The sequence below is a fragment of the Novosphingobium mangrovisedimenti genome (genome assembly GCF_025153475.1).
Lineage (GTDB): Bacteria > Pseudomonadota > Alphaproteobacteria > Sphingomonadales > Sphingomonadaceae > Novosphingobium > Novosphingobium mangrovi_A.
The window spans coordinates 1-48,102 of sequence record NZ_JANZXA010000018.1 but is presented as its reverse complement, the minus strand read 5'-3'; the positions used below and the strand labels follow the sequence as shown (position 1 = coordinate 48,102).

At 63.2% G+C, this 48,102-nt stretch carries 46 protein-coding genes, 1 tRNA gene and 1 pseudogene; 31 read left to right on the top strand and 17 right to left on the bottom strand.

Features of this window, described 5'->3' with window-relative positions; all coding sequences use genetic code 11:
• The coding region (locus NZK81_RS19430) for a DUF5801 repeats-in-toxin domain-containing protein (protein ID WP_260047751.1) at positions 1-1,698 on the top strand (1,698 nt) is incomplete at its 5' end.
• Between the two features lie 51 nt (positions 1,699-1,749).
• On the opposite strand, the gene NZK81_RS19425 is transcribed toward NZK81_RS19430, so the two are convergent.
• Positions 1,750-2,919 (bottom strand): TolC family protein, encoded by a 1,170-nt coding sequence (locus NZK81_RS19425; RefSeq protein WP_473087539.1) that lies wholly within the window; start codon positions 2,917-2,919, stop codon positions 1,750-1,752.
• On the opposite strand from NZK81_RS19425, the gene NZK81_RS21810 reads away from it, so the two are divergent.
• From NZK81_RS21810 to NZK81_RS19415, 3 genes are all read left to right on the top strand, one after another.
• On the top strand, positions 2,800-3,324 hold the full coding sequence (locus NZK81_RS21810; protein ID WP_473087540.1) for a hypothetical protein: 525 nt from the start codon (positions 2,800-2,802) through the stop codon (positions 3,322-3,324). The genes NZK81_RS19425 and NZK81_RS21810 overlap by 120 nt on opposite strands.
• A 525-nt stretch (positions 3,325-3,849) precedes the next feature.
• Complete coding sequence (locus tag NZK81_RS19420; protein WP_260047749.1) at positions 3,850-5,469, top strand: ATP-binding cassette domain-containing protein; 1,620 nt, start codon at positions 3,850-3,852, stop codon at positions 5,467-5,469.
• Positions 5,470-5,471: 2 nt separating this feature from the next.
• Positions 5,472-6,779, top strand: coding sequence for an HlyD family type I secretion periplasmic adaptor subunit (locus NZK81_RS19415; RefSeq protein WP_260047748.1), 1,308 nt, complete (start codon positions 5,472-5,474; stop codon positions 6,777-6,779).
• Between the two features lie 31 nt (positions 6,780-6,810).
• On the opposite strand, the gene NZK81_RS19410 is transcribed toward NZK81_RS19415, so the two are convergent.
• Together NZK81_RS19410 and NZK81_RS19405 are read right to left on the bottom strand one after the other, a co-directional pair.
• Positions 6,811-7,779, bottom strand: a complete 969-nt coding sequence (locus NZK81_RS19410) for a quinone oxidoreductase family protein (protein ID WP_260047747.1) — start codon at positions 7,777-7,779, stop codon at positions 6,811-6,813.
• Positions 7,780-7,829: 50 nt separating this feature from the next.
• Positions 7,830-8,240, bottom strand: a complete 411-nt coding sequence (locus tag NZK81_RS19405) for a nuclear transport factor 2 family protein (protein ID WP_311202113.1) — start codon at positions 8,238-8,240, stop codon at positions 7,830-7,832.
• Positions 8,241-8,352: 112 nt separating this feature from the next.
• On the opposite strand from NZK81_RS19405, the gene NZK81_RS19400 reads away from it, so the two are divergent.
• The 3 genes from NZK81_RS19400 (at position 8,353) to NZK81_RS19390 (ending at position 10,212) form a co-directional block, all read left to right on the top strand.
• A complete protein-coding gene (locus NZK81_RS19400) occupies positions 8,353-9,360 on the top strand; it encodes an NADP-dependent oxidoreductase (RefSeq protein ID WP_260047746.1) in 1,008 nt (335 codons plus the stop codon).
• Positions 9,357-9,719, top strand: coding sequence for a Rieske (2Fe-2S) protein (locus tag NZK81_RS19395; RefSeq protein ID WP_419181721.1), 363 nt, complete (start codon positions 9,357-9,359; stop codon positions 9,717-9,719). The genes NZK81_RS19400 and NZK81_RS19395 overlap by 4 nt, the downstream gene beginning before the upstream one ends.
• Before the next feature lie 64 nt (positions 9,720-9,783).
• Positions 9,784-10,212, top strand: coding sequence for a nuclear transport factor 2 family protein (locus NZK81_RS19390; protein WP_260047744.1), 429 nt, complete (start codon positions 9,784-9,786; stop codon positions 10,210-10,212).
• A 170-nt stretch (positions 10,213-10,382) separates the two neighbouring features.
• Here the strand turns inward: NZK81_RS19390 and NZK81_RS19385 are convergent, their stop codons facing one another.
• The gene (locus NZK81_RS19385; protein WP_260047743.1) at positions 10,383-12,863 is read right to left on the bottom strand and encodes a TonB-dependent receptor; all 2,481 of its coding nucleotides are present in this window, start codon (positions 12,861-12,863) and stop codon (positions 10,383-10,385) included.
• Positions 12,864-13,013: 150 nt separating this feature from the next.
• Here NZK81_RS19385 and NZK81_RS19380 point away from each other — a divergent pair, with 150 nt between their 5' ends.
• Positions 13,014-14,021, top strand: coding sequence for an NADP-dependent oxidoreductase (locus NZK81_RS19380; protein ID WP_260047742.1), 1,008 nt, complete (start codon positions 13,014-13,016; stop codon positions 14,019-14,021).
• Positions 14,022-14,199: 178 nt separating this feature from the next.
• On the opposite strand, the gene NZK81_RS19375 is transcribed toward NZK81_RS19380, so the two are convergent.
• Positions 14,200-14,964 (bottom strand): SDR family NAD(P)-dependent oxidoreductase, encoded by a 765-nt coding sequence (locus NZK81_RS19375; RefSeq protein WP_260047741.1) that lies wholly within the window; start codon positions 14,962-14,964, stop codon positions 14,200-14,202.
• A gap of 105 nt (positions 14,965-15,069) precedes the next feature.
• Here NZK81_RS19375 and NZK81_RS19370 point away from each other — a divergent pair, with 105 nt between their 5' ends.
• The 4 genes from NZK81_RS19370 (at position 15,070) to NZK81_RS19355 (ending at position 18,131) form a co-directional block, all read left to right on the top strand.
• The gene (locus NZK81_RS19370) at positions 15,070-16,011 is read left to right on the top strand and encodes an IS1595 family transposase (RefSeq protein WP_260047740.1); all 942 of its coding nucleotides are present in this window, start codon (positions 15,070-15,072) and stop codon (positions 16,009-16,011) included.
• A gap of 128 nt (positions 16,012-16,139) precedes the next feature.
• Positions 16,140-17,696, top strand: coding sequence for an ATP-binding protein (locus NZK81_RS19365; RefSeq protein WP_260047739.1), 1,557 nt, complete (start codon positions 16,140-16,142; stop codon positions 17,694-17,696).
• Positions 17,683-17,820 (top strand): glutathione S-transferase family protein, encoded by a 138-nt coding sequence (locus NZK81_RS19360; protein WP_260047738.1) that lies wholly within the window; start codon positions 17,683-17,685, stop codon positions 17,818-17,820. The genes NZK81_RS19365 and NZK81_RS19360 overlap by 14 nt, the downstream gene beginning before the upstream one ends.
• Positions 17,817-18,131, top strand: a complete 315-nt coding sequence (locus tag NZK81_RS19355) for a hypothetical protein (protein WP_260047737.1) — start codon at positions 17,817-17,819, stop codon at positions 18,129-18,131. The genes NZK81_RS19360 and NZK81_RS19355 overlap by 4 nt, the downstream gene beginning before the upstream one ends.
• 319 nt (positions 18,132-18,450) lie before the next feature.
• On the opposite strand, the gene NZK81_RS19350 is transcribed toward NZK81_RS19355, so the two are convergent.
• On the bottom strand, positions 18,451-19,731 hold the full coding sequence (locus NZK81_RS19350) for a pyruvate dehydrogenase complex dihydrolipoamide acetyltransferase (RefSeq protein ID WP_260047736.1): 1,281 nt from the start codon (positions 19,729-19,731) through the stop codon (positions 18,451-18,453).
• Between the two features lie 3 nt (positions 19,732-19,734).
• The gene (locus NZK81_RS19345) at positions 19,735-22,077 is read right to left on the bottom strand and encodes a transketolase (protein ID WP_260047735.1); all 2,343 of its coding nucleotides are present in this window, start codon (positions 22,075-22,077) and stop codon (positions 19,735-19,737) included.
• A gap of 135 nt (positions 22,078-22,212) precedes the next feature.
• On the opposite strand from NZK81_RS19345, the gene NZK81_RS19340 reads away from it, so the two are divergent.
• Entirely contained in the window at positions 22,213-22,689 is a 477-nt protein-coding gene (locus NZK81_RS19340) for an Lrp/AsnC family transcriptional regulator (protein ID WP_260047734.1), read from the top strand.
• 306 nt (positions 22,690-22,995) lie between these two features.
• On the opposite strand, the gene NZK81_RS19335 is transcribed toward NZK81_RS19340, so the two are convergent.
• Positions 22,996-23,070: transfer RNA gene (locus NZK81_RS19335), tRNA-Gln, on the bottom strand.
• A 105-nt stretch (positions 23,071-23,175) separates the two neighbouring features.
• Complete coding sequence (gene yghU, locus NZK81_RS19330) at positions 23,176-24,024, bottom strand: glutathione-dependent disulfide-bond oxidoreductase (RefSeq protein ID WP_260047733.1); 849 nt, start codon at positions 24,022-24,024, stop codon at positions 23,176-23,178.
• A 195-nt stretch (positions 24,025-24,219) separates the two neighbouring features.
• Between yghU and NZK81_RS19325 the strand changes: the two genes are divergently transcribed.
• The 4 genes from NZK81_RS19325 (at position 24,220) to NZK81_RS19310 (ending at position 27,142) form a co-directional block, all read left to right on the top strand.
• Positions 24,220-24,816, top strand: a complete 597-nt coding sequence (locus tag NZK81_RS19325; RefSeq protein WP_260047732.1) for a DUF7700 domain-containing protein — start codon at positions 24,220-24,222, stop codon at positions 24,814-24,816.
• A 78-nt stretch (positions 24,817-24,894) separates the two neighbouring features.
• Entirely contained in the window at positions 24,895-25,509 is a 615-nt protein-coding gene (locus tag NZK81_RS19320) for a TetR/AcrR family transcriptional regulator (protein WP_260047731.1), read from the top strand.
• A 95-nt stretch (positions 25,510-25,604) separates the two neighbouring features.
• Positions 25,605-26,801, top strand: a complete 1,197-nt coding sequence (locus NZK81_RS19315) for an aromatic ring-hydroxylating oxygenase subunit alpha (protein ID WP_260047730.1) — start codon at positions 25,605-25,607, stop codon at positions 26,799-26,801.
• On the top strand, positions 26,798-27,142 hold the full coding sequence (locus NZK81_RS19310) for a hypothetical protein (protein WP_260047729.1): 345 nt from the start codon (positions 26,798-26,800) through the stop codon (positions 27,140-27,142). Before NZK81_RS19315 ends, NZK81_RS19310 begins: the two co-directional genes overlap by 4 nt.
• Positions 27,143-27,230: 88 nt before the next feature.
• Here NZK81_RS19310 and NZK81_RS19305 read toward each other — a convergent pair whose 3' ends face one another.
• On the bottom strand, positions 27,231-28,343 hold the full coding sequence (locus NZK81_RS19305; RefSeq protein WP_260047728.1) for a branched-chain amino acid aminotransferase: 1,113 nt from the start codon (positions 28,341-28,343) through the stop codon (positions 27,231-27,233).
• Between the two features lie 236 nt (positions 28,344-28,579).
• Between NZK81_RS19305 and NZK81_RS19300 the strand changes: the two genes are divergently transcribed.
• Positions 28,580-28,780, top strand: a complete 201-nt coding sequence (locus NZK81_RS19300) for a hypothetical protein (protein WP_260047727.1) — start codon at positions 28,580-28,582, stop codon at positions 28,778-28,780.
• 96 nt (positions 28,781-28,876) lie between these two features.
• On the opposite strand, the gene NZK81_RS19295 is transcribed toward NZK81_RS19300, so the two are convergent.
• Together NZK81_RS19295 and NZK81_RS19290 are read right to left on the bottom strand one after the other, a co-directional pair.
• Positions 28,877-30,445: a hypothetical protein gene (locus tag NZK81_RS19295; RefSeq protein ID WP_260047726.1), complete on the bottom strand. Its 1,569-nt coding sequence runs from the start codon at positions 30,443-30,445 to the stop codon at positions 28,877-28,879.
• A gap of 914 nt (positions 30,446-31,359) precedes the next feature.
• Complete coding sequence (locus NZK81_RS19290; protein WP_260047725.1) at positions 31,360-31,752, bottom strand: hypothetical protein; 393 nt, start codon at positions 31,750-31,752, stop codon at positions 31,360-31,362.
• A 214-nt stretch (positions 31,753-31,966) separates the two neighbouring features.
• Here NZK81_RS19290 and NZK81_RS19285 point away from each other — a divergent pair, with 214 nt between their 5' ends.
• From NZK81_RS19285 to NZK81_RS19255, 7 genes are all read left to right on the top strand, one after another.
• Positions 31,967-32,749, top strand: coding sequence for a TlyA family RNA methyltransferase (locus NZK81_RS19285; protein WP_260047724.1), 783 nt, complete (start codon positions 31,967-31,969; stop codon positions 32,747-32,749).
• A 91-nt stretch (positions 32,750-32,840) separates the two neighbouring features.
• Positions 32,841-33,395 carry a TspO/MBR family protein gene (locus tag NZK81_RS19280; RefSeq protein ID WP_260047723.1) on the top strand — a complete coding sequence of 185 codons (555 nt, stop codon included), beginning with the start codon at positions 32,841-32,843 and terminating at the stop codon, positions 33,393-33,395.
• Between the two features lie 42 nt (positions 33,396-33,437).
• Positions 33,438-33,692 carry an accessory factor UbiK family protein gene (locus tag NZK81_RS19275; RefSeq protein ID WP_260047721.1) on the top strand — a complete coding sequence of 85 codons (255 nt, stop codon included), beginning with the start codon at positions 33,438-33,440 and terminating at the stop codon, positions 33,690-33,692.
• 49 nt (positions 33,693-33,741) lie between these two features.
• Complete coding sequence (gene recO, locus NZK81_RS19270; protein WP_260047720.1) at positions 33,742-34,347, top strand: DNA repair protein RecO; 606 nt, start codon at positions 33,742-33,744, stop codon at positions 34,345-34,347.
• A 21-nt stretch (positions 34,348-34,368) separates the two neighbouring features.
• Positions 34,369-35,412, top strand: coding sequence for a 3-isopropylmalate dehydrogenase (leuB, locus tag NZK81_RS19265; RefSeq protein ID WP_260047753.1), 1,044 nt, complete (start codon positions 34,369-34,371; stop codon positions 35,410-35,412).
• Between the two features lie 39 nt (positions 35,413-35,451).
• Complete coding sequence (locus NZK81_RS19260; protein ID WP_260047719.1) at positions 35,452-36,639, top strand: glycosyltransferase; 1,188 nt, start codon at positions 35,452-35,454, stop codon at positions 36,637-36,639.
• A gap of 107 nt (positions 36,640-36,746) precedes the next feature.
• Positions 36,747-37,232 (top strand): hypothetical protein, encoded by a 486-nt coding sequence (locus NZK81_RS19255; RefSeq protein WP_260047718.1) that lies wholly within the window; start codon positions 36,747-36,749, stop codon positions 37,230-37,232.
• A 66-nt stretch (positions 37,233-37,298) separates the two neighbouring features.
• On the opposite strand, the gene NZK81_RS19250 is transcribed toward NZK81_RS19255, so the two are convergent.
• Positions 37,299-38,582, bottom strand: coding sequence for a phospholipid carrier-dependent glycosyltransferase (locus tag NZK81_RS19250; protein WP_260047717.1), 1,284 nt, complete (start codon positions 38,580-38,582; stop codon positions 37,299-37,301).
• A 99-nt stretch (positions 38,583-38,681) separates the two neighbouring features.
• Here NZK81_RS19250 and NZK81_RS19245 point away from each other — a divergent pair, with 99 nt between their 5' ends.
• From NZK81_RS19245 to NZK81_RS19225, 5 genes are all read left to right on the top strand, one after another.
• Positions 38,682-39,890 carry a trans-sulfuration enzyme family protein gene (locus NZK81_RS19245; protein ID WP_260047716.1) on the top strand — a complete coding sequence of 403 codons (1,209 nt, stop codon included), beginning with the start codon at positions 38,682-38,684 and terminating at the stop codon, positions 39,888-39,890.
• Positions 39,887-41,242: a PAS domain S-box protein gene (locus tag NZK81_RS19240; RefSeq protein WP_260047752.1), complete on the top strand. Its 1,356-nt coding sequence runs from the start codon at positions 39,887-39,889 to the stop codon at positions 41,240-41,242. The genes NZK81_RS19245 and NZK81_RS19240 overlap by 4 nt, the downstream gene beginning before the upstream one ends.
• Before the next feature lie 77 nt (positions 41,243-41,319).
• Positions 41,320-41,718, top strand: a complete 399-nt coding sequence (gene apaG / locus NZK81_RS19235; protein WP_260047715.1) for a Co2+/Mg2+ efflux protein ApaG — start codon at positions 41,320-41,322, stop codon at positions 41,716-41,718.
• Between the two features lie 137 nt (positions 41,719-41,855).
• Entirely contained in the window at positions 41,856-42,674 is an 819-nt protein-coding gene (locus NZK81_RS19230) for a LysR family transcriptional regulator (protein ID WP_260047714.1), read from the top strand.
• Between the two features lie 72 nt (positions 42,675-42,746).
• A complete protein-coding gene (locus NZK81_RS19225) occupies positions 42,747-44,024 on the top strand; it encodes a DUF1214 domain-containing protein (RefSeq protein ID WP_260047713.1) in 1,278 nt (425 codons plus the stop codon).
• Positions 44,025-44,030: 6 nt separating this feature from the next.
• On the opposite strand, the gene NZK81_RS19220 is transcribed toward NZK81_RS19225, so the two are convergent.
• The 3 genes from NZK81_RS19220 to htpX form a co-directional block, all read right to left on the bottom strand.
• Positions 44,031-44,417, bottom strand: a complete 387-nt coding sequence (locus NZK81_RS19220) for a VOC family protein (RefSeq protein WP_260047712.1) — start codon at positions 44,415-44,417, stop codon at positions 44,031-44,033.
• Positions 44,418-44,555: 138 nt separating this feature from the next.
• The gene (locus NZK81_RS19215; protein ID WP_260047711.1) at positions 44,556-45,995 is read right to left on the bottom strand and encodes an aromatic ring-hydroxylating oxygenase subunit alpha; all 1,440 of its coding nucleotides are present in this window, start codon (positions 45,993-45,995) and stop codon (positions 44,556-44,558) included.
• A gap of 157 nt (positions 45,996-46,152) precedes the next feature.
• On the bottom strand, positions 46,153-47,064 hold the full coding sequence (gene htpX, locus NZK81_RS19210) for a zinc metalloprotease HtpX (RefSeq protein ID WP_260047710.1): 912 nt from the start codon (positions 47,062-47,064) through the stop codon (positions 46,153-46,155).
• A gap of 156 nt (positions 47,065-47,220) precedes the next feature.
• On the opposite strand from htpX, the gene NZK81_RS19205 reads away from it, so the two are divergent.
• Positions 47,221-47,895 (top strand): TetR/AcrR family transcriptional regulator, encoded by a 675-nt coding sequence (locus NZK81_RS19205; RefSeq protein WP_260047709.1) that lies wholly within the window; start codon positions 47,221-47,223, stop codon positions 47,893-47,895.
• Positions 47,896-47,993: 98 nt separating this feature from the next.
• On the opposite strand, the pseudogene NZK81_RS19200 reads toward NZK81_RS19205, so the two are convergent.
• Positions 47,994-48,102: pseudogene (locus NZK81_RS19200) on the bottom strand (IS630 family transposase); the annotation flags it as partial.

Sequence of the window (48,102 nt, the reverse complement as noted above, 5' to 3'; positions counted from 1 at the left end):
GACAGCGAGGGCCTGACGCTGGCCAATGCGGCGGACCTCAAGGTCGTCCAGACGGTTACCGATGCCGATGGCGATCAGGACACCGCCTCGATCAACCTGGGTGCCAACGTCTTCTTCATCGAGGATGACGGGCCGACGGCGGGGACGCCGGGGACTCCATTGACGTTCTATCTGGATGAAAGCGTGGGCAGCGATCCGGATGGCCCGGGCATGGCCGCGGCGGGCACGACCACGGTCACGAAGGATCTCGGTACGCTGTTCACCGGAGAGGGCTATGGCACCGACAATGCCGGTTCGACGAGCTATTCGCTGGCCTTGAGCAATGGCGGCGTCGGCTCCGGCCTGTTCGCGCTGGCGGCCAGCGGCGGCAAGGGTTCGGAGATCCTGCTTTACCAGACCAGTGCAACGACGATTTCGGGGAAGGTGGGAAGCGACACCTATTTCACGATAACGGTCGAGAACAATGCTGCCAGCGTCGACTTCGGCAAGGTGACTTTCGCGTTTGGCGCGGGCTACGACAACATCTGGCACGGTTCGACCGCGAGTGATGATGATGCGGCAGGGCTGTCCATCGCCTCCGGCGAGACGCTGGCACTGCGCCAGACAGTGACGGATGCCGATGGCGACAGTGCCTATGCGGACATGCAGCTGGGCGCGAACGTCTTCTTCATCGAGGACGACGGGCCGGAGATCGATCTTTCGACCATCGCGACCTGGGATGCCACGCTCAATCCCACGCATTTCGTGGCCAACATGGTCAACGCGACGCTGGCGGATGATTTCTCCTTCTCCGGAGTGACCGACGATCCCTATGCCTGGTCCATCATGGACGCTCCCGGAGACGAGAACAATTCCCCGGCCGACGGCGATGGCCTGACCTGGCGCTATGCCGATGTGGATGGCGTCGCGGGAACCGGCCTGAACGAGATCGTCGGTTCGCTCGACGGTGTCGATCTGTACTCGCTCTATATCGATGATAACGGCAGCGGCACGGCCACCTACCATTTCAAGCTGCTGAGTGCAGTGCCGGGCGGTACGCTCGATCTTGATGTCAACGACATCAAGGCAGGCGGACCGGATACCAACTATATCGATGTCGGCGCGCTCAACAGCACCGACTACGTGAGGATCTCCGGCTTCTACGACAGCGATAGTTCCGGCACGATCGATCTCGGCACGGAGGGCGCTCCGATCAACGAAAGCAACCTCAATGTTGGTGTGTACAACGGCAATCTGGATGCGAACGAGGCCTTGTCCTTCTCGCTCTTCGACTCCGGCGACGCGATCCAGGACATTACCGGTATCAGCATCGGAACGAAGACGGCCCAGGGCTTCAGCTATTCGTGGAAGGCCTATCTGGACGGAAGCGAGGTGTACTCCGGGTCCGGCTCGATCGGAAAGGATGGCACGATCGTCATCGACCAGGGCGCGGGCAACTTCTTCGACACGGTTGTCCTCTTCAACGAGGATGGCAATGCCGTGAAGATCGGCCTGTCCGATATCGAGATCCTGTTCTCGCCGCCGGACTACCTGCTCGATTTCGATGCGAGGCTCACCGACGCCGATGGCGATTATGAAGATTTCGGCTTCCTGATCGGCGTGGATGGCGATGGCAGCGGCGGGATCGCAAGCCCGATCATGGCTGCCTTCACTCCGCCGGACGATCTGTCGTTGCTGAGCGCGCCCCTGATTGCCTGACGCGCTTGCGGCCGGCTCAACGGTGTTGAGCCGGCCCGCGGCCCGCAACTCTTATTGCGGGCCGTAGACGTCTCCCATGCCTTGCCTGTCCGCGACGCCAAGAGCTGCGCGCAGCCGGTTCATCGAGACAAGCACTGAATATTCGGAGATCAGGGTGCCGATACGCGCGGTTTCCGCCGACTGGAGGGCATTGATCTTGGCGCTTTGGGCGTTGAGCATGTCCAGCAGGGACCTTCTGCCGATCTTGAACTGGGCCTCGTAGGAATAGAGGACGTCGTTGGCGATGGTGGCCCTGCGTTCCTGTTCTGCCGCACGCTGCATCCAATTGTCGTGCCTTTGCCAGGCGTCGCGCACTTCACGCTCGCTGTCGCGGCGAACCTGATCGAGCGCATAGCGGGCGGCACCCGCTTTGTGCTCGGCCTCCCGGATCTTCGCGAGATCGACGCCGCCGTCGAATATCGGCCAGAGCACGTTGAATACGACGCGATAGTCCCTGGTCTGCCCACGGTAGCCGTCGAAGTCCTTGCCCACGCTTGCGCTGCCCCGGACATCAGCGACCGGGAGCCGCTCTCGCCTGACCCTGCCTAGCGCCGCCTCGGCGGATGCCAGCCGCGATCGGGCTTCCCTGATCCGGGGATCGGCCTCTGTGACGAGGGCGATGGCATCGGGCAGGGACGGGGGGAGGGCCATGCTGGCGGATGGCAATTCGAGGTCCTCGGGTTCGCTTCCGACGAGTGCCGAAAAGGCATTGCGGGCAATGCCGAGTTCGGTTTCGGCGTCCGCGAGGCGGACTCGCGCGGTCTGCACGCGCTCGTTGGCCTGCTGGAGATCGGAGATGTTCATGACACCGCTTTTCAGCCCGTCGCTCATTTCTCCGGCGATGTGATCGTGATAGGCAAGGTTCTCTTTCGCCAGATCGAGAAGGCGTTCCTGAAGGATGACCTGCAGATAGGCGCTGGCGACAATGTATGCGGTCGTCTCTTCCGTGAAATTCTCGCTTTCGCGCAGGGCCTGCGCATTCGCGGTCTGCGCCTTCGTTTCGAAATGGCGCCGTCCCATGTCGTAGACGGGCTGCGTGACGTTGACCGAACCGTAAAGGGGATGTTCGTTCAGCGCGGACAGGCCCAGGTTCACGCGCGCATCGTTTTCCAGGCGGCGGTAACCGAGCGTTCCTTCGAGATTGACCTGCGGGAACCAGGCTCGCCGCGCCTGATCGCGCACGGCTTCGGCAGCCTGCCTCCGCTCTTTGGCCTGGCCGACTTCAGGGCTGGCCCGAGCCGCGATTTCAACGGCCTGTCTGAGCAACAATGGTTCCGCAAATACCGGCGGGCTCGCAAGCAGAAGGGATTGCACGAACGCTATCGAGGCAATCGGGGCTTTATTGTTAGCCATGTGCATCTCTCCCTCTGTCCGAAATCCAGCCGGGCGATGGACGCCTTGTGTTTTATCGTGTCGGTGCTTGTTTCCGGCGCGCGGGCCAATGAAGACCGGCATGTCCGCAAGACACCTCGATATCTGGATTCGGACTTGATCAGATTCTGGTCAGCATCTCGTCTCGTCTGGTTTGCAATTGTTGGGATCGGGCGAGTGAGTCGCCCAGTGGCCCAGATAAACATGGTTGATTGATTGTTAAAAGGTGTTAACTTAAAAAATCGAGTCGCGTGACCTCAATTCAGTCCGCGCTACATGGTCGCTACTTGCACCTGTCTTGCGGGCTATATGGCGAGGTCACTCGGTCGACGAGCGCCTTTCTGGGCAGAGCCTGAAACGGGGTATCTTGTTTTTGTTCATGCGGGGCATGTCTACATCCCGGCGAGCACCGTGCTTTGCCGTGCCTCGGCGGATATGCATCTGACGATGCATGAACATGAAGGTGAATTTGGAAAAACGTCGTGCGCCTTGTTGGTGCCGATGACGTGTCTCTTTCGACAGTAGTTTGTGTGACTGCCTGCCGAAAACATGACGCAAAAATAGAAGTTTGAAGGTTACGATAAGAATTGGGTTCTCGCCAGGCTTTCATTAGCTTGAGGGAGGGGTTCCTTGATAGACCATTCAACCGTCGCTCTGCCGAAGGGAAGGATCGCCCCTTGGCTTGCAACGCCGCTCCGGAAAAACAGCCGGATCTACGTGCGCGTTGCGATAGCCGCGGCAATGATCAATTGCTTCGCGCTCGTCACCGCGCTCTTCACCATGACCGTGTACGACAGGGTGGTTCCCAACAACGCCACGGATTCCCTGGTCGGTCTGACGATCGGCCTGTTCGTGGTCGTGATCTTCGACTTCATTCTCAAGCTTCTTCGCGCCTATTTCGTGGACGTTGCCGGGGCCCGCGTGGACAGGGACATCGGCAAGGCAATCTTCCGCCAGATCCTGAACATGCGGCTCGATCTCGGAAAGGGATCCACCGGCGGGCTGGCCGGGCTGGTGCGCGAAATAGAGACCCTGCGCGACTTCTTCGCATCGGCCACCCTGACGGCTCTTGTCGACGTGCCGTTCATCGTCATCACGCTTGCCATTCTTGCATCGATCGGCGGCTCGATCGTCTTCGTGCCGCTTGCCCTCATCCCCTTTGTCGTGTTCACGGCCGCGGCCACGCAACCCACGATGCAGCGCCTGTCCGCCAAGACGCTGGGGCAGGCTCTGAGCAAGCAGGCGGTACTGGTCGAAACGATCGGCAGCCTGGAAACCGTGAAGTCCGCCAATGCAGGGGACCTGCTCGCCAAGCGGTGGAGCAAGGCACTAGAGGATCATGCCAGCGCCACGCTGCAACAGCGGATCGTATCGACGATCACCATCAACATGGCGGGAAGTGTCCAGACGCTCGCATATACGGGCGTGGTTATCTTCGGGGTCGGCGCGATCGCCAGGCAGGAACTGACGATGGGCGGCCTCATCGCCTGTGCCATCCTCTCGGGCAGGGCGGTCTCTCCCCTGAGCATGATTGCCAGCCTGCTCACCCGGATTCATGCGGCGCGTACCGCGTACAACCAGATTGACGGCATGATGGCGCAGCCCGAGGAAGGGCCGGCAGGGCAACCCCTTGAACTGCGAAATCTCGATGGCGACATCGAATTCAGGGACGTGGACTTCCGCTATCCGAATGCTGCCGAGCTGGCACTGACGCAGGTCAGTTTCCGCATCGCGGCGGGGGAGCACGTTGCCCTGATCGGTCCGATCGGCTCGGGCAAATCGACTATCGCGCGGCTGCTGATCGGCCTGTACCCGCCGACCAGCGGCCTTGTCCTCGTTGGCGGAACGGACATTCGTCAGCTCAGCCCCAGGGATCTGCGCCAGAGGACCGGCGCACTCTTCCAGGACAATGTCCTGCTGACCGGCTCCATTCGCGAAAACATCCTGCTGGGCCGTGAAGACGTCGACGAAGAAGAGATGCTGCGGGCATCCCGGGCGAGCCTTGCCCATGACTTCATCTCGCAACTTCCCAGCGGATACGACCTGACGCTTTCGGATCGGGGCGAGGGTCTGTCCGGCGGACAACGGCAAAGCATCGCCATGGCACGGGCGCTGATCGGCAAGCCACCGATCCTCATCTTCGATGAACCCACCTCGTCCGTGGATGCCGAAACCGAAGCGCGGCTCATGCGGAATCTGCGTTCCGAATTCGAGAACCGCACTCTCATTCTCATTACGCACAGGCCATCGCTACTGGCCCTGGTGGATCGCATCGTCATGCTCGCGCGCGGACGCGTGGTGGTGGATGGGGCGTCGAACGACGTTCTCCGGAAAGTCCAGCGTATCAGGCCGGCGGCATAGCCATGGATAGCCTGACCTCACGCCTCGCTTATCACGATGACCTTCTGGACGGCGATGATTTGCCAGGGACGAAGTCCGCGAACAGGATCTTCTGGGTTATTGGCGCGTTCTTCGTCCTGCTGTTGCTCTGGGCGTCGCTGACGCATGTCAACAGGACGGTGCGTGCTTCCGGCAGGGTCGTCCCCAGTTCGAAACTTCAGGTCGTATCGCATTTCGAAGGCGGAGTTATCGACGAGATCCTCGTGAAGCCGGGGCAGCAAGTGAAGAAGGGGGATATCCTCGTCCGCCTGTCACCCACCATGAGCAGCGCGGCGCTTGGACGTTCGTCCGCCTCGGTCGATGCACTGCGGGCGCGCATCGCGCGGCTGAGTGCGGAAGTGAAGGGATCGAGCCCGGATTACGGGACCGCGTCGGCATCGCAAGTCGCCATTGAAAGGTCGCTGCATGGCGTCCGTCAGGCTGAATTCCAGAGCCTGATGGCCGCGAACAGTGCGCGCGTCACCCAGGCACGGCGCGCGGTGACCGAGGCTGAGGCCGTCCTGACGGCACGGAACTCGAACCTGGATGCCGCGCAGCGGGAACTGGAAATGCTGCGCCCTCTTGCCGAAAAGGAAATCGTGTCGCGGGTGGACCTGATCAAGGCCGAAAACCGGGTGAACGTCGCCACGAGCGAGGTCGCGGCCGCGCGATCCTCCGTGGCGCGCGCACGCGCGAGTGTCGCCGAAGCCAGTGCCGGTGCCGCCCAGTTGAGGAGCGACTGGCTGAGCCGTGCGGGGACGGAACTTTCCCAGGCCCAAAGCGAATTGTCGCAACAGGAGGCGACCTTGCCGGCGCTGTCGGACCGCGTCGACCGGACCACGATCCGTTCTCCCATGAACGGCAAGGTGAACCGCGTTCTGGTCAATACGCTCGGCAGTTCGGTCGCCGCGGGCAAGCCGATCATCGAAGTCGTCCCGACCGACGAAACGCTCTATGTCGAGGCGCTGGTCCGGCCATCCGACGTTGCAAACGTTCGCGTGGGACAGGATGCGACGATCGAGATAACCGCCTTCAATTCCGCGATTTTCGGCAGGCTGCAAGGGAAAGTGCGGTCCATCTACCCGGATGCCACGACCAATGAACGCACCGGGGAAAGCTTCTACACGGTCGAAGTCACCTCGACGTCAAGCCTGACGTACAAGGACGGGAAGAAGGTGGACATCTCGCCGGGAATGATGGCGAACGTCAACCTGATCGGCGAGAGCAGGTCGATCCTGTCCTATGTCCTGACGCCGATCACGCGCCTGTCCGAGAATGCCTTTCGCGAGTGATCGGTGCGTTGGGGGCCGAAGGGGAATCTCGTCAGGCGCCGACGCGCATGAGGACCCGGCCGAACGGATGCTCCCCGGCGACATGGCGGTGCGCTTCGACGGCATTGGCCAGCGTGAATTCGGCGGCGACCGGCATCTGCAGGTGGCCTTCGGTAAACTGCCGCGTGATGTCGGCAAGCAGGGCGTGGACACGCGGCGTGTGCATGTCGCGTCCGAACGAGATACCGACGACGTGGAGTGCCTTGCGGATCAGTTCGAAGAAGGTGAAGCTGGGCAGCGTGCCGGTGGCCGCGCCGATCACGGCATAGCGCCCATGGGGTTTTACCGCACTCATCAGCGCGTCCTTGCCTTGTCCCCCGGCGAGGTCGAGCACGAGGTCCACGCCCTTGCCCTGAGTGATTTCCTTGCACCGCGCGGCGATGTCTTCGGTGCGGTAATCGATGCCGTGGTGCAGGCCGAAAGGCACGATCCTTTCCAGCCGTTCCCGGCTTGATGCCGTTCCGATCACCGTTGCTCCTGCCCTGGAGGCGAACTGCACGGCCGCCAGTCCGACCCCGCCGGCCGCGCCCTGCACGAGAACGAAGTCGCCCGGCTTCATGTCCCCGTATTCGAACAGCGAGTCGTGCGCGGTCCCGAAGGCCACGGGGATAAGAGCGGCGAGACGAAGGTCGAGGTCGTCGGGAACCGGGTAGGCATAGTGTTCGGGAACGGCGAACAGTTCGGCATGGCTGCCGTTCCAGTTGAACCCGATTACGCGGTCCCCCGGCTTGAAGCGGGTGACGGCCTTGCCGACGGCGGAAACGGTGCCCGCGGCCTGATAGCCGGGGATGAAGGGCGTGTGCGGAGGGGGCGTGACCAGGCGGTTGAGCAGGTCGCCACCCTCGATGGATATCCATTCCACGGCGATCAGCACGGTATCGGAGCCGACTTCGGGATCGGGCAGATCGCCGTATTCCATGACTTCCGGGCTGCCGTTGCGGCTGTAGTGGATGGCTTTCATCTCGCGATCCTAACGCGCGTGCCCGATGCGGACCATGGCCGGAATTTGCCTCAGGTGGTAACTTTCTTCGCTTCGCAGGCGGCAAGGAAGGGTGCCGGATCGAAGTAGAAGGGCTTGATCTCGCAGCATTTGCCGTCGCGGAAGCGGAACAATTCGCACAATTCGGCGGGAGCCAGCGCCGGATCGGCAAAACGCATGGTCAGGGCCGCGATGGCGCAATCCTCGCCCACGGTCAGGTCGCTGCGGTCGAGCGCCACCACGTCGACCATGCCCATGACCTTTTCATACAAGGCCTTGAGGCCGTTCTTGCCCCGGTATGCGCCGGCCATGGGCAGCCCGTTCGCCTCGTAGGCGACGAAGTCATCGGTCAGCATCGCGGCGGAGGCTTCCCAGTCTCCCGCACCGGTGGCTGCATAGAGTCGATCGACGAATGCGACGATTTCTTCGGGGGACATGCTCATCGCGTTTCAAGGCTCCTCTCTGTTGGTCGGGATAGTGGCAAGAGGGGCGATTTGCCGAACCTAGCGATTCAACTAGCCTGCATGTGCGCTGCGGCGCGCTAGAGACGGAACGATGGGAAAGGTAAAACAGATACTGCTGGCAAGGCGCCCCGAAGGCGTGCCGAAGCTGGAGGATTTCGTACTGTCCGAAACCGAAATGCCGGTGCCGGGCGAGGGAGAGTTCCTGGTGGCGATGCGGGTCGGCTCGGTCGATCCGGCGATCCGGGGGTTTCTCGATGATCGGCCCAGCTACATAGAGCCTGTCGCGCTCGGCGCGCCGATCAACGGGATGTCGCTGGGCGAGGTGGTCGTCTCCAATCATCCCGATTATCCGGTGGGCACCTTTGTGCGGGCCTTCGCGAACTGGTCGGATCACTACGTGCTTTCAGGCGATGCCTGGGGCCTGGAGAAAGTCCATCCGCAGCCCGGCGTCGACCTGCACCACTACATGGGCGCGCTGGGGCCGGTGGGCCTGACGGCCTGGGTCGGCCTGTTCGCCGTAGGAGAGGCCAAGCCCGGCGAGACCGTTGTCGTCAGTGCGGCGGCGGGTGCCACCGGATCGACGGTCGGTCAGATCGCCAAGGCCAGGGGATGCAAGGTGATCGGCATTGTCGGCTCGGCGGAAAAGGCCGCTGTTATCCGCGAACTCGGTTTCGATGCGGCGATCGACTATCGTGCGACGCCGGACATCGCAGCGGAAATTGCCAAGGTCGCGCCCGACGGGGTCGATGTCTATTTCGACAACGTGGGCGGAGAGATGCTCGAGGCGATCCTGCCGCTCATGCGCCTGCACGGGCGTGTCGCCGTGTGCGGCATGATCGGGCAGTACAACGACGCCGATCATCCCTATGGTGTGAAGACACTGTGGCAGCTGGTGGTGAACCGCATCAAGATGCAGGGCTTCATCACCTACGACTATCCCGAAGTGCTGGAGCAGGCGCAGGCCGAGCTCGACAGCTGGGTGGCGGAAGGAAAGCTTCGGCCGCTCGCCAATCTGCGTGACGGTTTCGAGAAACTGCCCGAAGCCTTCATCGACCTGATGAGCGGCAAGACGATCGGCAAGACACTGGTCCGGATATGACGGTGATGGAAACGAGCTGGCATGCGCTCTGCCACGAGGCGGAGTTTCCCGACGATGGCAAGCTGGCCACACAGCTTGGCGGCTGGAGCGTGCTGGTGGTGAAAGGCGACGATGGCTTTCACGCCGTCAACGACCGCTGCACGCACCAGGCGGCATTGCTGTCTCCCGGGCGCGTGCGCCGCGGCGCGATCATGTGTCCGCTGCACGGTGCGCGCTTCGAGGTGGGCACCGGGCGCTGCATCGGTGGAGCCTATGCCGATCTGCGGCGGTTCGACGTGCGCGTCGTGGATGGCGTGATCGAGGTCGCGATTCCGGTCGTCGCTCCCGGGCCGAACGAGCGGCCGGTCGGCGCCAGATGATCGCAAGGCCCGGGCGTGCTGCTTGGGCCAGGGAGATACGAGACCGATACGGGAGAGAACAGAGATGACATTTACAGGCCCCTTCGAGGACCGCCTTGCGATCCGTGAGCTGCTCGAGACTTATGCCGACGCCGTGACCCGGCGCGATGCCGATGCCTGGGGCGCGACCTGGGCGCAGGAGGCGGAGTGGTCGCTGCCCGACTATCCGGAACTGGGCACGACCAAGGGGCGCCCGGCCATCGTCGCCATGTGGGTCGAGGCCATGAAAGCCTATCCCGGCATCATGTTCGAGGCCTGGCCCGGCTCCATCGAAATCACCGGAAATACCGCGACGATGCGGAGCTACACCTCCGAGGTCTACGATCAGGACGGCACCACCATGCGCGATCGTGGGGTTTATGAGGATACTTGCGTGAAGATCGATGGCCGCTGGTTCTTCCAGTCCCGTTCCTTCCGCAACATTCACCGCCAGCACGCGCCGAAAGGTTGCTGAGACCGAACACGCGCCAAAGCATGTTGTTGCAAGGGGCCCGCCACGGTCGACGTGGCGGGCCCTTTTTCATACCCATCGGCACACCGCCCGGCAGCCTAGCGGCTTGGCGAAGCAAAAAAGGCGGAGCCGAAGCCCCGCCTTTTCATGCGATCCCGTGGTTCCAGGGTATGTCAGAAGCGCTTGGTGACTTCGACCATGACCGTGCGGGGAACCGAACCGAAGCCGAGCTGGTCGGCCTTCAGGCCGGCTGCCGTACCGGTGCCTGCGCCAGTCGAAGGACCATCGACGACGCCGGTGACGTAGAACTTGTTGGTCAGGTTCTTGCCGATCAGCGCGATCTGCCAGTTGTCGTCTTCGGCACCCAGGCGGATGCCCGCGTCGATCGTGACATAGCTGCTCTGCCTGGAGAGCGGATTTCCGAAGCCCGAGGCGAGGTAGCTGTCGGAGTACTTGCTGTCGATGTTCAGGCCCGCCTTCATGCTGTCGCCGACCGACATCTCGTAGCCGACGCCAAGGCTGCCGGTCCATTCCGGTGCGACCGAGAGCGGTGCGCCGGTCAGGTCCTGCCGGCTGTTGGTAGCCAGGGTGCACCCTTCCGCAGGCGTTTGGCCGGCGTAGCACGGTGCCAGCGGGAAGCTGGTGTAGCGCGCCTTGTCGTAGTTGATCGAGCCATGGATCTCGAGCCCGGGCACCGCATAGGGCGCGAACTGGAACTCGACTTCCACGCCCTTGGTGCGGGCATCGGCGGTCAGCGTCTGGAAGGCGAAGATCGGCGAGTTGAAGAAGTCGACCTGCAGATCCTTGTACTTGTAGGTGAAGGCCGTGACGTTGAAGCGCAGCTGGCGGTCGAGCAGGGTGGACTTGAAGCCGACCTCGAAGCCTTCCGCCTTTTCGGGGTTGAAGGTGAGGTCGCTCGTCGGATCAGCCGAGAACTTCGAGTTGATGCCACCGTTCGAGAAACCGCCGGACTTGTAGGCGGTCTTGTAGGCGCCGTAGACCATGATGTCCTGGGTCGGTTTCCAGGTCAGCGTGGCCTCGGGCGACCAGTTCCTGAAGTGCTGACGCGCATAGACCTCGCCCAGACCATCGGCATCGTCCTGAGCACGGAAGATCGCGGTCACCAGCGGGTTGTTGTATGGCTGGGTGAAGAAGCTGTTCTTCGTCTCGTCGGTGTAGCGGACGCCGCCTGCGAGTTCGAGGGTCGGCAGGATCTTGAAGGTGGCCTGGCCGAACACGGCCATGGTTTCGCCCTTGGTGTAGCTCGACTTTGCCGTGGCGACGTATTCGTAGCCGTCGGGCGCATCGGAGTTCGACACCCCGGCGAACATGACGAACTGGGCGAAATCGCGCTTGGTCTTCTGATAGAGCGCGCCGAGCATCATGTTGAACGGCCCGTCGAACTGCGTGAGCGCGCGGACTTCCTGGCTGAATGCCTTCCAGGAGGAGTTCTCGGTAGCCCAGGTCGCGCCGATCCCGTTCGAGGAATCCGCCGATTGGAAATCGCAGGCACAGGCCCAGCGGTTGTTGTTCCACTGGTAGTTGGTGACCGAGGAGAGCTGCAGCTGGTCTGCGTCATAGGTGACGTTGAGCGTGCCGGCGGCCGAGCGGTACTTGTTGTACAGCGAGCCGTCGCTCTTCGCGTAGGGGTAATTGACCGCGATGTCTGCGGGCATGTCGTTCTGGTGGGTGACGAAGTCCTTGCTGCACGCGTATCCGTTGAGCTGCGAGGTCGATCCGTTGCCGCAGGCGTAGGCGACGTAGTTCCACGATGAATTGTTGACGGTGCTGACGTCGACGCTGCCCTTCAGGCTCAAGGTCAGGCGGTCGGTCGGCTCCCACTTGAGCGTGCCGCGCGCCAGGAACTCTTCCTCGCCCGGCTGCTTGGTCGGGGCCGGGGTGGCGAGGTGCGACGTCGGATCGCCATCGCCGCCCGCAAACAGGCTTGCGGAATCGACTTCGGCGTAATTGATGTTGTCCGCGACGTTGCGGTAGTAGCCGCCGTTCATCTTCGCATAGCGGGCCGCGATGCGCAGGCCGAGGGTGTCGGTCAGCGGGCCCGAAGCCGTGCCTTCGACGCGGTATTGCTCGGCCTTGAATTCATAGCCCGCCTTGGTCATGAATTCCCACTCGTCGGTGGGATCGGCGGTCGTGATCGAGATCACACCGGCGGTTGCGTTCTTGCCGAAGAACAGCGCCTGCGGGCCCTTGAGCACTTCGACGCGGGCGAGGTCGAAGAAGCCTTCCTGGATGATGCGGCCCTGGCCGTAGTAGGCACCGTCGACCACGACGGCGACCGACTGTTCGATGCCGATCGAGGTCGAGGAAGACCCGATGCCGCGCAGGGTGAGCTGTGCGCCCGAGCCGTTGGAAGCACGGCCGACGTTGAACTGCGGCGTGATGGCGGCGATCTTCTCCACGCTGGTGATGTCACGCGTGGCGATCTGCTCGGCCGAAATGGCGGTGACGGCAACCGGCACGTCCTGCGCCGTTTCCTGACGCTTGCGGGCCGTGACGATGATGTCGTTGACACCGCCTTGCTGCTCGCCGGCGGACGTCTGCGCGTCCTGCGTTTCCTGGGCGAGTGCCGGGGCCGCTGCAAGGACGAGACCAAGAACGGTGCCGGATAGCAATGTGGATTTGGAGACGCGCATTTTCAGATAACCTCCCACGTATTTCCGTTGTTAGGGGCCTCCCTACGCTTCGCGGTTGTGTTGCGGTGCTATGCAAACAGTTAGGGCTAGCAAATTGGTTAGGTGGCGAAGCCGGTCCGCCGCGCGACGGTGACGGCGGAGGAGACCTGAATGACCGGCAACCGCTATTGGCGCCTTGATCGCCATCCAGAGGGCAATACCCATTTCGATCGCGCTCTCACGCTGTGCGTGGAGGAACCGGTTGCCCTGCAGCCCGGAGAGGTCCGCATCGCGGTCGACTGGCTTTCGATGGATGCGGGCACGCGCATGTGGATGAGCCCCCGCACCGACGGCTATCAGCCGCCGCTTCCGCTTGGCTCGAAAATGGTCGGGCTGGTGCTCGGGCGGGTATCCGAAAGCTCCGATCCGGCTTTTCCGGTCGGGGCGATGGTGCGAGGGTTCGGGCAATGGGCGGAGCAGGCCGTGGTCGTGCCGGCGCTGGCCGGACTGGAAGTGGTCGACGAAGCCGTGTCCGACCCACGCCAGCATTTCGGCGCTCTCGGCATGAATTCCTGGACGGCCTACGTGGGGGTGAAGGAAGTGGCGGCGGTGAAGGCAGGCGAGTGGCTTGCGGTTTCCGCTGCGGCTGGCGCGACGGGGAGCCTTGCCTGCCAGATCGGCCGGAATCTCGGCGCAAGGGTCGTCGGGATCGCCGGCGGCCCTGACAAGTGTCGTTTCCTGACCGAGGAGATCGGCGTCGACATCGCGATCGACTATCGCAACGAGGACGTGGAGGCGCGGCTGGCGACGATCGAGGGCGGGATCAGTGCCTTCTTCGACAATGTCGGCGGCCCGATCCTCGACGCGGTATTGCCCAACATGGCGCATTACGGGCGGGTGGCGATCTGCGGCATGGTCGCGGGCTATGATGCCGACGCGCCGATGCCGGGCCCGGCGCGTTTCGATCAGATCCTGATGCGCCGCCTGCGGGTGGAGGGCTTCTTCATCCCCGATTTCCTGGAACGCGGGGCCAAGTTCATGCCGCGGCTGCGCGAATGGCTCGATGCGGGCAAGCTGACGATGCGCTTCGACGAGACGAAGGGGATCGGCAATGTCCTTGCCGCCTACGAGCGCATGCTGACGGGCAGGAACATCGGCAAGGTCATCGTGAGGCTCTGATGCCGATCACCCGGCACCGCGCTCCGTTGCAGTGCCTCGTGGCCGTGCTGGGGGCGCATGTAAGCCCGCGAAGGGTGGCAGCATCCACCGGGCAGCGATCCCATCGGCTGGGCCCGTCAGGTCATGAACAGCCGTCTCGTCTACCTGTAACCCGGCGACGGACCATCCGCCTGAACCGTCACATTGCCGTTACACCGCCATCGACGGTGAATTCGGCGCCGGTGATGTAGTTCGCCTCGTCCGAAGCGAGGAACAGGTTCATGTTGGCGATGTCCAGCGGCGTGCCCAGCCGCTTCATCGGCACGCTGGCGACGATTTCCCTGAAGCCTTCGGGATTGTCGCGGCGGGCGACGTCCTGCATCGCGGTCTCGATCATGCCCGGATGGACGGAATTGCAGCGAATGCCCTCGGCCGCGCATTCCATCGCCACGACCTTCGAGAATATCCGCACGCCACCCTTGGCCGCGCCGTAGGCGGCGCAGGCCGGCACGCCGACCAGTCCGCCGATCGAGGACATGTTGATGATCGATCCGCCGTGGCCGACCTTGCGCATCAGTTCCACCGCACGCCTGGTGCCGTGGAAAACGCTGTCGAGATTGACCTTGTTCTGCTTTTCCCAGTCGGCTGCCGTCAACATCGTGAGCGGTTTCAGGATGGCAATGCCGGCATTGTTGACGAGGACGTCGAGCCGTCCATGGCCCTTTTCGATCACGCCGAAGACATCGTTCCAGGCAGCTTCGCTGGTGACGTCGTGGGCCAGCGCTTCGGCGCTGCCGCCGGCATCTCGGATGCCTTGCGCCACGGCTTCGGCGCCGGCGGCGTCAAGGTCGGTGAGATAGACGAAGGCGCCTTCCTCCGCAAAGCGCCGTGCGGTCGCAGCGCCGAGGCCCCGGTCGTTGCCGGCACCGGTTACCAGAGTGATCTTGCCTTCGAGACGGCGCATCTATTCGCTCCTTGGTCATAGTCCGTTTGGTCAAAAAGAAGACGTTTATATACTTTGCAAACACGCACGTTTTAAGTTATAGGATTCCATAAGGAGTCCAATGCAATGTCCGTTCTTTCGAAGCCCTATTTCCACGATGAAGAAGCTGCATTCAGCTATCTGGAAAGCATCGTCTGGACGAATGGAGCAACCTGCCCGCATTGTGGTGGCGTTGACCGTATCTCGAAGGTGAAGGCGAATCCTGAGAAGCGCATTCGTGTCGGTCTGTGGCGCTGTGGTGACTGCAAGAAGCAGTTCACCGTCAAGATCGGCACCGTGTTCGAACACATGCGCATTCCGCTGCACAAGGCGTTGCAGGCCGTATATCTGATGACCAGCAGCAAGAAGGGCATCAGCGCCCATCAACTGCACCGCGTCCTTGAGATTACCTACAAGAGTGCTTGGTTCCTGTGCCACCGCATCCGCGAAGCCATGCGCGACGGCGATCTTGCGCCGTTCGGCGGCAACGGCGGTATCGTGGAAGTTGATGAGACTTTCATCGGCAAGCTCAAGGGTGTCGAGAAGAAGCGCGCCTTCCACCACAAGATGAAGGTTCTCGCACTGGTTGACCGGGACACCGGCAAGGCGCGCACAATGGTCGTGGACAACGTGAAGGCCGAAACCCTGATGCCTATCGTGATTGCCAACGTCTCGCGTGAAGCGCGCATTATGACCGATGAGCACAGCGGCTATCGCGATGCTGGAAAGTTCTTCGCCGGTCACAGCACTACCAGCCATGGGCGCGGCGAGTACGTGAACCTTGAGGATCGCACAATCCACAGCAACACCGTGGAAGGCTATTTCAGCATCTTCAAGCGTGGCATGAAGGGGATCTACCAGCACTGCGGAGAGCAGCACCTACATCGCTATTTGGCGGAATTTGAGTTCCGCTATAACAATCGTGAGGCGTTGGGCTGCAACGACAAGGATCGATCTGTTTCTGCACTGTCGGGCATTGTTGGCAAGCGGCTGACCTATCGGCGGTTTGACGGGGTTGCCCAAGCCTGAGGGACGGAATCAGCAACACAATCGTTCACGCTGGCGATGTAAGCCGCACCGCAGTTGGGCCTGAGTTATAGAATCTCCACAATATGTAGTATGTCGACGCCATCGTCGACATACCCTATGCTGCAATAATGAGCCAACTAGACCTCCCCTTTGAAGGGCCGTTCTCCGTCTCCGATAATCCCGCGCTGTGGACGCCTCGTGAGATTTGGGTCCGGCTGACAGCACAGATGATGACCTTCTTCGCTGAAGGGCGCAGAATTGATTATAAGGGCGGTGCCAAGGTCGACTTCCATGACATGGCGAAGTACCTCAGCGCCTTCTCGAACACGCCTGACGGAGGCGTTCTAGTCTTTGGCGCGGATTCCAACGGCGTGGCTACAGGATGCTCAAGTCTATCCGCTGACCAACTTAACCGCATAGAGTCTTGTCACACACAACTTTGTCCTGAAGCGAAGCCAGAGTTTCGCAGGATCGAAGCCTTGATAAATGGCAAGGTTGATTTCTGTGTGGCGGTTTTCATCCCGTATGTTGGCAGGCTGGTCGAGACCAACAAGCAGGAATCTTGGATTCGATACGGCGACAGCATCCACAAGATGAATGATGAGGAAAAGCAGGATTTTAGGTCAACTCGACAAGAGCTAACATTTGAGCTTTCGCGCGCACCTTATGCATTCCCAGGAGATTTTAACGAATCTATCATTCAGGATTTTTGCGATGGTTTTCGGTCCCGAGAGCGCCGTGAGGATTGGAGTAATATTGAGATATTGAAGGACCGATATTTATTGGTGGAGCATGATGGTGAAATCTGCCCAACTAACGCGCTTGTTCTTCTGGCGGCATCTGCACCACGGAAAAGTATTCCGGGATGCCGAGTCCGCGTTCAACGCTTCGGTGATGAGTTAGAGGGCTCTGGCAGCACTTACGCTCCTCTTCGGGATCGGTTTTTTGAGGGCAATGTCATTGCTATCATAAAGGAGGTCTCCCAAGAACTTGACGAGTTGGTCTATGACGTAACGTGGCTCAACAAGGACGGGAAATTCGAAACTACGCCTGAGTATCCGCGATGGGCATGGTTCGAGGCGTTGGTGAATGCTTGTGTCCATCGTTCTTATAGTTTTTCCGGTACGGATGTGACTATCAAACTGTTTCCAAACCGGATGGAAATTGAGAGCCCCGGCGGTTTTGTTCCTCCGGTTAATGAGCAAAATCTCTATCAGACGCGCGCTGCGCGCAATCATCACTTTATGGATGCGATGCGCTATCTTGGATACGTCCAAATGGCGCGCGAAGGCACGCGCCGTATCAGGGAAAGCATGGAAAACTACAGCTTGCCCGATCCTGTTTTTAGGCAGGAGACGCTCCACGGTGTCGTGGTGCGCGTCACATTGTTCAATGATCATATCACTCGGAAACGCGCCTCCGATCGTGACGTTGCAACTTATTTCGGAGTGGAGGTGTGGCGGCAACTACAAGAACACGAAATTGCCCTAGCCGCCCATGCTTATCGCAGCCGCATCATCCACGTATCGGACGCATCGCGGATTACAGGCAGAACTTGGGCAACTTCGAAAAAGGACTTGGAGCGCCTCGCGAGGAAGGGCGTGCTAGAGTACGTTGGCGGCAACTATACACGTGATTCTAAGGCTCATTACCGGCTAGTGGAGCGGACAAATGACCAAGGATAAAACCCAGCTCGACAAGTTCAAGGAAGCCGCGCGCGAGCACGAAGCAGACGAGGACGAAGCACGCTGGGAAGAGCGGTTAACGAAGATCGCAAAGGCTAAGCCAGAACCGGAGAAGCCGGAATGAGGGCACTCATGGCAGCAGCGTTATGCTTGTTGTTTGCCGCCCCAGTGAGTGCGGACACTGTCACCATCATTGGTATTGGCAATGATAGTTGTGCGACCGCCTTTCTCCCAAATAATGTGTATCAAACCAAGGCGTGGATTTTTGGATTTTGGTCGGCACGCAATTCAGAAAAGGGCGCTAATGTCGGATCTACCACGGACTCCAATGGGATCATTGGAGAGGTGGAAAGCACATGCCGTAAATTCCCATCATACCACCTGATCGTAGCTGTTGGGTTCGTTTATGACATGATGGAAGCCGACAACCGCTAGCTACATGTTTGCAAAGGATACAATCGCCTTTTCTTTGGAGCGAAGCTAGCTGAACCTTATTTATATATCAATTAATTATTGTTTGTGAATGCGACGTGCGATGAGTTTCCGGGTTGCGTGTCAAGCAAGCGGCCATTCGCAGGTCTGCGGCAGGATCACGGTGCCCTTGCGGAAGGGACAGGGAGCCTGTCGGCCGGGCGTTGTTTGGTCTGTCGGTTGCCGGAGCGGTCAATCCGGTCACATCGGATCGACCGCTCCTGCTGCACCTTCTTGCAGGTTTTCAAGATAGTCCGGCGATGCCACCGGACTTGAAATCGCTCTAAGCCACGATGCAAAGCGGCGTTTCGACCAGTTCCCTGAAAGCAGCCATGAACTGCGCGGCAATCGCACCGTCGATGGCACGATGGTCGAAACTTGCCGTTGCCGCCATGACGGTGGCCAGCGCGATTTCGCCATCCACCTTCCAAGGCTGTTCGATGCCGGCCCCGACACCCAGGATCAGCGCCTGTGGCGGATTGATGACCGGGAACATTTCGTCGATGCCGAACATGCCGAGGTTCGAAATCGAGGCGGTGCCGCCCTGATAGTCCTCGGGCACGAGCTTGCCGTCGCGCGCCTTCTGCGCCAGCACCTTCGCGGCCTTCGCGATGCCGGAAACGGAGAGGGTGTCCGCGCCCTTGATCACCGGCGTTATAAGCCCGCCGTCGATCGCCACGGCCATGGAAATGTCGGCCCGGCTGAAGCGGTGCAATTCATCGCCGCCGAACTGGACGTTTGCATCGGGCACCTCGACAAGGGCGAGCGCCATGGCTTTGATCAGCAGGTCGTTTACGCTGAGCTTGATGCCGCTCTTGGCAAGACCGGCATTAAGCTCGCCGCGCAGCTTGAGCAGCGCGTCGAGATTGCAGCGCGCCGTCAGATAGAAGTGCGGGATGGTCTGCTTGCTTTCGCTCAGCCGCCGCGCGACCGTCTTGCGCATGCCCGAGAGCTTGACTGTTTCGACCGGCACGCCAGCGGGCGGCGGCGCGATGACCGCCATCGGGGCGGCTGCGGCCGGAGCTGCCGCAGGGGCGGGCTGTGCGATCAGCGGCGGCAGGCCCAGGTCGGACTTCATGATCTTGCCGCGCGGGCCGCTGCCGGCGATTCCGGCAAACGAAATGCCCTTGGCGGCAGCAATGCGCTTGGCCAGCGGCGATGCTTTTACGGTCGTGTCGATTTCCATCGCCGCAGGTGCAGGCGAGGGGGGCGGGGCGGCGGCCTTTGCGGTTGCCGGTGCGGGCTCGACCGGAGCGGGTGCGGTGCTGGCCATTTCGGCCGCCGTCTCTGCCTTCGCAGGCGTGCCGGCCGGGATGTCCTCCCCTTCGCCGGCAAAGCGCGCAATGACCGTCCCGACCGCGACATCCTCCGTCCCGGCCGGAACGACCAGTTCGGCGATGCGGCCGTCCTCGTCGGCTTCGAATTCCATCGTGGCCTTGTCGGTCTCGATCTCGGCAAGCATGTCGCCGGCCTTGATCGTGTCTCCGACGGAGACCAGCCAGCGGGCAAGGTTGCCCTTTTCCATGGTTGGCGAAAGTGCCGGCATCTTGACTTCAATGCTCATTGGTCAATTCCCCAGGAAGAGTTCGGCAGCCGCTTCGACGATGGCGTCGGCGTCGAGCCGGTAGGTGCGGTAGAGATCAGGCAGGTTACCCGTCTGCCCGAACCGGTCGATGCCGAGCGGACTCACCCGCATGCCGGCAACGCCGCCAAGCCACGAAAGTGCCGCGGGAGAGCCGTCGAGAACGGTGATGAGTCCTGCGCCTGGCGCCAGTTGGGCCAGCAGGTTTGCCGCATGACACTGTTCCACCGGCCGGGACGTCCAGCGGGCTGCGCGCTGGGCCGACCACCCGCGGTGCAGCAGGTCGGGCGAAGTCACGTTGAGCAAGCCGAGGCCCGGCATGTCATCGGCCAGTTGTTCCCATGCGGCGAGCGCCTCGGGCGCGACAACGCCCGAGAAAACGATGGCGGCCTCGGCGCCCTGTGCAGGTTTGCGCAGCCAGTAGCCGCCTTTCAGGGCGTCGTCGTGCCAGCTGTCGTCCTCGCGGGCGACCTGCGGGATCGAGCGGGTCGAGAGGCGGAGGTAGACCGAGCTGCCGTCCGGCTGCTGCATGTGATCGAACGACCAGCGCATCATCGCCGTCAGTTCGTCGGCGAAAGCCGGTTCGAAGCAGGTCAGGTTGGGCTGGCCCATACCGATCAGCGGTGTGTTGATCGACTGGTGCGCGCCGCCTTCTGCAGCCAGCGTGATCCCCGACGGCGTGCCGACCAGCAGGAAGCGCGCGTCCTGATAGCATCCGTAGTTCAAGGCATCGAGACCACGGGAAATGAACGGGTCGTAGACCGTGCCAACCGGCATAAGGCGCGTGCCGAAGTGCGGTGCCGCAAGGCCTAGCGCTGCCAGCATGATGAAGAAGTTATTCTCCGCGATGCCCAGCTCGATGTGCTGGCCGGCCGCGTGTTGCGCCCACTTCTGCGCCGAGGGTATCTTTGCCTTGTGGAACACGTCAGCCAGTTCCTGCCGGCGGAAAAGGCCACGCTGGTTGACGAAGGCGCCCAGGTTGGTCGTCTGCGTGACGTCCGGCGCCGTGGTGACGATCCGGTCGGCCAGTTCGGTGCCGGATTTGGCAAGATCGAGCAGGATCTTGCCGAATGCGGCCTGGGTCGACTGTTCGGCTCCATCGGGAACCGGGAGGTTGGCCGGTATCGCGATGGCCGGAGCCGCCGGCTCTGCGAGCTTGCGGGCGATCGGGCTGTCATCGACAAAAGCCTTCAGCTGGGCGGCGGTGTTGCCGCCAAGACCGCCCCAGGGCTCCCATTCTTGGCCTTCGTCGATCCCCAGGCTGGTCCGCAGCTGCTCGATTTGGGCAGGGTTCATCATCCCCGAATGGTTGTCCTTGTGTCCCGCCAGCGGCAGGCCGAAGCCCTTCACGGTATAGGCGATGAACAGCGTCGGCTTGTCGTCGTCCGCCGCCTCGAAGGCCTCGATCAGCGATTCGATGCAATGGCCGCCCAGGTTGGTCATGAGACGTGCCAGCGCATCGTCGTCGAAGCTGTCGAGCAGCTTGCGGACATTGGCCTTCTTGCCGATATCGGCCAACAGCCGCTCGCGCCATGCCGCACCGCCCTGATAGGTCAGGGCCGCGAATTCGGCGTTGGCGCAGCTGTCGATCCACTCTTCCAGAGCCTTGCCGCCCGGCTTGCGGAACGCTTCCTGCTGCAGCTTGCCGTATTTCAGCGTGATGACGCGCCAGCCGCAGGTTTCGAAAATGTCGTCGAACCGGCGGAACATGCGATCGGCCGTGGTCGAATCCAGCGATTGGCGGTTGTAGTCGACGATCCACCAGCAATTGCGCAGGTCGTGCTTGTAGCCCTCGATCAGGCACTCGTAGATATTGCCTTCGTCAAGCTCGGCGTCGCCCATCAGCGCGATCATCCTGCCGGCATTCTCCTCCTGGACCTGGCCGTGTGCAATCAGGTAGTCCTGCACCAGCGACGAGAAGGCGGTAATGGCCACGCCCAGACCGACCGAGCCGGTCGAGAAATCGACGGGGATCGCGTCCTTGGTGCGGCTGGGATAGCTCTGGACGCCGCCAAGACCGCGAAAGCGCTCCATCAGCTCGCGCGACTGCTGGCCTAGCAGGTAGTGGATGGCGTGCAGGACCGGGCCTGCATGGGGCTTGACCGCCACCTTGTCCTGCGGGCGAAGGGCGTGGAAGTAGAGCGCCGACATGATCGCCGTCATCGAGGCGCAGCTTGCCTGGTGGCCGCCGACTTTGAGCCCGTCTACCTTCTTGCGGATGTGATTGGCGTTGTGGATCATCCATGAGGACAGCCAGCGCAGCCGCGTGTCCAGCATTTCAAGCGAACCGACCAGGGCTTCGTTGTCCCGGGCAATCGTCTCACTCATTAATTTAGCTCCCCATTAATATGGGAGGCGGTCTATCGCAAAGTTAGGCGGCATGTCCTTCCAAAGGCATGTTTAAATCGCGCTTATAATAGCATATATTGCTCAATATATCACAAACTACGGCATATTCTATCAATGAACGAAATCGATGAGATTGATCGGCGAATCCTCATGGAAGTCCAGGACAATGGTCGGATAACCAATCAGGAGCTGTCCGAGCGGGTCGGGCTGTCACCAAGCCCTTGTCTTCGCCGGCTTAAACAGCTCGAAGCAGGCAAGATCATCACGCAATATGTTGCGCTTGTGAATCCGGATCGGGTGGGCCTTGGGGTCACGGCCTTTGTCCGGGTTCGCCTTGACCAGCAGGATGACCGCCATCTTTCCATCTTCGAAGAGGCGGTTGCGCATATTCCCGAGGTTATGGAATGCTATCTGATGACCGGCGACGCCGATTATCAACTGCGTGTCCTTGTCGATGATCTGAGCGCGTTCGAAGACTTTCTGCGCCACAAATTGACCAAGATCGCGGGTGTGTCGCAGCTGACGACAAGCTTTGCGTTGAGGCCGGTCGTTTACAGGACGGCATTGCCCATCGGGCGGCAGGAGCGCTGACGCCGGTGTGCCGATCGCAGGCCGGGGTGCTGTGACGCCATTCCCCGGCCAGCAGGGGCGCTTCAATAGATCAGCAAGGTGTCTGGCCGGTGAAGGTGGGGGCCTTCGCCTGTGCCAGCATGAAGTCCGCAACATCGGCGCGCGAAATGTGGCCGCCGTGGATCCCCTGCAGATCGGTCAACGCACGGTAGCGCGCTTTGCAGGACAGCTTGGCGGACGTGGTTGGGCCAACCAAGAATTGCCCCGTGGACACATAGGGCGATGACGCTCAGTCTGGGTGCGTTTGCTGGAATAGGCCGGGAGTGCTGGCTGGGGCGGCAGGATTCGAACCTGCGAATGCCGGTACCAAAAACCGGTGCCTTACCACTTGGCGACGCCCCAGCAGCGAGGCCGCCATCGTGTGGCGGCGCAAGCGAGGAGCCGCGCTTAGCGGCTTATCCCGGCGCTGAAAAGGCCCTTTGAGACAACTTTCCGGCGCTGTTTCGCTCAGGCGCTCATGACGGCGTCGATGTCCGCCGCGCCGTGGCGTTCCTCGATGAAGCCCTCGCCGGTGCGATTGACCCTTGAACCGCGCTGCACGGCCTCCCGCTGGCCTATGAGGTCGGTCCAGCGCGCAAGGTTCCTGTAGCTTGCCGTGTCGAGGAACGCGGCGGCATCGCCATAGGCATCGCCCGTCACCAGCCGCGAGAGCCAGGCCCAGGCGGCGATGTCGGCGATGGTGTAGTCCTCGCCGGCAAGATAGGTGCTTTCGGCCAGCCGGCGGTCGGCAACGTCGAGGATGCGCTTGGTTTCCATTGCGTAGCGGTTGATGGGATATTCGTACTTCTCGGGCGCATAGGCGTAGAAATGGCCGAAGCCGCCGCCGATCACCGGTGCGGTCGACATCTGCCACATCAGCCATGAGAGGCACTCGGCCCGCGCGGCACCTGCGGTGGGCAGGAGCATGTCGAACTTCTCTGCGAGATACATCAGGATCGCGCCGGATTCGAACACGCGGACAGGCTCTTTGCCCGAACAGTCGAGCAGGGCGGGGATCTTGGAGTTCGGATTGACCGACACGAACCCGGACGAGAACTGCTCCCCGTCGGCGATCGAGATCAGCCAGGCGTCGTACTCGGCGCCGGTCTTGCCAGCCGCGAGCAATTCCTCGAGCATGATCGTGACCTTCTGGCCGTTGGGCGTGCCCAGCGAATAGAGCTGGAGCGGGTGCTGGCCGCGCGGCAGGTCCTTGTCGTGCGTGGGGCCGGCGATCGGGCGATTGATCTTGGCCCAGTCCCCCCCGTTTTCCGCGTCCCAGGTCCAGACTTTCGGCGGGATGTAGGTGGGATCGGACATGTCGGGGCTCCTGTTGCCGGGGGGAGGCCTTCAGGTAGGGGCGACATGCCCGGGCGGCAACCGCTGGCGGCGCGAATGTTCCTGCGGCAGGACGGGTGCGGCGTCTGGACGTTCGATCAAGTCGCCGCGATTGACAGGGGGAGGGATCGGGCGTGCAATCGGGGCAAAGGCAAGAACGATACGGGAGAGACAGCCATGGATGCCGCCGCAGCGCCGCCGCCAGCCGTTCCTTTGGGCAACCGCACTGTCGAGACGATCCGCGGGCAGTACCACAAGTTCATGCTCATCCCGATGATCGAGCATCATGCCCGATGGTTCGAGGCCGGCCCGGTCTCGATCGCGGTGGAGGCGAGGGCGCTCGGCGACAGTCCGCAGCGCATGGTGCGCGGACCCAGCATCCACGTGTTCAACGCCGCGCGGACCGAGGAGTACATCCGCTTCGATGTCTTCGGCAAGGTGCTGCACTACCACTACATCCTCAACGGGCCGCAGCATAACATCCTGTGGGGCTACGATCCCGACGTGAACGGTCCGATGATCCCCTGGGCCTGTGCCGCCCTGCGTGACCGGCTGCCGGTGATGTTGCGCCGGACCGGGGCGGATGGGCTGGCGGCGGAAGTGGAGGAGCAGGGCTGGGACAGTTCGGTGCTGGAGGCGGTGGCGCGGGCCGCCACGGCGGCGCTGGCGCCGCGCGAGGACGATCTGGTCCGTGCACGCGAGGGCATGGACTGGATGCTCGAATGGAAGCGGGTGCACCCGCAATTCAACACGGTGGAAGAGGGGGAATACTGATCCTTCCGGCTTGCCCGGCGAGGCCCATGCGCCCATTCTGTGGCCGATCAACCGGATCGGGACGGCAATCGGGACGATATGAGCAAAGTACAGGAACAGCCTGCCGCCAGGGAAAAACCGCCACGCCGTCGCAACAAGGCCTTTGACGAGACGCACACCGCGTTGATCGAGACAGCGGTGCGGCTGGTGTCCGAGAAGGGCATGGAAGCGCTCTCGCTGTCCGAAGTCGCGCGCGAGGCGGGGGTCAACCGGACCACCATCTATTACCATTTCGACAGCCGCGAGGCGCTGGTGGAGGCGGTGCGCACATGGTCCGCGCGGCAGTTGGCGGCGGCTTTCGCGCCGGACCGCTCGCGCGAGGACCGCACGCGCTATATCGTCCGTTTCGTGATCGAGAACCCCGAAGTAATCGGTCTGTGGGCCGAGGAATTCCTCTCGCCCGGCTCCATCGCCGATCGCTATCCGGAGTGGGAAGGCCTCGTCGCCGGCATGCGCGAGCAACTGGCTTCCCGGCCCGAAACCGCCGGTATCGATGCCGAGGCCTACTGCACGCTGATGCTGACATGGGCGATGCTGGGGCCGCGCGTCTATCGCAACAGCGTGCGTTCGGACCTGCCGAAGGAAGAGGCCATCGAACGGATGACGCAGGCGCAGATTGGCCTGCTGCGATTGCACGGAATCGAATCCGTCTAATTTTTCGACAGTGTTGTTGTAAAAATGACTGCAGGGGTCTATTGAGACTCTCGCAGCCCGGAGTCGCATGGAGGGCCCGGGCGGGAGAGAGCGCCATGAATTCACCCACGACATTTACCCCCGTCGGGCAGGACGAGCTCGACTGGCTGGGCACCGACCCGGTGCCGACCAGACCCTATTACGATCCCGAGTGGTTCGAGCTGGAACGCGAGGCCGTGTTCCGCCGCAGCTGGCAGCAGATCGGCCACGTGTGCGAACTGCCCGAGAACGGCAGCTTCATCCGCCGTGAGCTGGAAGTGCTGGGCGCTTCGCTGCTGATCACGCGCGGCAAGGACGGCGAAGTGCGCGCCTTCCACAATGTCTGCACCCATCGTGGCACGATCCTGGTCGACGAGGAGGCGGGCAAGCGCAGTACCTTCAGCTGTCCCTACCACATGTGGACCTTCGGGCTGGACGGGGGGCTGATTTCGGCGCCCGACTTCGAAGCCTTCCACGTCACCAAGGCCGAATGCGCCTTGCCGCAGGTGGCCTGCGAAGTGGTGGGCGGCCTGATCTTCGTGCACTTCGGCAAGCCCGAGAGCAGCCTGCGCGAATGGCTGGGCCCCTATGCCAACAAGCTGGAGATGATGCCTGTCGCCCGCGCGACGACGTTCTCCGAATATGTCTACGACATCAACGCCAACTGGAAGCTGACTTACGACAACTTCCAGGAGAACTATCACCTGCGCTTCATCCACCCCTCCGCGGCGGGGCCGGTGACGAGCCCGGACAATCCCTTCGCCTATCCGACGGCCTACGATTTCCACGGGCCGCACCGTTCGCAGCGGATCTGGACCAAGCCGGACATGGATCCGCCCACGGGCGTGCAGGCGATGGCCTTCCAGCGCGGCGCGGTCTGCGCGATGTCGGATGGAATCCTCGGTACGGAAACGGCCAAGGACTACCTCGGCCTGTTCCCGAACTTCTTCCTGTTCGGATCGCCGATGCAGCACTTTTCGCACACCGTCTATCCGATCGCCGCAGACAAGTCGCGCGGGGTGATCCGGCTCTACTGGATCGGTGAGGACGAGACGCCCAGCGAACGCTTTGCCCGTGAATACTTCATGGCCACTGCCCGTGACGTTCATACCGAGGACCGCGCGGTGATCGAACGCGGCCACAAGGGGCTGGCGAGCGGGGCGCTCGAATACCTGCACTTCCAGACGCAGGAATCGCTGTGCCGCCACTTGTTCAACATGGTCTCGGAAAGGGTCGAGGCCTACCGGGCCGAGAAGGAAGGAGTGCCGGCATGAGCACGCAGACCTTGCTGCCCGAGGGTTTCTCGGGGCTTGAACCCTTTGTGACGGGCTGGGCGCTTGCCGGCTCGGCCGCCCGAGCGGGTCGGCGCGGCGCTTCCACGCCGGAGGAGCGCGCGGCGTTCCATGCGGCCGCCGCGGGCGAACTGCCGCGCGCGCTCGACTATCTCGACGCCAAGGGCTTTGCGGCCTTCGACGATGCCGACGAGCGGCTGATGAACCTGATGCTGAGCCTGGGCCACGTCGCGCTGGCGGTGGAGCAGCAGAAAGATGCCGAACCCCGCCATGCGCGCGATCGTGCGCACATGCACATCACCCGCACGCCCGCGGGAGCCTGACAGGTTCTCAGGTTGAGGGTCCTGAAAAAGGAAGCCCCGGAGCAGCGATGCTCCGGGGCTTTTTCGTTTCCGGTCGCGGTGAAGCGGCTCAGGCGATCTTGCGGATCCAGCCGTGGGTGTCCGCGGCCTCGCCGCGCTGGATCGAGACGAGGCGGTTCTTGAGCTTCTGCGTCAGCTGGCCGGGGCCACCCGAACCGATGGTGAACTCGCCATCGCGCCCCGCGACCCTGCCGACCGGCGTGACCACCGCCGCGGTGCCGCAGGCGAAGGCTTCGATCAGCTTGCCCGATGCGGCATCCGCGCGCCACTGGTCGAGGCTGTAGCGGCCTTCCACCACGTTGAGCCCTTCCTCGCGCGCCAGCGTCAGCAGGCTGTCGCGGGTGATGCCGGGCAGGATCGTGCCCGTCAGTGCCGGGGTCAGCAGAGTGCCGTCCTCGAACGAGAAATAGAGGTTCATGCCGCCCAGTTCCTCGATCCACTTGTGCTCGGCGGCATCGAGGAAGACGACCTGGTCGTGCCCGCGGGCCATGGCTTCGCTCTGGGGGACGAGGCTGGCGGCATAGTTGCCGCCGCACTTGGCCGCGCCGGTGCCGCCTGGCGCGGCGCGGGTGTAGTCGGAAACCCAGATCGAGACCGCCGGAGCGCCCGACTTGAAGTAGTTGCCCGCCGGGCTGGCGATGACGATGAACTTGTACTGCTTGGCCGGGCGCACGCCGAGGAAGGCCTCGGTCGCGATCATGAACGGGCGCAGGTAGAGCGAGGCGCCCTCGGCCTCGGGGATCCACGCGCGGTCGATCTGGACCAGCCGCTCGACGGCCTCGACGAAGAGTTCTTCGGGCAGCGAAGGCATGGCCAGGCGCTCGGCCGAATGGTTGAACCGCGCGGCGTTCGCCTCGGGGCGGAACAGCGCGATCGAACCATCGGCCTGCTTGTAGGCCTTGAGACCTTCGAAGATTTCCTGTGCGTAGTGCAGCACGGCGGCCGCCGGATCGAGCGCGATCGGCTGGCGCGGGCCGATGACGGCATCATGCCAGCCCCCGACGCCATCTGCGCCTTCGCTCCATTCGATCACTACCATGTGGTCGGTGAAGTTCGTGCCGAAGCCGGGATTGGCGAGCACGGCTTCGCGTGCCTCGTCACTGGCGGGGGCTGGGTGGGGGAGGGTCGTGAACTTCAGGCCGGCATCGGCGAGACTCGCCATGGTAACGTCAATCCTTGCAATGGGGTGGTTGCGCGCTGTTGAACGAAAGTTACGTTTTATGCAACAAAAAAGTAATTTTCCGTCTCGGTGTATTTGTCATAGCACGGTGGCGAAAGCGCGCAAATGGGATGATTCGGACGAGGCGAGGTCGCGGCGCCGCCCGGTCCTTGCGAAGGCGTGGAAAACCGGCGGGCGGTGCGTGGACGCTGTGCGGGCCTGCCTCTAGCGGCGGCGGCATGAGCATCATTGCAACGATCATGAATTCGACCACCGGCCAGCCGATCCAGAAGATGACCTTCGGACGCATGCCCAAGCCCTGGATCAGCTTCAACCTCGCCACCGGCGAACTTGTCACTGCCGACCGCGTCCACGTCGGCAAGCCGGCCCCCGGCAAATTCGTTGCGCCGGTGGAAGTCTGGGTGACGCCCAAGGGCTGAGCGCCAGGGTGTGCAGGGTCGCACTTGGTCCCGACCACATATGCGTCGGGGTGAAGTAGAATTGTTGGCTTTGCGGCCATCCGGCCATCGTTATCGTTACCGTCGTTCGCGCGTTGCCTTCATGCGGCGCGATCTTGCCTCTTCGCGGGTGGCGCAGACCGTCGGCGGCGATTGCGGCGAAATGTCGCTCCACTCGCTGCGCAATCTTGAAAACTGGTCCCGCTTGTCCTGGGGCAATGGCGGCGGGACGATTCCCATGCGGCGCATGGCCACGTACAGTGCGGCTCGGCGATCGCGATCGAAGCCGTCGCGCGACGAATTCCACATGCCGAGCAGGACGGGCGCGGCGAGGGCATGTCCCGCGATACCGACCCTGCACATGCCCTCTATCCCGGCGCCATTCACGTTGTAGTTCGAAGCGCGGGGCCGGATCAGATAGGGCATGGCATCGACGCCAAGATCACCCAGCCGCCGTATGAGTGTCTCCGTTTTCCAAAGCCAGTGATCGTCATCGGCCTTGCGGTAGACGTCGAGGATACGGGGCTTGAGGCTCATGAAGCCGGAAGGCGGCAAGGCCGCGATCAGCCTTGCCAGTATGCGCCCGCTTTCACGCGCTTTGTAGCGGTCCGTGCCGTCGATTGCGGCGGCCCGTTCCAGGCCGGTCATGATGTCGTCGGCGCGCGCCGCCAGCGTTTCGGGATCATTCGCGAGCACGCCGGTGTTCCAGTCCGGATGATCCATCATGGGGTTGGCGATCATCGCATCGAGGTTTGCCAGTTGACGCTTCAGGGCCGCGACCTTGAGCGCGTTCATTTTGTCCTGAAGCGCTGCGGGCAGTTCCGCGCTGCTCCTGTCCGCAATAGAGACCGGTTTCAGACCGAGCGCGCGGGCAATGGCGGGCAAATCCCGGCCGTGGCGTGTCCTGCCGGGAAGGATCGGCGTAAAGCTGTTGCGCCAGAATCCCCAGTCGCAGTCCCAGCTTGGATTGCCGGAGTTTAGCCCGCATCCCATGAAGGGCAGCGGTATCCAGCTCAGCGGCGAAGCCGAGCCGCCCCTGAGCACAAAGCTTCTTCCCTCGGGTGTCGTGATCGTGGTCGTCACCTTTCGAACCGGAAGGAGCGATTCCCTGTCCGGGGCTTCCCTTCTGCCGACTCGCACCTGGGGCAGTTGCGGAGCCTCCGGCATGGAAAGGTCGCAGAAACGCGTTTCCAGCGTGCGGCCACCGATCGCGTCGCCGTCGTGAAACCCCATGACCTTAACCCCGGCGGCACGCATGGAAATGTCATTGCGCACGCTGGTGCAAACGTCCTGCGCCACCATTCGCGTGGACCGGTAGCCTTCGGGATGATTGGCATTCTCCGAATAGGCCACCGGCAGGGCATAGTTCTGCGTGTACCACGATGGCGAGCCGCCGTTTTCAAAGACGAGTGCCTGTCGGTCTGGGTGGAAAGGAACCCGGACTTTTTCGTTCCCTGCCTCGTACGATTGCCGCAAGGCGGAGAGAGCATGGCGATCGTATGCTGCAAAACCCAGGTATCCGCCGTAGAAAGCGACGGGAACGATCAGCCAGGCACGCAGGACCCGTCCCGTGACGGCTTCGATCGCGATTCCGATCATTCCCACGTTGATGAGCAATGCGGACCAGAGCATGGCTCCCACGACCATCAAGAATATTCCGACAATTGGAATTGTCTGGAGTAGAAATACGGCTCCTGTCGCGGCGAAAAACAGAAGCGAGACAGGAAGGCGGGGGCGCATGACAATCTTTATATTTTTCAACTATTAAATATTCTTTGCGGGAGATATTCTGGCAGCATGCGGAAGGTTCCCGCTCGCTTGCCGTTCCGGGCGCAGTGGTTGCGCTCCTGACGGGATCGTCGGTTCAATCCCGTGGCCTGCCTGCGCACGATCCGCTGAACCGTTTTCCTACATGCACGGTCTCTGTCACGCTGCGCGCGGCATCTGTTCGGCCGCGCTCCTTGAACCGTTCATTCCCTTTGCGAAACACCCTCTTCGGGGTTGTGAAGTTCGCGTGCATCCAACGTGCTGGAATTTTATGGTTTCTTGAAATCTCGCCATGGTGCGAGTGGGCGAAGTTCCTGAACTTTGGTGCCCGTTCGTCCTGGCTGCCCAAATGAGAAGGGCCGCACCGGAAACCCGGTACGGCCCTTCGCATGGTCAGCGGCCGGAAGTGCCGCCAGCGAGTACCTTTATCGCTAAATCAAAAATCAGCGATAATGCCTCGCGACGGAAATTGCCGACCTCTCTGCTGAACCATGAGACATCGGATCACCTCCTTTCGCGCTGTTAAGCCATAGATTGCGCCGCCTTGGGCGACTGGACTTCGGGTTGTCCCGGGCGCGTTTCCCGGGTCCCTCTGTCTTGATGAAATGTGTGTCCGATTCCGCATCGCACAACAAGACTTGCAATCATTTTTTTTGCGGTCATTATCAGTGCTTCCGGCCAGTTTTCCCCAGCTGTGCGGCGACTTGCAGGCACGGTTCGGGGCACCGCCGAGTGCGGCCGGAATTACCTTGAAACGACGGGAATCGAAATGGGCGCGTGCCGTTATGCTGCGCTCAGCGACAGTCCTCGATGACTCGCGAAACCTCGGTCCAGCTGGGCACGTAGAGCGGGGTGCTGCCGGCGACTTCGACGGCGAAACGGCCGCGGCTGAACGCCATCGCATCGAGCAGCGGATCGCGCGCCGAGAGCGTGACCGCGACACCGCCCGCCACGGGGACGGCCACCAGCGCGCGCGTCACGTCGCTGGTGGCGATCGTCATGGGCACCTGGCCGCTTGCCCCGGCGACCGCGCGGGTCAGCGTGACTGTCTGCCGCGCCCGGTCGCAGCGCATGGCAAACTGTCCTCCCGCGAAGGCGGCCGTCGAGCCGGTGGCGGTCGCGCTCCACTGCCAGTTGCCGGGCGTTGCCGGGCGATCGCGCCAGTCGGGTGCCGGCTCGATCCGCATCGGGGGGGCGGGCTGCGGCGGCGCAGGGCGGGTGGCGGCCGGCGTCGGTGACGGAACGGGCGCCGGCGGTTGCGGAACGCAGCCGGCCATGAGCATTGCCGTTGAGAGTACCGCGAGCGGCAGGGTACGGGCGATGGTTGCGCATGGGCGCGGATTTGCCTTCATCCCCTTGGTATGGAATGACACGCGCCCCATCTCAAGTGCACAAGTCCCCATGACCGACCCGTCTTCTTCTCCTCCTGTCGAAAAACGCCGCGCGCCGGCCAAGCAGCGCGTCGACCAGATGCTCGTCGATCGCGGGCTGGCCGAAAGCCGTACCCGCGCGCAGGCGTTGGTGCTGGCGGGGCTGGTGTTCTCGGGCGAGACCAGGATTGCCAAGCCGGGGCAGAGCATCAAGGCCGATGCCCGGCTGGAAGTGCGCGGGCGCGATCACCCCTGGGTCTCGCGCGGCGGGATCAAGCTGGCGCATGCGATCGAGCATTTCGGGCTCGATCCGGCGGGCGCCGTGGCGATGGACATCGGCAGTTCGACTGGGGGCTTCACCGACGTGCTGCTGAGCAAGGGCGCGACGCATGTCTTCGCGGTCGATTCCGGCACCAACCAGCTCGCCTGGAAGCTGCGACAGGACCCGCGGGTCACCGTGCTCGAACAGACCAGCGCGCGCCTGCTCACGCCCGAGATGATCGACGCGCCGTGCAACTGGGTGGTGTGCGATGCCAGCTTCATCGGCCTTGCCAAGGTGCTCGAGGTTCCCTTGCGGCTGGCCGCGCCGTCGTGCCGTCTCGTCGCTCTCATCAAGCCGCAGTTCGAAGTCGGCCGGGCCGAAGTGGGCAAGGGCGGGGTTGTGCGCGACCCGGCCCTTCACGCTCGCGTATGCGATGAAGTGCGCACCTGGCTGGAAGGCGAGGGCTGGGACATCCAGGGCATTGTCGAAAGCCCGATCAAGGGCCCGGAAGGCAATGTGGAGTTTCTCATTTCGGCACGCCGGGGCAGTTGACGGTTAGCAGACGATTGCACCTTTCGCCTCGTGGCTCCACAAAACGCGCCGTGTTCATGGTCGAACTCTGATTCGGGAGTAATTTCGCAGAATGAACCTGCTAGCCTCGTCGGGCCAGTTGCGTGCGAGTTTCATGCGTTGGGCTCTCGTTTGTGTTCCCGTCATCGTCCTTCTTGGTTTCCTGTCCGGAAAGGCTGCGCAGAGCGGCCCGGAAAATCCGTGGTTCGCCGCGCTGGTGAAGCCTGCCTTCTATCCGCCCGCCGCGACCTTCGGGATCGTGTGGACGGTGCTCTACGTGATGATGGGGCTGGCGCTGGCGATCGTCCTTTCTGCACGCGGCGCGCGCGGGCGAGAGGCGGCGGTGATCGTCTTCCTGGTGCAGCTGGTGCTCAATCTCGCATGGTCGCCGGTGTTCTTCGGCGCGCACATGCTGACCGGCGGGCTCATCGTCATCGGTCTGCTCGACCTTGCCGTGCTGATCACGGTGCTGCTGTTCTGGAAGGTGCGGCCGACGGCGGCCATGCTGCTGTTGCCCTATCTGGTGTGGATCGTCTTTGCGACCTACCTCAACTACGCCTTCCTGCAGGCCAATCCCACGATGGATGGGGTCGAGGGCGGCGGCGCGGTGGTTCGCTACGAAATCTGATCGCCTCTTGCGCTGTCTTCGCTGTCGTACCATTTAGGAATCATGCAAAGCGAAAACCCCTTCGTCGCCGACTTCGCCAAGATGATGAACAGCGCCGCCGGTACGCTGGCCGGCATGGGCCGTGAAGCGCGCGACAATGCGCGCGAGCGGTTCAAGGAGTTCATGGGCGACATGGACTTCGTCAGCCGCGAGGAATTCGACGCGGTCAAGGAAATGGCCGCGACTGCCCGCGCCGAGGCGGACGAGCTCAAGGCGCGTCTCGATGCGCTCGAAGCCAAGCTCAACGCCAGCGGCTGACAGCGGCCCGGCCTTGCCGCGGCAGGGCTGACGTTCCACACAGGCGCTGATGCATTTCCGCGCGCCCGCCATCGTCTGCGCCACGCACGCGCACGGTGAAACCGCCGTTATCGCCCGCCTGCTGACGGTCGAGCATGGCCTCGTCGCGGCCTATGTTGCCGGGGGCAGGGGGCGGCACTTGCGACCGGTGCTCATTCCCGGCAACGCCGTCGAGGCGGAAGTGCGCGCCAAATCCGAAAACCAGCTTCCCTTCGCCCGTGTCGAGCTGATGCAAAGCCGGGGGCCATGGCTCACCGAGCCGCTGCCGGCCGCCGCCATTTCCTGGGTAACGGCGCTGACCGCCACCGCCTTGCCCGAGCGGCATCCCTATCCCGCGCTTTATGAAGCCCTGTCCGGGCTGGTCGAGGCGATCTGCGTTGCACCCTCGGCGCGTGGCTGGGCATTGCCGCTGCTGTCCTATGAAGTGCTGCTCCTTCGCGATCTGGGCTATGGCGTGCCGGTCGGCCGCCCGGAGCAGTCGGACTGGCCGGCGATTCTCGATGCGTTTGATCGCATCGGGCGCGAATTGGCGCGCTACCCGCTTGCCGATCGCCGCAGAGACGTTATGGCGGCCCGCGACCTGCTGCGTGAGCGGCTGAAGCGGATCGAAGGCTGAAAGACCATGACGAAGAACTCCATGCGCATTGCGGTTTTTGCCGGCGACGGGATCGGCCCGGAAGTCACCGAACAGGCCGTGCGCGTGCTCGAGAAGCTCGACCTTTCCGGTCTCGAACTAGTCGAAGGCGATGTCGGTGGCATGGCCTACCGCAAGCACGGCCATCCGCTCCCGGCGGAGACGCTGGAGATCGCGCGTTCGGCCGATGCGATCCTGTTCGGCGCGGTGGGGGACTTTTCCTGCGATCATCTCGAACGCCACTTGCGGCCTGAACAGGCGATCCTGGGGCTGCGCAAGGAACTGGGTCTCTTCGCCAACCTGCGCCCGGCACGCGTGTTTCCGGGCCTTGAGGACCTCACCACGCTGCGGCCCGAAGTCGCATCCAAGATCGACCTGCTGATCGTGCGCGAGCTCAACGGCGACGTCTATTTCGGCGAAAAGGGCATGCGCGTGCTGGAAGACGGCCGCCGCCAGGGCTGGGACATGATGTCCTACGCCGAGGACGAAGTGCGCCGCATCGCAAACACCGCGTTCACTGCCGCGATGGGACGCGACAGGAAGCTGTGCTCGGTCGACAAGGCCAACGTGCTCGAAACCTCGCAGCTTTGGCGTGACGTGGTGATCGAGGTCTCCAAGGAATATCCCGAGGTCGAACTGAGCCACATGTACGTCGACAACGCGGCGATGCAACTGGTGAAGAACCCCGGTGCTTTCGACGTGATCGTCACCGGCAATCTCTTCGGCGACATCCTGAGCGATCAGGCAAGCATGTGCGTCGGATCGATCGGCCTGCTGGCTTCGGCGAGCCTCGCCGAGGGGACCTTCGGTCTCTACGAGCCGATCCACGGGTCGGCGCCCGACATCGCCGGCAAGGGGCTGGCGAACCCGATGGCGACGATCCTTTCCGCCGCGATGATGCTGCGCCATTCGCTGGGCCTTGAAGAGCAGGCGGTGCGCATCGAAAAGGCCGTCGCCGCCGCGCTTGCCGCGGGCGTGAAGGGCGGTGACCTGGGTGGTTCGTCGGGAACGCGGGAAATCGGTGACGCGGTTGTCGAACGCCTCTAATAAAGGTTTATTGAGGTTTACCACCTAAATGCGGGACGCATGAACATTCCCAGTTCCGATCTTGTCAAGGCCGCAGAAGCCGCTGTCGAGGCAGTCAGTCGTCCGCTGGAGCTGGCGGTCGTCCTGCCGACCTACAACGAGCGCAAGAACGTTGCGACGATGGTCGCGCGGCTCGACGAGGCGCTGAAGGGCATCGCCTGGGAAGCCATCTTCGTCGACGACAACAGCCCTGACGGCACCTCGGACGAGGCGCGGCAGCTTTCGCAGGTTGATCCGCGCGTGCGCTGCATCCAGCGCATTGGGCGCCGTGGGCTTGCCAGCGCGGCGATCGAAGGCATGTGCTCCACAGCCGCGCCGATCGTTGCGGTCATGGATGCCGATCACCAGCACGATCCGGCGTTGCTGCCCAAGATGCTGGCGGCGGTGGAAACGGGCGAATACGATCTGGCCTATGCCTCGCGCTTCGCCGAAGGTGCCAGCACCGAAGCCTGGGGGCGTCCCGACCGGGTCAAGGCATCCGGCCTCGCCAACAGGATCGCCAACAAGGTGACCGGGGTCGAGCTGACCGATCCGATGAGCGGCTTCTTCATGCTGCGCACAGAAACGCTGCGCGCCGATGCGCACCGGCTTTCCGGCGTGGGCTTCAAGATCCTGCTCGACATCCTTGCCACGGTCGACCGGCCGCTCAAGGTCAAGGAATTTCCTCTCAACTTCGCCGCTCGTGCCGAGGGCGAGAGCAAGCTGGACCAGACTGTCGTGTTCGAATTTCTCGTTGGCCTCTATGACAAGTGGCTGGGGCGTATCATCCCCACGCGCTTTGCCCTGTTCGGTACTGTCGGCGCCATGGGCGTGGTCGTTCAGCTGGCGGCCCTGTGGGCGCTTCTCCACCTCGCGTTCGGCGAGCGCTTCGTTTACGGGAACTGGTCGGAAAGCGCGACGTTCAACGTCGCCAACACGCTGGCCGCGGTCATCGCGATGACCTTCAACTTCGCGCTCAACAATGAACTGACCTATTCGGACAAGCGCTTGCGCGGCTTTGGTCCGCTGATGCGGGGCTGGGCGCAGTTCGGGGTGACCTGTTCGCTGGGCCTGCTGACCAACGTGGGTTCGGCCGCCGTTCTCAAGACCATCGGCATTCACGATTTCGTGGCCGTGGTGACGGGCATCGTTCTGGGTTCGGTGTGGAACTTCGCGCTGTCGTCCAAGTTCGTCTGGGGCAAGTACTGACCGGAACTTGCCGTTTGTCGGCTGCTGTAAGTTGTTTGCCGGATTTCTTTTGAGCAGAGCAAAGTAATCGTCTCTTCGCCCGCCACCACATAAGCGGGAGAAGTTTCATGATCTTTCACGTATCCATCGACGCACGCGATCCACAACACGTCGCGACCGTCCTGGCCGAACTCCTCGGCGGTCGCGCCACGCCGTTTCCGCCGGTGGCCGAGGGAAGCTGGGTCGCCCACGCCGACGACGATCGCAACACGCTCGTCGAGGTCTATCCGCGCGGTACCCAGCTCGTCGAGGCGCCGGGCGATGCCGATTTTCTCGGCGTGCCGGGCGAGGGCGGGCTCTGCGCCAGCCACTTTGCCATGGCCACTCGCCTTTCGCAGGCCGATGTCTTCGCCATTGCCGCGCGAGAGGGCTGGCCGGCCAAGTACCGCAAGCGCGGCGGCGCCTTCGGTGTCATCGAACTGTGGATCGAAGGCGACCGGGTGGTCGAGGTCCTGACCGATGTCATGCAGGCCGAATATCTGGCGACGATGCGGCTGTCCGCCTGGGAGGACATGTTGGCCCACGGCGATGAACGGCACCGCGTAACGGCATGAAGACCTGTTCATTTGTCATTGCGAACGTCTTCCTGGCGCTCGCAATGACGATGACCGTGCAAGGCGCTATCGCCAGGTCGGCAGCCACATCCAGAAGTTGTAGGCGTCCTTGAACGGCAGCGGTGCGCCCGAGACGATCGGATAGAACACCGCGAACATCACGATGGAAAGCGCAAGCGATCCGGTCGCGACCCAGCGCCAGAGGTCGCGGCGTTGCCACAGCATGTCGAGCAGCAGCGCCAGCAGGCCCATCAGGAAGGCGCCCGGCAACAGGTAGTGATAGTAGAACTGTACCGGCTTGCCGTTGAAGGCCCACATGGAAAGGCATGCGGCATAGAGCAGGAGCAGCGCGAGAGCATCATGGCGGCGGCGGAAAAGCGCGGCCCACAGGGCCCAGGGCAGTGCGGCAAGACCGGCGAGCATCGAGAACGGATTGCCGATCATGACGATCCCGCGCTGGGCGCCGTCGACATCCTCGAACAGGTACCAGATCACGCGCCAGTTCACCATCCACTGGTACCAGTAGCTCCGGTATGGATGTGGCTTCTTCACGCTGTCCTGCAGCTTGAGCATGTACTCGTGCTGGGCAATGAAACCGAAGGGTGAGACGGGTCGGTCCGCGTAGAACATCGCCGGCAGGTAGGTCGCCCAATAGACGGCCAGCGGAAATATGCCGAGCCAGAGCGTCGCCTCTGCAAGCGATATGCCCTTGATCGGGCCTGCCCCCTTGCGGCCGACGATCAGCAGGCCGCTTTCGCGCATGCGTAGCGCCAGGAAGGCGAGGCCAGGCATCATCAGGGCGGGCGCGCTGCTCCACTTTGCTGCCAGCGACAGGCCCAGGGCCAGTCCGCAGAGTATCAGCCGCACGCGGGCGCGCGTCGTCGTGCCGGCGCGAAGCGCCGCGGCGAACTGCCACAGCCCGACCATGCACAGCCCCGCTTCGAACATGTCGAGCATGGCGATGCGGCTCTGGATGAACCACATGCAGTTGGTGGCGAGCAGGACGGTGGCCGCCAGCGTTGCGGCCCGGCGCCGCGAGAGGTGCCAGATCAGCCGTGAAAAAGCGAAGAGACCGAGCGCGCCCGACAGCGCGGGGCCGATGCGCCAGGCCAGCGGACGATCGCCGAGGAAATGGATTGCCGCGGCGATCAGTTCCTTGCCGAACATCGGGTGTTCGCGGTTTGCCGGAATCAGGTCCAGCAGCTTGAGAGCGGCGGGAACGTAATGGACTTCGTCGAAGTAATAGCGCGTGGGAACGCTGATCCGCCAGAGCACGAGCAGCAGGAACAGGATCGTGATGCCCAGGCACCAGCCGAGTGGGTCACGGGCATTTCTGGCGGCTATCGGCATCGGTTCGGCGGGATAGGCACGAATGCGTCGCTCCGCAAGAGTACGCGGGGACGCTCCATCCGCTTGCCTTGCCTCCTGCGCGCTTATAGAGCCTTGTCCATGAAACGTACGACCGGACAGGACCGCACCCAGACCCGCAACTGGCGTCCCGCCACCCGCGCGATTCGCGGGGGAACCTGGCGTTCGGAAATGGGGGAGACCAGCGAAGCGCTGTTCCTCACGTCGGGCTACAGCTACGACGATGCCGCCACGGTTGCCGCGCGCTTCGCCGGCGACCAGGACGGCATGACCTATTCGCGCCTGCAGAACCCGACAGTGGCGATGCTGGAGGAGCGCATTGCCCTGATGGAAGGCGCCGAGGCGTGCCGCGTCCAGGCTTCGGGCATGGCGGCGATGACGGCGGCGCTGCTGTCCCAGCTTTCGGCTGGCGATCACATGGTTTCTGCGCGCGCGGCCTTCGGTTCGTGCCGCTGGCTGGGTGACAGCCTGTTGCCGCGCTTCGGCATCGACGTGACCGTTATCGACGCGCGCGATACCGACGCGTGGGAAGCGGCGATCCGTCCCAATACCAAGGTCTTCTTCTTCGAGACGCCAGCCAACCCGACGATGGACGTGGCCGATCTCGAAGCCATTGCGAAGATCGCCAAGGCGCACGGCATCACCACCGTGGTCGACAATGCCTTCTGCTCGCCTGCCCTGCAGCGCCCGCTGGAATTCGGCATCGACGTCGTCGCCTATTCCGCCACCAAGCTGATGGACGGGCAGGGGCGCGTGCTGGCTGGCGCGGTGTGCGGCAGCGAGGAATTCATCAACGATACGCTGCTCCCGTTTCAGCGCAACACCGGCCCGAACCTCTCGCCGTTCAATGCCTGGGTCGTGCTCAAGGGGCTGGAGACGCTCGACCTGCGCGCGAAGAAGCAGAGCGAGAATGCACTCAAGCTGGGCCAGTTCATCGAAGGACGGGTGCCGCAGATCCTGCACCCCTGGCTCGACAGTCATCCGCAGAAGGCACTGGCGCAGAAGCAGATGGATGCGTGTGGTCCGATCTTCAGCTTCGTGCTCGATGGCGGCCGCAAGCAGGCGCATGCATTGCTCGATGCGCTGCAACTCATCGATATTTCGAACAACATCGGGGATTCCCGTTCGCTGATGTGCCATCCCGCCTCGACGACGCACCACAACATGGGGCCGGAGGGGCGTGAGGCCATGGGCATTTCCGAGGGCATGCTGCGCATCAACGTGGGGCTCGAGGATGTCGACGACCTGATCGAGGATATGGATCAGGCCCTGACGAAAGCCGGCCTCTGAATCGGGACGATCCCAAGGCCGATCCGGCGGCACTGCTCGCCGCAATCGTCGAATCCACCGATGACGCGATTGTCGGCAAAACGCTCGATGGCCGGATACTGAGCTGGAATACAGCGGCCGAGCGCATCTTCGGATGGAGCGCGGAAGAGATCGTGGGCATCAACGTGCGCACGCTGATCCCGATCGACCGTCTGGAAGAGGAAGACGCGATCATCGCCGCGATCAGCCGTGGCGAGCGCGTTCCCACGTTCGAGACCGTCCGCCTGCACAAGGATGGCGACGAGATCAGCCTCGCGGTAACGGTATCGCCGGTGCTGGACGACACGGGTGCGGTGATCGCCGCCAGCAAGATCGCGCGGGACATCACCGACAACCTTGCCTTGCGCGCACAGCTTGAGGAAAGCGAGCGGCGTTTCCGGCTGATGGCGGACAATATCTCGCAGATTGCCTGGATCGCCGACAGGCAGGGACAGGTCATCTGGGGCAACAGGCGGTGGCCGGAGTTTACCGGAATGTCGGTCGAGCGCGCGCTGGCGGGCAACTGGAGGGATGTCCACCATCCCGACCACATAGACCGTTTCATGACCCGGCGCCGGGCCAGCCTGGAAAGCGGCGAGGACTGGGAGGACACCTATCCGATGCGCGGCAAGGATGGCCGCTATCGCTGGTTCCTTTCGCGTGCGGTGGCCATTCGCGACGATGCCGGGAACGTGGCCTGCTGGTTCGGTACCAGCACCGACGTGACCGAGATGCGCGAGGCGGAGGAGCGGATCGAACTCCTGCTCCAGGAAGTGAACCATCGCAGCAAGAACATGCTGGCGATCGTCCAGTCGCTGGCGCGCCGCGCCGATGCCGATGGGCCGGACTTCATCGAGCGGCTGGAGCGGCGCATCAGCGGTCTCGCGGCGAATCAGGACGTTCTCGTGCGCCGGGCTTGGTCGCGGATTCCCGTGCTCGAAATGATCGAGGCGCAATTGCGCTCGTTGGGTGACGCGCGCTCGCAGATCGCTTGCGAGGGGCCGCAGGTGCTGCTTTCCCCGGGCGCGGCCGAATCCCTGGCCATGGCATTCCACGAAATGGCGACGAATGCCGTCAAGTATGGCGCGTTGTCGGTTCCCGAAGGACGGGTGGCCGTGCGCTGGTCGCTCGACGGAGAGGGCAGGGAGGCCCGCTTCCGCATCGAATGGATCGAGAGCGACGGCCCGCCCGCGCACGAACCCGAGAGGCAGGGCTTCGGAACGCGGATCATCGTCGATGTCCCGCGCGTCAAGCTGAACGCCCGCCTGTCGATCGAATACCTGCCGGAAGGCTTCCGCTGGGGGCTGGAATGCGCGGCGGATGCCATCTCGTGAAAGCGCGTTCGCCGCGCAACATTGCGTCGGCAAAGCGGTTGTAGCCTGCCGAATTCGTCGTTAGGCTGTCCGGCAAGATGAAGGAACTGTTTCAGCATACCGCACTCACCGATGGCGTGACCGTTCGCGTCGCCGTGAATTTCCTGCCCGAACAATCTCGGATAGAGGCGGGCAAGTGGTTCTGGGTCTACCACATCCGGATCGAGAACGAGACGGCGGACACCCTGCAGCTGATGACCCGCCACTGGCGCATCACGGATGGCAATGGCGACGTGAACGTCGTCGAGGGTGATGGCGTTGTCGGTGAACAGCCCGTGCTTCGCCCCGGCGCGAGCCACGACTACGTGTCGGGCTGTCCGTTGTCGACGCCGCACGGCAGCATGGAAGGGCATTATACCTTCCGCCGCAGCGACGGGACCGAGTTCAAGGCCATGATTCCGTTCTTCCCCCTGGCAGCGCCGGCAACCGCCGGCTGAGGGCAAGCGACATTTTCCGGCAGGACAGGCGGTTCTTCGGGGCAGCGGCCTATCTGTGCCCGCGCGGCGCAGCCTCGTTTTGGCCCTGCAACAGGAACTTCGTTGCTCCGCGCGGCTGCCGGGCATAGGGAAGGGCCATGAAGCGCACGCACTTGCCACTCAACGCCCTGCGCGTCTTCGATGCCGCCGCTCGGCATCTCTCGTTCACGCGTGCGGCGGACGAACTGGCCGTGACACCGGCGGCGGTCGGCCAGCAGATTCGCGCGCTCGAGGATCTGCTCGGCGTCGTCCTGTTCCGCCGCACCAGCAAGGGACTGGAACTGACCGAGGAAGCCGGCGCCGGCCTTGCCGCGCTGCGCACCGGGTTTCTCCACTTCGAGGACGCGGTGCAGGCGATGCAGGCGGGCCAGTCCAGCCACGTCTACACGATCGCCGCGCCGCGCGAGTTCATTGCCGCCTGGCTGGCGCCCCGGCTAGCCGCCTTCCGTGCGGAAAACCAGCAGGTGCGCTACGTGCTGGTCGATGGCGAGACGACTGATTTCACCGAGGCGAACCTTGATCTGGCCGTGCGCTGGACCGATGGGCCGGACGATCTGGAGGGCGTGCCGCTGGGCAAGGCCGAATGGGTCACGGTCGGTGAAGGCGACTGGATCGGCTGGCCGGGCGATCCGGTTCCGGGTGGGGAGGCCGCGGCAGAGGGCAAGGATGGCGGCGACGAGAACAAGCCGCCGATCACGGTGGCCGATGCCGGCCAGGCTGTCGCCGCCGCGCTGGCAGGTCTGGGCCGGGCGCGCGTGCCCGCGCTTCTGACCGCCGGGTTCGATGAGGCGCAGGCTGCCAGTGTGGCGGCGACGGACGCGCCTTGCCGGCGCGGGTACTGGCTGGTCGCACCGCTGCCGCAGTGGCGGCAGAAGAAGGTCAAGGCGCTGGTCGCGGCGCTTACCGCAGGGGCGTAGCGCTGCCGCATTGACCCCGCAGCAGTGCCGGGTCACCTTCTCGCCAGAAAAAATGGGTGAGGAGAGAACGGGATGGGCAGGCATCTGAAACGGTCACTGGGCAAAACTGTCGTAGGGCTGGCTGCCGTGGCGCTGGCAACGCTGCCGCTGGCGGCACGGGCGCAGGACGCGCCCGCCGGAACGCCGCAACAATCCCCGGTCGTCGGCTGGGATGAATTCATCGAAAGCCTGCGCGACCTGCCGGACCGCATGCTGGCCAAGCTGCCCGAGGAGATGCGGCAGGACCCGCAGATCCGCGCCGAAATCGGCCGGATCGCGCTGGAAGCGCTGGCCAGTTCGTCGATCGAGACGCTGGGAGCCGATCCGCAGGCCCCCGTCTTCCTGCCCGCGATCGGTCAGGTGCTGGATGTCGGCCAGCCCAATGCCGACACCGTCTACAAGTCCGCGTCCGTCGATCCCACGCAGGTCTATCGGATCTCCGGCAAGGCGGGCACGATCCCCATCGCCGTCATCGCGCAGGTGTTCCCGGGCAGCAATGCGCGCCCCCACCTCGATTTGTCCACGCCGGCGACCGACAAGGAAGGACGCTTTTCGGTCCTGCTCGGCAGCGAGCGGCCGAAGGGGTACACCGGCGATTTCTGGAAGCTGGAGCCCGATACCCATCGGCTGATGATGCGCTTCGTCAGTGCCGACTGGAGTCATGAAGTCCAGCCGGTTGTGACGATCCAGCGCGTAAGCGGCGCCATGGGCCGTCCGCGTCCTTCGGCGCAGGACCTGACGGCGCGGTTGCGCGCGCTGCCTCGCGCCTTCGGCTATCTCGCGCCGATGTTCGTCGACCGCGTAGAGAAGCTGGCGGTGGAAGGCTACGTCAACAGGTTCAAGGCCATGGTGCCGGCCGAGGGCGCATTGGCATCGCAGTTCTACTACGACGGCGTCTTCGACCTGAAGGACGACGAGGCGCTGATCGTCGAGAGTGATGTGCCGGAAACGTGCGAGTACCGCTCGCTGATCCTCACCAACCGCCTCTACGAGACGATCGACTGGACCAACAACCATTCGAGCCTCAACGCAGCACAGGCGGCCCCCGATTCCGACGGAAAGCTGCGCATTGTCGTTTCCGCGAAGGATCCGGGCGTGAAGAACTGGCTCGATACCGCCGGTTATTCGCGCGGGATGATTCAGGGGCGCTGGACTGGATGCAGCAGCCAGCCGATCCCTTCGACCACCAAGGTGAAGGTCAAGGACGTTCTGAAGTCGCTTCCGGCGGACGTGGCGAAAGTTACGCCCGAACAGCGCGACGCGATCGTTCGCGAACGCAACCGCGCCTATCAGGAACGCGCGCTGTGGTGAGCAGCGTTACTCCGGCTTGTGGCACACCGCTTCGATGTTGAGGCCGTCGGGGTCGAACACGAAGGCGCCGTAGTACGAGGGGTGATAGTGCGGGCGCAGGCCCGGCCTTCCGTTATCGCGCCCGCCCGCCTGCATGGCCGCCGCGTAGAAGGCATCGACTTCAGCGCGGCTGTCGGCCCGGAAGGCAATATGCACGCCGGGGCCGCGCGGGCCGTCGTTGCCGAGCCAGAAGAACGGCTTGCCGTCCTTGCCGTATCCGATCCCGGCATAGCCGCCGGTCTCTTCCGCTGTCAGTTCCATGATGCGCGAAATGCCGAGCGGGGCCAGTGCCGCGTCATAGAACCGGCAGGAGGCCGTGAAATCGCTCGCGCCGATACCGATGTGATCCAACATAGGCGAGTCTCCTTGCTATCGAAGGCCTCCTTATGCGCCGAATTTGTCGGCTTGTGGTCCCACACCGCCGGCTATGCCAACGAAAACGGCCTCGAAGACACGCTTCGGGGCCGTTTTCTTGTGACTGGCCCGTCTGGATCAGAAGTTGAATTGTTCGATCGGTCCGTCGAAGTTGCCGCCCAGCTTGTTGATGGCTAAGGTCAGCTTTTCCTGCGGTGCGCCAGCGATGTAGCCGTCGATGATGCGCTGGTAGTTGCTGATCAGGCCTTCGACGCGTTCGGACAGGCGCATGAATTCGAAGCCGGTCGCGTGCAGGCCCTTCTGCTGGATCGGGATGTTCGAATAGTCCTGGCGCGGGATCGGCGGGAACTCGGCGCTGTCATAGGGCAGCACGGTGGGTTCCATGACCGGCTCGGGTTCTTCACCTTCGGGGAAGAAAGTGAGCGACCAGATTTCGAAGAAGCACTTCTCCGGCCCCAGCGGGCGGATGCGGTAAGCCGACATCGAGCTGAAGTAGGGCAGCAGGAAGTAGTGCGGGAAGAGGAATTCGACCGCATTCACCGGATCGGTCTGGGCAACGGCGCACAGGTCGGGGATCGGCTCGCCCTTTTCCTTCAGCTGGGTGGAGATGGTGTGCATCACCATACCCAGCCACATCATCATAGCCTGGCCCTTGTCCTCGGGCAGGCCCTGCGTGGCGTGCTGCAGGCTCTTGGCAATGTCCACTTCCTTGGCGTGGAGCATGCCGGCCATGCCTTCGCTCAGCCGCTCCATGTTGACGATCTGGGCGGCGATGTTCTCTTCGAGCGACAGCTCCGGATTCGCCAGCATCGGATGGCGGTCCGGGTTTTCCGGCATAGCATACATGCTGTCGTACATCAGCGGCACGGCATGTTGGAGCTGCGGATGCGTTTGCATCACGTGGTAGCCTTCCATGAAGGCTTCCATCGCGATCTTCCAGTTGGCCGGGATCTCGGTGCCGAAGCACCATTCGGCGCGCAGATCGCCGACATGGTGGGCGTCGAGACGGTCCGCCACGGGACCCAGTGTTTCCTTGAACGCGGGGGCATCGGGATCATGGTTGATCCACACGCAGCCGCCCCAGACTTCGGCGCGGCAGGGGATCAGGTTGAGATCGTCCGCATCGAGCTGGCGTTCGCCGAACAGGTACTTGCCGTAGACCAGCGTGCTTTCGCCATCCATGTTCCAGCGCCAGCCGTGGAACGGGCAGACAAAACCGCTCTTGGTGCAGTTGCCGTGGGCCTTGGCGTGCGTCGCACCGATCGGCGTGCCGCCTGCGAAGGGGACGCCGCGGTGGCGGCAGGCGTTGTGGAACGCCTTCACGCCGCTGGTGGTGCGCACCACGATGACCGACTTGCCGACGTTCTCGTATTCGATCCAGTCGCCCACTTCGGGGATCTGTTCCTCGCGGCAGGCCATCTGCCAGCAATGGCCCCACAGATGCTCTACCTCGGCCTGATAGAACGCGTCGTCATAGTAGCGCTTGGCCGGGATCCGATCGGGTTCATCGATAGGAAACGGGACGGGCCGCAGGCCGCCGTCAGCTGATTTGAGCACTCCCACACCTCTTTTGATCGTGAGTCAGTTGTTATTGAACGAATGTACAGCCCTCGGAAGGTGAGGCAATGCCGCAAGGCCATGTCATCATCGCGGGCGCGCTAAATCGGTGGCCCAGTGCCTGTGCAGGCAAGTGCTCGCGGCGGCTTTCCCGCGTTCAGCGCAGGCGGTTGGGGTCGAGCGCCGAGCGTCTGGGGGCTGTCGCTGAGCGGGGAACGGAGACCGTGGCAGGGGGCATAGCCGTCGCGCCGCCGTCCATCGCCATGAGTGCGGCGATGCGTTTTTCTGTAGCGGGGTGTGTGGAAAACAGGTCCGAAACGCTCGACGGGACGATGTAGAGCTGGGCCGTTGCCGGATTGTGCTCGACGACCGGATTGCGCAGGTGCGCCGCCGGCCCGGCGATCTTGGCAAGGGCAGAGGCGAGCGCGCGCGGGTTGCCGCTGATTTCGGCACCGGCCTTGTCCGCGCCGAACTCGCGGGTGCGGCTGATCGCCATCTGCACGATCATCGCCGCGAAGGGCGCCATGAAAACCGCCGCGATAGCAGCCACCGGATTGGGGCGGTTGTCGCCGTGCCCGCCGAAGAACAGGCCGAAGTTGGCGATCATGGAGATGGCGCCGGCGATGGTCGCGACCATGGTCATGATCAGCGTGTCGCGGTTGCGCACGTGGCCCAGTTCGTGGGCCATGACGCCAGCCACTTCCTCGTGGCTGAGCATGTTCAGCAGGCCGGTGGTGGCGGCAACGGCGGCGTTTTCCGGGTTGCGCCCGGTGGCGAAGGCATTGGGCGCCTGGGTGTCGATCAGGTAGACGCGCGGCATCGGCAGCCCGGCGTTGCGGGCGAGGCCTTCCACGATGCCGTAGAACTCCGGCGCGCTGCGGGCGTCGACCTCGTGCGCGTTGTGCATGCGCAAGACGATGCTGTCGGCGTTCCAGTATGTGAACAGGTTCATGCCTGCCGCCACCAGCAGAGCGATCGCCGCACCGCCCGTGCCGCCGAACATGTAGCCCAGCCCCATGAACAGCGCCGTCAGCGCCGCCAGCAGCATGGCCGTCTTCATCCCGTTCACTTTCCTGCATTCTCCGTGTTGGACGTGTTGCCCTGGAATCTAGGTCGTGGCGGCGGCGTTTCAACGGGTGCGGCGGGGATCGGGCGGTGCACTTGGCAGGGCCGCGTGCAGCCGATAGACGCAGGGAAAGGGTTTGCAGGAACGAGGAAACAGGGTTTGGTACAAGGGTCGAGCGGGCAGGAATCGGGCGCGAAGGTGCCTCGCCGGCGGCGGCGCTCGTCCGAGGAAGTGGCGGACCGCATTCTCGAGGCGGCCGCCGAGGAATTCGAGCAGTCGGGATACACCGGGGCGACGACGGCTGCCATCGCGCGCCGGGCGGAAGTTACCGAGGCGCAGATTTTCCGCTTTCACGCGTCGAAGCAGGACCTGTTTCGCGCGGCGATCTTCACCCCGCTCAACCGCCATTTCGCCGACTTCCAGGCGCGCAGCGTGGCCGATCTCGGATCGGGTCGCGAGAGCAAGGAGCTGGCCCGCGAATATATCCGCGAGCTGCAGGATTTCATGGCGCGCCATTCGCGCATGTTCATGTCGCTGATCGTCGCCACGGCCTATTCGCCCGACGCGACGGGTGCGATCAGCGAACTCGACGGGCTGCAGGCCTATTTCGAGAAGGGCAAGGCGCTGATGAGCGCGCGTGTGGGGGCCGAGGCGCCGGTCTCGCCCGAGCTGATGGTGCGGGTGTCCTTCGCGGCGGTTCTCGCCAACCTGATGTTCCGCGACTGGCTGTTCCCGCCGGGCCTTGCCAGCGACGAGGAGATCCGGGATGCCATCGCGACTTTCGTGATCGAGGGGATCGAGGCGAACGGGCCGGTGGGCGAAGGGCGTGGGTAGGCGCTGTTCGGCTGCCGTTGAGATAGCCCACCGCCAACCCCTCCCGCTTGCAGGAGAGGGGCGAGATTTGTTGGTTTACCACCTAGACTCTGATGACATTACGTTGATGCATATCCTGAGTTTCTGAGGTAGTTTGCGCATTCATTGGGCGGGAAGTCATCGAGCAGGGAGCCGATACGTCGCCATGTTGCTTCGACGGATCGTTCT

Excerpts from the sequence above, each read along its gene's own strand:
- NZK81_RS19380 (WP_260047742.1), top strand. The coding sequence starts at position 13,014 with ATGACCGGCAACCGCTATTGGCGCCTTGATCGCCATCCAGAGGGCAAT.
- NZK81_RS19405 (WP_311202113.1), bottom strand. The coding sequence starts at position 8,240 with ATGAGCATGTCCCCCGAAGAAATCGTCGCATTCGTCGATCGACTCTAT.
- NZK81_RS19375 (WP_260047741.1), bottom strand. The coding sequence starts at position 14,964 with ATGCGCCGTCTCGAAGGCAAGATCACTCTGGTAACCGGTGCCGGCAAC.
- NZK81_RS19315 (WP_260047730.1), top strand. The coding sequence starts at position 25,605 with ATGAATTCACCCACGACATTTACCCCCGTCGGGCAGGACGAGCTCGAC.
- NZK81_RS21810 (WP_473087540.1), top strand. The coding sequence starts at position 2,800 with ATGTTCGTTCAGCGCGGACAGGCCCAGGTTCACGCGCGCATCGTTTTC.
- NZK81_RS19300 (WP_260047727.1), top strand. The coding sequence starts at position 28,580 with ATGAGCATCATTGCAACGATCATGAATTCGACCACCGGCCAGCCGATC.
- NZK81_RS19415 (WP_260047748.1), top strand. The coding sequence starts at position 5,472 with ATGGATAGCCTGACCTCACGCCTCGCTTATCACGATGACCTTCTGGAC.
- NZK81_RS19355 (WP_260047737.1), top strand. The coding sequence starts at position 17,817 with ATGAGGGCACTCATGGCAGCAGCGTTATGCTTGTTGTTTGCCGCCCCA.
- recO (WP_260047720.1), top strand. The coding sequence starts at position 33,742 with ATGCATTTCCGCGCGCCCGCCATCGTCTGCGCCACGCACGCGCACGGT.
- NZK81_RS19250 (WP_260047717.1), bottom strand. The coding sequence starts at position 38,582 with ATGCCGATAGCCGCCAGAAATGCCCGTGACCCACTCGGCTGGTGCCTG.
- NZK81_RS19225 (WP_260047713.1), top strand. The coding sequence starts at position 42,747 with ATGGGCAGGCATCTGAAACGGTCACTGGGCAAAACTGTCGTAGGGCTG.
- NZK81_RS19350 (WP_260047736.1), bottom strand. The coding sequence starts at position 19,731 with ATGAGCATTGAAGTCAAGATGCCGGCACTTTCGCCAACCATGGAAAAG.
- NZK81_RS19325 (WP_260047732.1), top strand. The coding sequence starts at position 24,220 with ATGGATGCCGCCGCAGCGCCGCCGCCAGCCGTTCCTTTGGGCAACCGC.
- NZK81_RS19340 (WP_260047734.1), top strand. The coding sequence starts at position 22,213 with ATGAACGAAATCGATGAGATTGATCGGCGAATCCTCATGGAAGTCCAG.
- NZK81_RS19285 (WP_260047724.1), top strand. The coding sequence starts at position 31,967 with ATGACCGACCCGTCTTCTTCTCCTCCTGTCGAAAAACGCCGCGCGCCG.
- yghU (WP_260047733.1), bottom strand. The coding sequence starts at position 24,024 with ATGTCCGATCCCACCTACATCCCGCCGAAAGTCTGGACCTGGGACGCG.
- NZK81_RS19260 (WP_260047719.1), top strand. The coding sequence starts at position 35,452 with ATGAACATTCCCAGTTCCGATCTTGTCAAGGCCGCAGAAGCCGCTGTC.
- NZK81_RS19290 (WP_260047725.1), bottom strand. The coding sequence starts at position 31,752 with ATGCGGATCGAGCCGGCACCCGACTGGCGCGATCGCCCGGCAACGCCC.
- NZK81_RS19420 (WP_260047749.1), top strand. The coding sequence starts at position 3,850 with ATGATCAATTGCTTCGCGCTCGTCACCGCGCTCTTCACCATGACCGTG.
- NZK81_RS19220 (WP_260047712.1), bottom strand. The coding sequence starts at position 44,417 with ATGTTGGATCACATCGGTATCGGCGCGAGCGATTTCACGGCCTCCTGC.
- NZK81_RS19230 (WP_260047714.1), top strand. The coding sequence starts at position 41,856 with ATGAAGCGCACGCACTTGCCACTCAACGCCCTGCGCGTCTTCGATGCC.
- NZK81_RS19385 (WP_260047743.1), bottom strand. The coding sequence starts at position 12,863 with ATGCGCGTCTCCAAATCCACATTGCTATCCGGCACCGTTCTTGGTCTC.
- NZK81_RS19280 (WP_260047723.1), top strand. The coding sequence starts at position 32,841 with ATGAACCTGCTAGCCTCGTCGGGCCAGTTGCGTGCGAGTTTCATGCGT.
- NZK81_RS19410 (WP_260047747.1), bottom strand. The coding sequence starts at position 7,779 with ATGAAAGCCATCCACTACAGCCGCAACGGCAGCCCGGAAGTCATGGAA.
- NZK81_RS19295 (WP_260047726.1), bottom strand. The coding sequence starts at position 30,445 with ATGGTCGTGGGAGCCATGCTCTGGTCCGCATTGCTCATCAACGTGGGA.
- NZK81_RS19365 (WP_260047739.1), top strand. The coding sequence starts at position 16,140 with ATGAGCCAACTAGACCTCCCCTTTGAAGGGCCGTTCTCCGTCTCCGAT.
- NZK81_RS19245 (WP_260047716.1), top strand. The coding sequence starts at position 38,682 with ATGAAACGTACGACCGGACAGGACCGCACCCAGACCCGCAACTGGCGT.
- NZK81_RS19305 (WP_260047728.1), bottom strand. The coding sequence starts at position 28,343 with ATGGCGAGTCTCGCCGATGCCGGCCTGAAGTTCACGACCCTCCCCCAC.
- NZK81_RS19370 (WP_260047740.1), top strand. The coding sequence starts at position 15,070 with ATGTCCGTTCTTTCGAAGCCCTATTTCCACGATGAAGAAGCTGCATTC.
- NZK81_RS19390 (WP_260047744.1), top strand. The coding sequence starts at position 9,784 with ATGACATTTACAGGCCCCTTCGAGGACCGCCTTGCGATCCGTGAGCTG.
- NZK81_RS19275 (WP_260047721.1), top strand. The coding sequence starts at position 33,438 with ATGCAAAGCGAAAACCCCTTCGTCGCCGACTTCGCCAAGATGATGAAC.
- leuB (WP_260047753.1), top strand. The coding sequence starts at position 34,369 with ATGCGCATTGCGGTTTTTGCCGGCGACGGGATCGGCCCGGAAGTCACC.
- NZK81_RS19320 (WP_260047731.1), top strand. The coding sequence starts at position 24,895 with ATGAGCAAAGTACAGGAACAGCCTGCCGCCAGGGAAAAACCGCCACGC.
- NZK81_RS19360 (WP_260047738.1), top strand. The coding sequence starts at position 17,683 with ATGACCAAGGATAAAACCCAGCTCGACAAGTTCAAGGAAGCCGCGCGC.
- NZK81_RS19395 (WP_419181721.1), top strand. The coding sequence starts at position 9,357 with ATGACGGTGATGGAAACGAGCTGGCATGCGCTCTGCCACGAGGCGGAG.
- NZK81_RS19310 (WP_260047729.1), top strand. The coding sequence starts at position 26,798 with ATGAGCACGCAGACCTTGCTGCCCGAGGGTTTCTCGGGGCTTGAACCC.
- NZK81_RS19345 (WP_260047735.1), bottom strand. The coding sequence starts at position 22,077 with ATGAGTGAGACGATTGCCCGGGACAACGAAGCCCTGGTCGGTTCGCTT.
- NZK81_RS19400 (WP_260047746.1), top strand. The coding sequence starts at position 8,353 with ATGGGAAAGGTAAAACAGATACTGCTGGCAAGGCGCCCCGAAGGCGTG.
- NZK81_RS19255 (WP_260047718.1), top strand. The coding sequence starts at position 36,747 with ATGATCTTTCACGTATCCATCGACGCACGCGATCCACAACACGTCGCG.
- apaG (WP_260047715.1), top strand. The coding sequence starts at position 41,320 with ATGAAGGAACTGTTTCAGCATACCGCACTCACCGATGGCGTGACCGTT.